A 57,469-nucleotide genomic window follows, 5' to 3' on the forward strand; every position below is an offset into this window, starting at 1 on the left:
CATTGAGTGCCTCCCAGGACATGGTCTCGAGTAGTTGTCGCAGGGCTGCCGTGTCCCTGCTATTGGCACTGCGGTGTGTGGTGTGTGGAGTTGAGTTGATGAGCCCAAATCCCGCATGTGCGCGGTGACGCAGTAGCGAGCGGTCTTGGCCAGGGCTGAACTCGGACAAGACATTGACCCACACTTCCACATACTGGCGTTGGAGCGAACGGACACTTTGGCGATCTTCTTCAGAGAGGCTGCCCAGATCTTTGTCCTGAACCCTGATGACGTTGGCGTTGCGCAGGGCAAAGTCCACTTGAAATTCAATCAATCCGCGAAGGGTCCTTTCGGCAACCGTGGACTCGGCCACAACGGCCATGCTGCCGTCGAGCAGGTTTTGGCTAACCTCGGTGAGTAGGGCTCCGAGCACCGACTGTTTGCCGCTGAAATGTCTGTAGACGGCCGGGCCGCTTACTCCCGCTGCGGCTCCGAGATCCTCGATAGAGACGCCGTTGTAGCCCCGCTGCGCGAAGAGCTCCGCAGCGGCTTCCAGAAGTGCGGCACGGCGGGAGGCCTTGGCGAGGCTCCGTCCCGTAGCCCGACCATTCAACACGGGATCCATACCCAGCCTTTCCCGCAGGACGTGTTCTTTGTACACCATTGGCCTACGCGGTGATGTGGCGTACAACACACATTTTGTGGACAAGTCGGTTAATAGCCACTAACCTAAAACCAGTTAGTAAAGACTAACCGGATGCGAATCATTTAGCTACAGCCTAGCCGCTACCGGTCAATGGACAGCTTCACAGAAGGACGTCGATGGAGACCCTTGTTTCCCGGGTGAACACTACGAGCCCGGACTTCCAGGAAAATGACGCCGCCCAGCGCGGGCTCGTGGACGAATTACGGGAAAAGCTGGCGGTAGCCGCGGTTGGCGGCCCTGCGCGATCCCGAGAACGGCATGTTGCCCGCGGCAAGATTCTTCCGCGGGAGCGGATAGAGCGGCTGCTCGACGACGGAAGCCCATTTCTGGAGCTCTCGCCTCTGGCCGCCAACGGCATGTACAACGACGAATCTCCGGGAGCCGGAGTCATTGCTGGTATTGGCTTGGTCCATGGACGCCACGTTCTCGTCATTTCCAATGATGCAACGGTCAAGGGTGGGACGTACTACCCGATGACGGTGAAGAAGCACTTGCGCGCGCAGGAAGTCGCGCTTGAGAACAACCTCCCATGTATTTATCTTGTGGATTCCGGTGGGGCTTTTCTGCCCCGACAGGATGACGTCTTCCCGGATCGCGAGCACTTTGGTCGTATCTTCTTCAATCAGGCCAACATGTCGGCACGGAAGATTCCGCAGATCGCTGCGGTCATGGGCTCGTGCACAGCGGGAGGTGCCTACGTTCCGGCGATGAGCGATGAAACAGTCATCGTCCGTGACCAGGGAACGATCTTCTTGGGCGGTCCTCCTCTAGTCAAGGCTGCGATCGGTGAGATCGTCACTGCTGAGGAACTTGGGGGTGGAGACGTCCACTCACGCATCTCGGGGGTCACCGACCACCTGGCGGAAAATGACATGCACGCCTTGGAGATCGTCAGGAACATTGTTTCCACCCTTCCGCGGCAGAAGCCGGTCTGGGAAATCGAGGAAAGCGTCGCTCCCACCGTTGAGCTCGAAGAGGTCTATGGGTCGGTTCCGACGGACGTGAACGCGTCCTACGACGTCCATGAGGTCATCGCGCGCATTGTGGATGGGAGCGAGTTCCACGAGTTCAAGAAGGAGTACGGGACAACACTCGTCACTGGCTTCGCAACTCTTCACGGGCACAAGGTGGGGATCGTAGCCAATAACGGTGTTCTCTTCAGCGAGTCCGCACTCAAGGGTGCACACTTCATCGAGCTATGCGATCAGCGGGGCATTCCACTGATCTTCCTTCAGAACCTTTCCGGTTTCATGGTTGGCCGCGATTATGAGGCGGCCGGGATCGCCAAACACGGTGCCAAAATGGTCACAGCGGTGGCCACGGCTCGAGTCCCCAAGCTCACGGTGATCATTGGAGGATCCTTCGGGGCTGGTAACTACTCCATGTGTGGACGCGCGTATTCGCCGCGTTTCCTGTGGATGTGGCCTGCGAGTCGCATATCGGTCATGGGCGGCAATCAGGCGTCCTCAGTCCTTGCCACCGTCAAGCGCGATCAACTTGAGGCCCGCGGTGATGAGTGGACTACCGAGGACGAGGAGTCGTTCAAGGAGCCCATCCGGCGGCAGTACGAGGACCAGGGTAACCCCTACTATTCGACTGCACGGCTCTGGGATGACGGCATCATCGACCCGGCGGATACCCGCACGGTCCTTGGACTCGCCTTGGACGTCTGCGCCAACAAACCGCTGGAGGACACATCCTTCGGCCTCTTTCGGATGTGATGGTATGAAACTCTTTGACACTGTTCTTGTCGCCAATCGCGGCGAAATAGCCTGCCGCGTCATCCGGACCCTTCGAGATCTAGGGATCCGGTCCGTTGCTGTTTACAGCGATGCGGACGCTGGCGCCCGACACGTGCAGGAAGCAGACTTGGCAGTCCACATTGGACCCGCCTCGGCCGCAGAAAGTTACCTCAGCATCGCTGCCATTGTGGACGCCTGCCGCGTTAGCGGCGCGAGCGCGGTCCACCCCGGTTACGGTTTCCTCAGTGAGAATGTGGAGTTCGCCCGCGCCCTTGATAAAGAAGGGATCACGTTCATTGGTCCCGGCGTTCATGCGCTGAATGTCATGGGTGACAAAATCCGCTCTAAGAACCACGTCATGGACCATGGTGTCCCAGTCGTTCCCGGTATCGCTAAACCCGGGTTGACGGATGAGCAGCTTTTAGCTGAAGCTCCCGGCATCGGATACCCACTGCTTATCAAGCCCTCAGCAGGTGGTGGCGGTAAAGGCATGCACGTGGTCGAAAAACAGGAGGATCTCGCGGATACGCTGCCGACTGCACGGAGGATCGCGGCATCGGCCTTTGGCGATGACACGCTTTTCATGGAGCGTCTTGTGCTGACTCCGCGGCACATCGAAGTCCAGGTCCTCGCGGACAACCACGGCAATGTGGTGCATCTAGGGGAGCGCGAGTGCTCTCTGCAGCGCCGGCACCAAAAAGTCGTTGAGGAGGCACCGTCTTCGTTGCTCGACCCTGAGACTCGGGCGCGTATCGGTAAGGCGGCGTGTGACGCCGCACGGAGTGTGGATTACACCGGCGCGGGTACGGTCGAGTTCCTGGTCGCGGATTCGGCACCTGACGAGTTCTTCTTCATGGAAATGAACACTCGGTTGCAGGTGGAACATCCGGTGACCGAGATGGTCACGGGTGTGGATCTGGTGGCATGGCAAATCCGTATCGCTGCTGGAGAAGAGCTTTCGCTTCGGCAGGAGGATATCGAGCTGCACGGTCACGCTGTCGAGGCCCGCGTTTATGCTGAAGATCCCGAGAATTCGTTCCTGCCCTCCACAGGCACTGTACTGCGGCTCGAAGAGCCCTCTGGTGAGGGCGTGCGGGTGGATAGTTCCCTGTTGGCGGGCGTCGAAATCTCCTCCAACTACGATCCCATGATTTCCAAGGTCATTGCCTGGGGGAAGGACCGCGAGCAAGCCCTCGACCGTCTGGACCGTGCCCTGGCCGAAACGATGGTCCTCGGGGTCAAGACCAACACGGAGTACCTGCGTCTGCTGATTAACGACGATGATGTTCGGGCCGGACGGCTTGATACCACCATGATCGAACGTAAGATGCCCGATTTCGAGTTTCGTCGTCTAGTCGGCTCAGAGCTCGCCGTCATCGCAGTGGAGTCCCTGCACCAGAGGGATGCGGATCTGGAGCGGGACAGCGTGCACAACGGCTCTCCCTGGAGCCGACGGGATGGCTGGAGGGTCGGTGCCAGACGTGGTCGGCGGGTGCCCCTGGAAGTCGAGCAGGGCGAAGTCCAGACGTTCGAGGTAGAGATCTCAGATGTCGGTTACCGTGTGCGCGCACCCGACGGCGTCCTCACCATGGTGCAGCAGGAAGCCGGCGCCCTATTTACAACCGTGGACGGCCTCCGCCGTTCTCTGAACGTAGCCTCTAGCGGTCGTACCGTCTGGTATTTCGATGACGGCTGGACCGTTCCGATCCATTCACCGAATCGGCAAGGACTGCTGCAATCGGAGCTGGCGGCGATCCTTCGTGCGGAGGGGGCAGTGGATCCGGACGTGCGCTCGTCCATGCCGGGGACGGTCGTCTCTGTATCAGTTGCCGACGGCGACACCGTGGAAGCCGGCCAGACCCTCGTTACGGTCGAGGCAATGAAAATGGAACATCAGTTGACGGCCCCGCTCGCGGGTACTGTGGCCGTTTCTCTCAAACCAGGGGACCTCGTGAAGGCACGGCAGGTCGTAGCAACGATAACGGCAGACGAAACTGTCCCGGACTCAGGGGCTCTCGTGGGCTCCGTCACAGAATAGGAAAGATCATGCCCAACTTTGAACTCAGCGAGGACCACCAGGATCTCGTGGACACCGTCCGCGAATTCGCCGACGAGGTCGTTGCACCTGTCTCGGCCAAACACGACGAAGAGCACAGTTTCCCCTACGAAGTTGTCTCCCAGATGGCGGACATGGGTCTTTTCGGTCTGCCTTTTCCTGAGGAATCCGGCGGAATGGGCGGAGACTACTTTGCACTTTCGCTCGCCCTTGAGCAGATCGCCCGGGTTGACCAGTCGGTTGCCATCACGCTGGAGGCAGGTGTCTCACTCGGCGCTATGCCTATCCACCGCTTCGGTACGGACGCGCAGAAGCAGGAATGGCTCCCGCTGCTCGCCAGCGGGAAGGCTCTTGCCGGCTTTGGTCTGACGGAATCGGAGGCAGGTTCAGACGCTGGGGGGACCAAGACGACGGCAAAGCTTGTCGACGGCGACAACGGCAGTGAATGGGTGATCAACGGAAGCAAGGAGTTCATCACCAACTCAGGCACGGACATCACCAAGCTGGTGACGGTTACCGCTGTGACTGGGCAGTCGGAGCGTGAAGACGGGTCGGTGAAGAAGGAGATCTCCACCCTCCTCGTGCCCACCAACACGCAGGGTTTCAAGGCTGAGAAGGCTTACAACAAGGTGGGTTGGAACGCCTCGGACACGCACCCCCTGACATTGAATGATGTCCATGTGCCCGAGGAGAACCTCTTGGGAGAGCGTGGCCGTGGCTACGCAAACTTCCTGTCCATTTTGGATGAAGGGCGTATCGCAATCGCGGCGCTCGCCACCGGCGCGGCCCAGGGCTGTGTTGAGCAGGCGGTGCGCTATGCCAAGGAGCGGCACGCCTTCGGCACCAATATTGGCTCCTATCAGGCCATCCAGTTCAAGATCGCACGCATGCATGCCCGGGCACACACAGCCCGCCTCGCTTACTATGATGCCGCAGCCCGGATGCTTGCAGGCAAGCCCTTCAAGACCCAGGCGGCCATGGCTAAGATGATCGCAGGCGAGGCAGCGATGGACAACGCTAGGGACGCCACTCAGGTCTTTGGTGGCTATGGTTTCATCAACGAGTTTGTTGTCGCCAGACACTACCGCGATTCCAAGATTCTCGAAGTTGGTGAAGGTACCACCGAGGTTCAGCTGATGTTGATCGCGCGTGATCTGGGCCTCTAGGCCACCTAGTACTGACCACTGACAAAGGAGTTACAGTGATTGACAAGGTTGTAGCCAGCGCGTCGGACGCTGTCGCTGACATTCCCGACGGCGCGTCTCTGGCTGTCGGAGGGTTCGGGCTCTGCGGGATCCCGGTTGCGCTGATCAGCGCGCTCCATGACCAGGGCACCTCTGAGCTTGAGACCATCAGCAACAACTGCGGCGTCGATGATTGGGGCTTGGGTGTCCTGCTGTCCGATGGCAGGATCCGGCGCACTATCAGCTCCTACGTCGGTGAGAACAAGGAGTTTGCCAGGCAGTATCTCTCGGGCGAACTTGAAGTCGTGCTGACGCCTCAGGGGACGCTGGCTGAAAAGCTCCGCGCTGGCGGCGCGGGCATCCCAGCGTTCTACACCACAGCGGGTGTGGGCACCCAGGTAAGTGAGGGTGGTCTTCCGCAGAAGTACGACGCCGAGGGGAACGTTGCGATTGCCTCGGAGCCCAAGGACGTGCGCGTTTTTAACGGTGCAGAGTACGTGCTGGAGGAGTCAGTCAACCCTGATTTTGCGCTGGTTCATGCGTGGAAGGGCGATCGCCATGGGAACCTCGTGTTCCATGCTACGGCGATGAACTTCAATCCGCTGTGTGCCATGGCGGGCAAGATCACCATTGCGGAAGTAGAGGAACTGGTGGAGCCCGGGGAGCTCGATCCGGAGCACGTCCACATCCCCGGGATCTTTGTTCAGCGTGTGGTTCCGGTAGCTGCAGGTACTCCGCAGAGTCAGAAGCGTATCGAGAAACGTACGGTGTCAGAACCGGTTAATTCCGGGGAAGGAAACTGATCATGGCATTGACGCGCAACGAACTTGCGGCCCGGGTTGCACAGGAGCTCAGGAACGGCCAGTACGTGAACCTGGGTATTGGAATGCCCACGCTCATTCCTAATCACATACCGAGTGATGTTGAGGTGGTTCTTCATTCCGAGAACGGCATTCTGGGCACTGGCCCCTACCCGTCCGAGGACAACGTAGACCCGGACTTGATCAATGCCGGCAAAGAAACAGTGACTGTCAACAAGGGCGCCTCGTTCTTTGATTCCGCATTATCCTTCGGGATGGTGCGTGGAGGGCACGTTGATGTTGCTGTCCTGGGGGCCATGGAAGTTGCGGCCAACGGTGATCTCGCCAACTGGATGGTTCCCGGAAAAATGGTCAAGGGGATGGGTGGCGCCATGGACCTGGTATTCGGTGCAAAACAACTGATCATCATGATGGAGCACGTAGACCGCAAGGGGAAGCCCAAGATTTTAGTGGAGTGCACACTGCCCTTGACGGGACGGGGATGCGTGAATCGAATTATTACGGATATGGCCGTGATAGACGTCGCGGCAGATGGTAGCGGTCTTACCCTGCGTGAAACGGCACCTGGTGTCAGCGTAGATGACGTCATTGCGGCTACGGGTGCGGACTTGGAGGTTCAGCTGACGTGAGTACCAACTCTCGGGACAACGAAGCTCGCAAGGTTGTTGAAGAGCGCGGCCTGTATTTCGATGAGATCGAAATAGAGACCGTCTATGCCCACAAGCCTGGGCGGACAGTGACGGAAACGGACAACGTCCTGTTCACCACGATGACTATGAATACGCAGGCGCTTCACCTTGACGCAGCGTGGAGTGAGTGCCAGCCTTTTGGCCAGCGGTTGATGAACTCCATGTTTACGCTGGCCACTATGGTGGGGCAGTCCGTTGCACAGTTGACGCAGGGAACAATTGTTGCCCAGCTTGGGCTGACTGACGTGATGTTTCCACATCCGCTCTATCAAGGTGACACGCTATACACGGAGACTGTAGTTACTGCTAAGCGGCTGTCGTCCTCGCGTCCTGGGCAGGGGATTGTGACCATGACCCACACGGGGCGTAACCAGAATGGAACTGTGGTGGCCTCGGCTTCGCGCACATGCCTGATGTGGACCCGTGAGGCGCATGTGGAAGGCGCGCAAAAATGATGCATAACGCCTTCGGCATGGGTCCCGCCCTGTTGTTCTGCCCAGCTGACCGTCCGGAACGTTATGGAAAGGCCATGGATCGAGCGGACGCGGTGATCCTGGACCTAGAGGACGCAGTGGCTCCGGAGGACAGGGCGCAGGCAAGAGAATCGCTGGTGGAGAACCCTCTTGATCCTGAGCGGACCGTGGTGCGCGTCAATGCTCAGGGAACTCCTGACTTTGATCTCGATCTGGCTGCACTGAAGAAAACTGAGTACTCCACGATCATGGTGGCCAAAGCTGAGGACCCGGGAGCACTTGCTGATCTTGTGCGGTACCGGGTTATCGCACTCTGCGAGACCGCGGCAGGGATCCTGGCTGCACCGCGAATAGCTGAAGTCAGAAATGTTGTCGGTCTCATGTGGGGTGCTGAAGATCTGGTCGCGTCCCTCGGCGGAACCTCCAGTCGGCACGCTAGCGGCGCATACCGGGACGTTGCACTGCATTCGCGTTCGAGGGTACTTCTTGCCGCGGGGGCGTTCGCAAAGGTTGCTATCGATTCTGTGTATCTTGATTTCAGGGATCTCGACGGGCTTGGTGAAGAAGCCCGCGATGCTGTTGCATCAGGCTTCGGGGCCAAGGCATGCATCCATCCTGGCCAGGCCGAGACAGTGAGAAATGCTTACCAGCCGACGCCGGATGAGGCTGATTATGCTCGGCGGATCCTGGCTGCAGCGGAAGGTCACGGGGGAGTGTTTCAGTTGGATGGCCGGATGGTTGACGGTCCCGTTCTTCGCCATGCTGAAGCGACCGTTCGCCGCGTCCGCCCCTGAGATAGGCTTACCGGGCACAAATTCGCGCTGCTGAACGTTTGGGATCATTGTGACCGTATTGCTTTTTGTTCTGGGAGTCCTCGCTGTCGTTGTCGGCGTGGCCGTGTCGATTGCCCTGCACGAGATCGGGCATCTGGTACCGGCGAAGGCGTTCGGTGTCCGGGTCGCGCAGTACATGATCGGTTTCGGTCCCACCATCTGGTCGCGGCGCCGAGGCGAGACCGAGTACGGGATCAAGGCGATCCCGGCGGGCGGATACGTCTCCATGATCGGCATGTTTCCGCCAGCCCGGGACAATGAGTCCAGGGTCCGCCAGTCCAGCACCGGTGTATTTCAGCAGTTGAGTGCGGACGCACGGGCGGTCGCCGCCGAGCAGCTGATGCCCGGCGATGAGAACCGGGTTTTTTACAAGCTGGCCGTGTGGAAGCGGATCGTCATCATGTTGGGTGGCCCCGTAATGAATCTGCTGATTGGCATCGTTCTCTTCGCCGTATTGATCATGGGCTTCGGGTCTCCTCAGGCAACCACCACGATCTCCAGTGTGTCGGAGTGTGTGATTCCCCTCAGCCAGCAGACGGAAACAGGGCAGACCTCGTGTGGTCCCGGGGATCCGAAAGCGCCTGCTTCCGCCGCTGGACTACAGCCCGGGGACACCATTGTCGCGTTTGATGGAAAACCTGTGAAGACGTGGCAAGGTATGTCCGCGCGGATCCGTGAAGCTGCTGGAGAAACGGTGGCTCTGTCGGTGGTGCGCGATGGCCAGCGGATTAATACCGAGATCACGCCGCTGCTGACGCAACGTCCCATTCCTGACAGTGACGGCCAACCGGTCGTGGATGAGGCCGGGCAGGCCGTTATGCGAGAAGTCGGTTTCATCGGTGTGGGCGCCAAAGAGGAACTGGTTCCGCAGCCTGCCAGCAAGGTCATGCCTGCCGTGGGCGAGAGTTTGGCTGGAGTCACCGGCGTCGTGCTTCATCTGCCGCAGCGGGTTGTAGAGGTGGGGCAGGCGGCATTCTCAGATGCGCCTCGGGACCCTAATGGGCCTATCAGCGTGGTGGGGGTGGGACGGATCGCCGGTGAGGTCTCTGCGATGGAGGAGATTCCCTTTGAGTCTCGGGCTGCGTATCTCGTGGGACTTGTTGGTGGAGTAAATCTGGCACTATTCGTATTCAACTTGATTCCGCTGCTACCGCTGGACGGAGGCCACGTAGCGGGTGCCTTGTGGGAGGCTGTGAGACGCGGTTTCGCCAAGCTTTTCAACCGGCCAGATCCGGGTCCCTTTGACATGGCGAAACTACTTCCGCTGACCTACGCTGTGGCTATTCTGATTCTGGGGATGGGTGCGTTGCTGATTTATGCTGACATCGTGAAGCCGGTGAACATTTTTGGTTGATGATCGAACATCATCCATTAATGATTGTGTTTTATGAAACAACCTAATAAGGTTTACTTATGTTTGTCATGACCATCGATCAACAGAATAGTCGGAACTCGTCGGACGACGTCCCGCTCCTTCTGACTAAACTGAGCGCCGTGGAGACCATCTTGCACTTTGAACGCACGGTCGGTGATGAAATTCAGGGTGTCCTGAATTCGGCGCAGAGTGTCATCGAAGCAGCTTTCACTGCACTGAGAATGGGGAACTGGCATATTGGAATCGGTGTCGGAAAAATTTCCCTGCCGATGCCTGAGAACACCCGAGAAGCTGGTGGCACAGCGTTCATTGCGGCAAGAGGAGCGGTCGAGCGTGCCAAAAAATCCGGAAACCGAGTTCCGTTGGCAGTCGCAGGTTCTGAGAATGCGGCAGATGCCGAAGCGGTTCTGGTCCTGATCGGCGCACTAGTCACTGACAGGAGTGAGTCTGAATGGCGCGTGCTGGACCTGATCAGCCCGGGTGTTCGAGGGGGTCAGACTGCCGCAGCGGCAACTCTCGGCATTTCTCCGCAGGCGGTCAGCAAGGCTGTCCGGAGGTCGGGCTGGCAGGAAGAATGGGCAGCCCGTCCTGCTGCCGAGTACCTCCTCCAGAGGGCCGAAACTGAAAGCCGAGAAAGCTGAATGGAAATTCTCATCATTATCCTTGCTCTCCTGTTTGCAGGGATAGGAGGGTGGCCAGTTGCTGCGGCGATCCTCCGGGGCGCGGGCAACGTGAGTACATCAAACCCACTTGAGAGAGATGCGGAGAAACACACGCCGCGTCAGGCCCAGGACAGTCCGGCAGGGGAGCAGGACATAACGCCGGTTCAGGCCAGCAGCATCCTGCGTGGTGGACTTGTCATAGGGATACTTGAACGCCTTTGCGTTGCCTTTGCAGTATTGACGGGCGAATCCGTTGCCATCGCGTACGTTATCGCGATCAAGGGACTTGGGCGGTACCCCGAATTGAGGGAGACTCCCGGGGCGTCCGAGCGCTTCATTATCGGCACCCTCGCCTCCCTGTTATGGGCGGTCGCCGTGACTGCGCCGGTCCGGATCTGGTTTTTGTAACAGAGACTGCATTGAAGGGTTTCGCTCAGTATGGTGGAACCATGAACGTTTTCGCCGTCGAGTATACCTACAGCTCCCAAACATCCTTGGTTAGAGATGAACATCGCCCAGCACACCGCAGTTGGCTACTCGCACAAGAAGGTGAGGGGCATGTTCTCAGCGCGGGGGCATATGCAGACGGGACTGGTGCTCTGCTAGTCCTTCTGGGGGAATCAGAAGAGGCCATCAGTGAGCTGCTTGAGCAGGACCCATTCGCGATCGAAGGTGGAATTGCTGGAGTGAAAATTACCAAGTGGAAGCCGGTTATAGGCGCATTCGTAGACAAAGCCTGAGCGACGCCATGACAGCCCATCCGAAAGCTTGAGGGAGCAAGTCGTATGGCAAAAATACTTGCCGGGGACATCCCGTGGAGGCACCGGCCGGACAGGAGGACGCACGACCGCCGTCGTCGTCCGCTTGTCAGGAATCTTGTCGACGCTGACACACCGCAGCTGGCAGAGTTGGTGGACCGTGATCCTTCCACCAATGTATTCATCGCTTCCCAGCTTGAAATGGCAGGTACAGCAGCAGTCCAGACGTTCATCGGTGCCCAGATCCTGGGAGTATTCGAGCCGGATGGAACACTCAGGTCTGCCTGCTGGGCCGGGGCTAACATTGTCCCGGTGGGGATTGGACCATCGTCGGGGGATGGGGAACTGATCGGAGACCACCTCGGCCGTTCCGGAAGACGTTTCTCCTCGATTTTCGGGCAAGCGGAGGCAGTGGCTGCCATTTGGTCGGCCTTGAAACCTTATGCCCCGGAGCCATTCGCACTCAGACCCAACCAGCCGTTCATGCAGGCACTTCATCCGCCGTCAGTTGAGCCGGCAGCTGGGCTTCGCTTCACTGACCCCAGCGAACTCGAGCTGCTCCTACCGGCGTGCGTGACGATGTTTGAGGAAGAGGTCGGATATTCACCCTACCTGGGCGGGGAAGAACACTACCGGAAGCGGGTGGAATGGCTCATCCGCCAGCGTCACTCGCTCGTGGATGTGGACGATGCCGGATCGGTCTTGTTCAAAGCAGAATTCGGGACGGTGTCAACAAAAGCCGTACAGATACAGGGTGTCTGGATCAATCACCACTACCGCGGCCGAGGATTGAGCGCGGGTTATATGGCTGGCGTCGCGGCGATCGCCGCACAAACCGCACCGCTGGTCAGCCTCTATGTCAACAGTTACAACGAGCGGGCGATTGCAGCGTATCGGGCTGCCGGATTTGAACAGACCGGAACGTTCGCGACCATCCTCTTTTAAAGTTCAGCCCAACGACGTGAAATGCCCCGATGGAATCGTGTGCGACGGCCGTCGTCAGCTACATTGGTACGAGTCCCTCATGCCCCCGGCGCCGTCCCGCCCGGCGGCTGTCGCGTTGCTCGTAGAACGGATTCCGCCCGTGGTCCTTCGCTTTTCTCAGCTTTTCTTGCGCACATTGCGCGATAACCCGGCCGAAGCCGAGGTCGCCAGCCACAGATTGCTGGTCCGTGCCGGTTATATCCGACGTGCCGCCCCCGGAATCTACTCCTGGCTGCCCCTCGGTCTGAAGGTTTTGGCCAAAGTTGAGGCAATCATCCGTGAGGAGATGCTGGCCATTGGCGCACAGGAAGTGCATTTTCCGGCGCTACTGCCGAAAGAGCCCTACGAGGCGACCAACCGGTGGTCTGAGTACGGCGACGGACTCTTCAGGCTGAAGGATCGAAAAGACGCGGACTACCTTCTGGCGCCAACGCATGAAGAAATGTTCACGCTTCTGGTCAAGGATCTTTACAACTCCTACAAAGATCTTCCTGTCACCCTTTTTCAAATACAGGCCAAGTATCGGGACGAGGCGCGTCCGCGTGCCGGTTTGCTCCGTGGGCGCGAGTTCATCATGAAGGATTCCTACTCCTTTGACATGGACGACGACGGCCTTGAGGCCAGCTACCAAGCCCATCGGGCAGCGTATATTCGCATCTTTGAACGACTAGGTATGGAAATCGTGATCGTGTCTGCGGTGTCTGGTGCCATGGGCGGTTCCAAGAGCGAAGAGTTCCTGCATCCAACGCAGATTGGTGAAGATACTTTCGTACGTTCCCAGGGCGGTTACGCCGCGAATGTCGAAGCAGTGACGTCTATCGTCCCGGAAGATATCGATTTTTCGGACGCTCCTGCTGCTGAAGTGGCGGACACACCGGACACTCCGACCATTGACACCCTGATTGCAGCGGCCAATGATATTCGCTCCAAAGGTGACCGTGTCTGGACTGCAGCAGATACGTTGAAGAACGTTGTGTTGTCGGTTGTCCTGCCCGACGGCGGACGGCAACTTGTTGTTATCGGCGTCCCGGGTGACCGCAGCGTTGATCTCAAGCGTGTCGAGGCGAATATCGGAGCCCATCTGCCGTTTGACGGTGATTTGCAGGTGGAACAGGCATCGGACCAGGATCTCAAGCGCCATCTTGGCCTCGTCAAGGGTTATATCGGTCCGGGCCTCAGCGTGGACAGTCGCGTCCTCGGCGTTCAGGGCAGCACCGGCATCCTTTACCTCGTGGATCCACACGTCGTGAACGGTACAACGTGGATTACCGGAGCAAATATTCGGGGCAAGCATGTTTTTGGGCTCGTTGCTGGCCGTGACTTCGAATGGGATGGCACCATCGAGGCCGTGGAGGTTCGCGAGGGAGACCTTGCGCCCGACGGTTCCGGGCCACTGGAATCGGCACGAGGTATAGAAATGGGCCATATTTTCCAGTTGGGGCGCAAGTACGCCGAGGCATTGCACCTGAACGTACTCGACCGAAACGGTAAGTTGTCCACTGTCACCATGGGTTCTTACGGGGTCGGAGTCACAAGGGCGGTGGCAGCGCTAGCTGAATCAAACCATGACGACCGAGGCCTCATCTGGCCGCGAAGTGTTGCGCCGGCCGACGTTCATCTGGTTGCCGCTGGGCGCGGAGATGAGGTTTTCGAGGCCGCGGCCACCATCGCCAGCGATCTCGAAGCGGCCGGTTTAGAAGTCATTTACGACGATCGGGAGAAGGTGTCACCGGGAGTCAAATTCGGTGATGCCGAATTGATCGGTGTGCCGACCATCCTTGTCGTTGGTCGAGGGCTGGTGGATGGAGAGGTCGAAGTCAAGGATCGTAGAACCGGAACGGCGGAGAATGTTGCTGTGGAGGACATCGTCGAACACCTGAATCGTGTGGTGCGCGGCGAATAGTCGCAACAGTTGATGGCCGGCCTCGACGAGATCACGCTGGCGACACTGCTACTCGTGGTGATCGCGGGGTTCGTCGCAGGCTGGGTGGATGCGGTGGTTGGTGGTGGTGGGCTCATACAGTTGCCGGCCCTGCTCATGGTTCCCGGAATCAGTCCAATTCAGGCGTTAGCAACTAATAAGCTGGGGTCGATTTTTGGGACGACGACGAGCGCCGTCACGTATTTTCGACGAGCCAGACCGGATTTAAGGACAGCGCTGCCGATGGCGGGAGTCGCGTTGGTGGGCAGTCTGGGCGGTGCGTTCATGGCGCTCTCACTCCCGCAGTCGGTATTTAAACCTATTATTGTGGTGGCCCTGATCCTCGTAGCGATCTTTACGGCTTTCCGGCCCACTGTTGGTACGCTAACCCAACTTCGGCACAAGGGGAGGCGGCATTATTGGATTGCTGCGCTGATCGGTGGTGTCATCGGTTTCTATGATGGCTTGATCGGGCCTGGCACCGGTTCGTTTTTGGTGATAGCGATGGTGACGCTGCTTGGCTATAACTTTCTGGCATCCAGCGCCAAGGCAAAGATCGTTAATATGTTTACCAATGCCGGAGCACTCATGCTGTTCATTCCCAGCGGAACGGTGTTGTGGTCCCTGGGCCTGATCTTGGGAGCGGCGAATATGCTCGGGGGCTATCTCGGCGCTCGAATGGCGATCACTCGTGGAAGCCGCTTCATCCGCATTATTTTTCTGACCGTCGTGACAGTTCTGATTATTAGTTTGGGACATGATGTGTGGACGGAGAATTTCCAGTCCACGGGGAATTAGCAGATCACACGACTCCGCTGGCATCCAAAAGGCTACCGATGGCGAAAGTCGCGACGAGCGCAATCGCTCCGCCGATGACCACCCGAACGGATGCCTTTGTCCTGGAGCTGCCGCCGATGACGGCGGACGCCCAGCCAGTCAGCGCCAATGCGGCGAGGACTGCGATGAACGTCACCGGCACCCGCCAGCCTTGAGGCGGCAGTAGGATCGCCAGAAGGGGAAGTATGCCGCCGATGGTAAAGGCGATGGCGGACGCATAGGCAGCGTGCCATGGGCTGACTACATCATTCTGGTCGATGTTCAGCTCCGCCGACAGGTGGGCTTCTAGGGCGTTGTTGTCCGTCAGCTCTTCGGCAACCTTCCACGCAGTCGCGCTACTCATGCCCTTGGCTTCGTAGATTGCGGCAAGTTCGGCGAGCTCTTCCTCGGGCTGTTCAAGGAGTTCGCGTCGCTCCTTGTCTATGAGCGCCCGTTGGCTATCGCTTTGGCTGCTCACGGAGACGTATTCGCCCAGAGCCATCGAAATACCACCGCCGATCAGTCCTGCGAGACCAGCGGTCAAAATAGGTCCTGTCGCCGTCGTCACTCCGGCAACACCGACCACTATCGCGGCCACGGAAACAATTCCGTCGTTGGCACCGAGAACCGCCGCGCGCAGCCAGTTGAGACGTTGCGCCATATCGCCTTGATGTGGTTCGTTATCGTGTAGCTTCGGGACGTCCGTCATGGCACTACATAACCATCGGTCAGGGGGTTCTGCCAGTAAGCGGTGGTCCTGGACTGGCGTGGCCCTCGATCCCGGGGGTGGGGTCAGGCGCGGTTCCGGGATGACGTTGAGCGAGCGTGGCGGACTTGAGCCGGGAGATGGCCCAGTGCCGAACCGCGCCATTGCTCAGACTTATCAGGTCCGCGTAGGCGACGATGATCTGCGACTCCATGGTGTCTAGACTTGATGCCGGATCCGTGAAGTAGCCGGGGTCCAAAGCGTAGGCTTCCACTGTGGGAGGTGTCTCGTCGCACAGCGCCTTGAGAAACTCCGCGAGTTGGTCCGTCGCGGCGCGATGCAAAGCGATCTTGTCTTCAAACGCAGGAGCGCCAAGGCGCCCGGCGGCTACTTCGTAAGCATAGGTGGCGAGGTGCTCCGCACGCCGAAGTGATCGGACGGCCAAGGTTTCCGTGTCTGATCCATCTGCTTCAAGGCAAAGGGGATCGGTCGTGGGCGTGGAGGGCGATGCTTCGGATGCTGGCACAGACTCAGGGGCAGGTGATATTTCATTGGCCAGAACCCATTGCGCTGTTCCGACAGAGGCAAGTAACCGGGCGATACCTGGATCCGCCAGTTCGGCAACGGCTAGGTTGCGTTCGGCGCTTGTCCTCAGCGCTGCGATGAATTTTCCTTCATCTGGTGTACCTTGCGTATGCGTCGAAAGAGGGGACGGTTGAGTCGTACCGGCTGGACCGGGTACGCGCAGCAGCGCGGCGTGCTGGTTCAAGACCTCGGAGGCGGAGTGAAAGATATCTTGGCGGCCGTTTCCGGCAAGTAGCTGGGCGTTGCCAGCAAGCTCAGCTGCGGCCTGCGCAGCCGTATGCTGTGCCTGCACTGTAAAGGACGGGCGCTTCGCACCCTGTTCGGACACGATGAGTCCAAATCCCAGAACCACCAGGGCAATGACAGTGAAAACCAGAAATCGTCGGAGGAACCGTCCTGCACTCGCTGCGATCGTGCGCACTCGGCGTCGCGCGCCTCCTCCAGCTCTCCCCACAGCACACAATCCTGCCACGCCAGGGGCGTGTGGCCGTACCCGTTACGCCGGACCTACTGATTGTCGTTAGGCTAGTGTCACAACATCATCGAGTCGGAGGCAGTTATGAGGGAGCGGTCCCAGGGCGGCAACCGGAATCAGTCCGGAGAGCAAACGGCAGGTCGGCTGCCGGTTGAACAGTCGCAGCGTCTGTCGGACCTACTCCGGCCAGTGGTCCAGAATCACGGGCTGTACTTAGAGGGTGTTGACGTCAAAATTGCTGGTGCTCATCGTACCGTCGCCGTAATCGTTGACCTCCCCGAGGACCAGACCGGAGGAGTGGGGTTGAACTTGATCGCCGAAGTTTCCAGGGGCCTGGCCGATGCGCTCGACCAGGATCCGGGCGATGATGGCCAGCCGTATAGTCTCGAAGTATCTTCACCCGGCGTCTCACGCCCACTCACGGAACACCGTCACTGGCGTCGTAGCCTGAACCGGATGGTGAGTGTACGCACCACGGACGGCCGAGACCTCAGCGGACGCGTACTAAAGGTAGAAGACGACGGCGTGCTCATCCTTCCGCAGATGCCGGTCAAAAAGGGTGTCAAGCCCAAGCAGGGAGAAGAAGTACATCTGCCTTTCGACGACATACGCAAGGCAAGCGTCGACATTGAATTTGCTCACCCCGAAGACGGACACGTTATCGGGACATCGCCCGCAGCCGAGGAGGCCTAAATGGATATCGATATGAGTGCGCTGAGGCTGTTGGAAAAAGAAAGAGAAATTCCGCTCAAGGACCTTATGCCCACTATTGAGCAAGCGTTGTTGGTGGCCTATCACAAGACTCCCGGCGCGCATGAGCAGGCCCGGGCGGAGCTTGACGGCAAGAATGGGCATGTAACGATTTGGGCTGCTGAACTCGATGACGACGGCAACAGTGTCGGTGAGTTCGATGACACGCCGACAGGGTTTGGCCGAATCGCTGCCAGTACGGCGCGCCAAGTAATCTTTCAGCGCCTTCGCGACGCCGAGGATGACACCATACTGGGACATTTCAAGGGCAAAGAAGGCGAGCTGGTTTCCGGCCAGATACAGCAGGGCAATAATCCGCACATGGTGCAGGTGAATCTGGGAACAGTGGAGGCGCTTCTCCCACCGCCGGAGCAGGTTCCGGGGGAGAGCTACAAACATGGTTCGCGGTTGCGTGCGTTCGTCATCGATGTCCACCGCGGTATGAAGGGGCCATCAATCACGCTCTCACGCTCACATCCGGGTCTTGTCCGCAAGTTGTTTGAGCTAGAGGTTCCTGAGATTGCCGACAAATCTGTCGAAATTGTTTCACTCGCACGTGAGGCTGGACATCGGACTAAAATTGCGGTCAGGGCCACAAAGCCTGGCATCAACGCCAAAGGTTCCTGTATTGGTGAAATGGGCGCGCGAGTCCGGGCTGTCATGTCAGAGCTGAACGATGAAAAGATTGACCTCATTGACTACAGCGATGACCCGGCCACGTTCATCGCGAATGCGCTTTCTCCTTCCCGGGTGTCAGCCGTGACGATCACGGACGAGGCCGCACGTTCGGCCAGGGCGGTAGTTCCCGACTACCAGCTATCTCTTGCCATCGGTAAAGAGGGGCAAAACGCTCGATTGGCGGCTAAACTCACAGGCTGGCGCATCGATATCGTATCGGACGCGGTGTCGGCGAAAGCGCCGATCGAGCAGCCCTGATCCGCAGTCCATCCGGCGGGCGTGGGGTACAGGATGGACGGATAGGCTTCATAAACGCGATAGAATGACACCGACCGGGTTATTCACACCACGCCAGCCGGAGTCTGGAGGACAGTCATGACCTTTCGTGACCCGCCGACTCACGTGCCGCAGCGCACCTGCATAGGCTGCCGTGGCAAGGATGACCGTAGCGTTCTCGTTCGGCTGGTCAGATCGGGTGAAGACAGTTCCAGCGTCTTCGTCGATCCGAATTGCCGCATGCCGGGGCGCGGTGCGTGGTTGCACCGAAACCCAGAATGTCTGGAAATGGCCGTCAGGCGTCGCTCTTTGAACAGGGCCTTTCGGGCATCTGTCGAAAGCGATAAAGTGAAGGAATTTTTCCAGCACAACGTGGAGCCCCATCCTGGGGCGGCACGTGAATTGACCGTCCAATGTGAAAGCGGGTCTGAAAACTGATGGAAACCCGATGAGTACCCAGCGATGAGCGTCCAACAATGACTAATCTGTTGTGCTCCGCAGAGGGTCCCCTAAGGCTGGGAACAGCCGGGACCCACATCAAATATTAGACGGTTCGTGCCTGGCTCGGTGCGGACCGAGACAGGAGAAAAGTGGCCAAGGTCCGCGTACACGAGCTCGCCAAAGAGCTCGGAATCACTTCTAAGGACGCTGTAGCTAAGCTGCAGGAACTGGGCGAATTCGTTCGCTCCGCGTCCTCAACCATTGAAGCCCCCGTAGTCAAAAAACTCCGTGGGGCTTTCCCTGATGCCCCCGTGAAGACCGCTTCCGCGGCTCCACCGCAGGCATCCAAACCCAAGCCAGCCACAGGGACGGCTGCATCTCCAGCTGAGAACAAGGAATCTGCCCCAACACCTGGGGCGCGCCCCTCGGCGCCAAAACCGGGTAAAGCGGCGGCACCATCCGCGTCGCCTGAGACACCTGAACCCGCAGCAGCGAAGACACAGAGCGAGCCGGAGCCCAAGGCTGAGAAGGCAGAGGCCACGCAGGCCCCGTCGACTACGACAAAGCCTGCAGCAAAGCCGGGCGCACGGCCCACGCCCGGACCGGCAGCACCTGAGGCTCCAAGGCCTGGTGCCCGCCCGGGCAATAATCCCTTCGCCCCGTCGCAGGGAATGCCGCGGCCAAGCCGTAAGGATGACCAGCGGCCCGGCGGACCCCGTCCAGGTAATAACCCCTTTGCACCCTCACAGGGAATGCCAAGGCCGGGCCGTCGGGACGACGAACGTCCAGGTGGGCCCAAACCCGCTGCCGGTGCGCCGCGCACCGGAGCGCCTCGTACGGGGGCGCCACGTCCAGGAGCGCCCCGCCCAACCACTCCGAGTGGACAGCGTGCCACTCCGGGTATGATGCCGAACCGTACGGAACCACCGGCACCGGCGCGTGGTAATGATCGTCCAGGCGGTGGGCCACGGCGAGGTGGCGGAAGCGGCCCCGTTGGCGGCGGTTTTGGCAAGGGTGGCCGCGGTCGCGGTGGCACCGCCGGCGCATTCGGTAAGGGCGGAGCAGGCCGAGGTAAGCAGCGTAAGTCCAAGCGGGCAAAGCGCCAGGAACTGGAGCAGATGTCCGCTCCGTCGGCTGGTGGCGTGTCGGTACCTCGTGGTGACGGTAACACCGTTATCAGGCTGCGTCGTGGCTCGTCGATTTCTGAGTTCGCGGAAAAGATTGATGCAAACCCCGCGTCCTTGGTGACGGTTCTTATTCATCTGGGTGAAATGGCCACGGCCACGCAGTCGCTGGATGAGGGCACCTTTGAGGTGCTGGGCAAAGAGCTGGGCTATAAAATCCAGGTTGTATCGCCTGAAGATGAAGAGCGCGAGCTCTTCGATTCCTTCGACATCAACCTTGACGCCGAGTTGGAGGCTGAAGGAGACGAGGAACTCCAGGCCCGACCCCCCGTGGTCACAGTCATGGGACACGTCGACCACGGTAAGACGCGGCTTTTGGATGCCATCCGAAAGTCCAACGTCATCAGTGGTGAGCATGGTGGTATTACCCAGCACATCGGGGCTTACCAGATTGACCACACGCATGAAGAAGAGAACCGTCCGATCACGTTCATCGACACCCCGGGCCACGAGGCGTTCACGGCCATGCGTGCCCGTGGTGCGAGGGTGACAGACATTGCCGTGCTGGTTGTCGCAGCGGATGACGGCGTTATGCCACAGACCGTTGAGGCACTCAATCACGCTCAGGCGGCTGGCGTCCCGATCGTCGTTGCGGTGAACAAGATTGACAAGGACGGTGCCAACCCTGACAAGGTCAAGGGGCAGCTGACCGAGTACGGACTGGTTCCGGAGGAATATGGTGGCGACACCATGTTTGTCCACGTATCTGCGCTGCAGGGAGTCGGCATCGAGGAGCTGCTTGAGGCCGTGCTGCTCACAGCAGACGCTGCTCTTGATATGCGCGCCAACCCGGACAAGGACGCACGTGGAATTGCGATCGAAGCGAACCTGGATAAGGGTCGCGGAGCTGTGGCAACGGTGCTCGTCCAGTCCGGTACCCTGCAGGTCGGTGACACGATCGTGGCGGGCAACGCTCACGGACGCGTTCGCGCCATGTTCGACGAGAACGGAGCGAACCTCACTGAGGCTGGACCTTCACGTCCGGTCCAGGTCCTTGGTCTCTCCACGGTTCCGCGTGCAGGAGATACATTCCTGGTGACATCAGACGAGCGTACGGCCCGTCAGATCGCTGAGAAGCGGGAGGCGGCGGACCGCAATGCGGCCCTGGCTAAACGCCGTAAGCGTGTCAGTCTGGAAGACTTTGATCAGGCTGTCGCCGAGGGCAAGATCGATACTCTCAACCTCATCCTCAAGGGCGATGTGTCCGGTGCTGTCGAAGCCCTCGAGGACGCACTGCTCAAGATCGATGTTGGCGAAGGCGTTCAGCTGCGAGTTATCCACCGTGGAGTTGGTGCGATCACCCAGAACGACGTCAACCTGGCAACAGTGGACAGTGCCGTCATTATCGGGTTCAACGTTCGTCCTGCCGAGCGGGTGGCCGAATTGGCTGACCGCGAGGGCGTGGATATGCGCTTCTACTCGGTCATCTACGGGGCCATCGACGACATTGAGAATGCGCTCAAGGGCATGCTCAAGCCGGAGTACGAAGAGGCTCAGCTCGGTACGGCGGAGGTCCGGGAAGTCTTCCGGTCCTCCAAGTATGGGAACATTGCTGGCTCGATTGTCCGCAGCGGTATCATCCGTCGTAACACCAAGGCACGTTTGGTACGTGATGGAGCCGTCGTTGGAGACAACCTCACTATTGAGTCGCTCAAACGGTTCAAGGACGATGCCACGGAAGTCCGCACGGACTACGAGTGCGGTATCGGCCTCGGCTCGTTCAACGATGTCAAGGAAGGCGACATCGTCGAGACGTTCGAGATGCGCGAAAAACCACGCATCTAAGATGTCCTGTTGGGAGGGACGGACAAGACGTTCGTCTCTCCCAACGGAATGTCATATCAAGAAACTTTCATGCCTGGAGACCCTAAGGAGCGGTTATGGCAGACCCGGCACGCGCAGCACGGCTTGCGCAGCGAATCAAAGTGGTCGTCGCGGAGGCATTGCGTCGGCGCGTCAAGGATCCACGCATGGAGGCGATCACTATCACGGACGCCAGAGTCACCAACGATCTCCAGCACGCAACGCTCTACTACACGGTTTTTGGGGACAGCGAGCAGGCAGCAGATACCCGGAGAGCGCTTGAATCAGCCAAGGGTGTGCTGCGCAACGAAGTTGGTCGGAACCTCACTGTCAGGTTGACTCCCACCTTGGAATTCGTTCCAGATGAGATTCCTGTGAACGCGAGCCATCTCGAAGGGCTGCTCCGCGCGGCCAAAGAACGGGACGCTGAAGTCGCTGCGTTGGCGCAGGGTGCTGCCTTTGCAGGCGAACCAGACCCGTACCGGACAGAGGACGCAGCAGAGGACCCCGTTGAGGGGTCGGATCTTGGGACCGACGGAACCGTCCGTCCTGACGATACTGACGACGAACGCTAGGGTCGCTGTGGGAGGCAAACCGCAGTCGGGACCTTCTGGGCTGATCATCGTGGACAAGCCGCAGGAATGGACAAGTCACGATGTCGTCGGGCGTGTGAGACGACTGGCAGGGACCCGGAAAGTCGGGCACGCAGGAACCCTGGATCCGATGGCCACTGGAGTCCTGGTCGTAGGCGTCAACAAGGCAACGCGGTTGCTCACCTACATCGTGGGAACGTCTAAGACGTATGCGGGCACGATTCGTTTGGGACAGTCAACGCGAACGGACGATGCCGAAGGCGAGATTCTCGCCGAACACATCGCCGCTGCGGTGACGGAAGAAGCCGTTCTGGACGTTGTGGCGTCGCTGACAGGTGAGATTATGCAGGTTCCCAGCAGCGTAAGCGCTATCAAAGTCAACGGTGAGCGCGCCTATGCCCGGGTCCGTTCAGGCGAGGAAGTGTCTCTGGCTGCCCGTCCGATCACCGTGCATAGTTTCGAAGTCGCTGATGTCCGCCGGATCCGCGGTGGCAAGCTCGTGGACGTCGATGTAACTGTGGACTGCAGTTCGGGCACCTATATACGTGCCCTTGCACGAGATCTGGGTAGCGCGCTGGGTGTCGGCGGTCATTTGACCGCGCTACGCAGAACCAGAGTGGGACCGTACTCGCTGGAGGGCGCATTTACGCTGGAAGAGTTGGCTGAAAACTTCAATATGCTCAGCTTGGACGATGCAGCGCGGGCACTGTTCCCCGTACGTGAGCTCTTGGATACGGAAGCCGTGGACCTGTCCTTCGGGAGACGGATTCCGGCAGGGACTGGCACCAACGAGGGGCCAGTGGCTGCGTTTGCACCAGATGGCAGGCTGATGGCACTTCTGGAGGACCGAGAGGACGCAGCCAAGCCGCTTCTCGTGTTTGCGGCAGACGATGGAGGATCCGCCCGGTGACAGCCGCCGGATTCTTCATCGTAGGTGCTCTCGTATGTCTTATCTCGACATTACTCTGTTTCGGGGCAGCAACGCTGAGGCAACCGCCGAACGACATCACGATTATTTCGGTAGCGGTCGTGGAGCTTTTTCTCGTTGTTTATGCTGTCTCAGCTGCTATTAGACAGTTCACCGGAGAACCCGTCCTAGGTGAGCTCTGGGAGTTCTGGGGATACCTCCTGACCGCCCTGCTGGTGCCCGTTGGGGCTTTTTGGTGGGCCATACTTGAACGCTCCCGCTGGAGCAATCTAGTTCTTGGTGCAGTGGGTATCACCATTTTTGTGATGCTGTTCCGCATGGAACAAATCTGGAGTGGAGCGGTGAGTATATGAGTCATTCCTTGACCGGTGCGCGGCGACCCCCCGAACCATCAGACCGGCGGTCCGGGCCCGGCCGGTTACTCATCGCCGTCTATGGGATTTTTGCTGTCTCGTCGACAGCTAGGGCTGGTTACCAGATAGCCACGAAATTTGGTGAGGCACCCATCGCGTACTTACTCTCGGCCCTCGCCGCCGTGGTGTACATCATCGCAACGGTGTCTCTTGCACGCCGAGGGAACAGTGCGTTCTGGGTCGCCGTCGGGGCTGTCGGAGTCGAACTCGTGGGCGTGTTGACGATCGGTTCGTTCAGTATTGTCGACACCGGGGTTTTTCCGCACGACACCGTCTGGTCAGCGTTCGGCATGGGATACGGATTTGTGCCACTTATCCTGCCTGTTCTTGGGTTGCTGTGGCTTTACCGTCATAGGCCCTCCAAGCTGGATAGAATTCACATAGACGACGAGCCGAGGAGAACACCATGACGGAACCAAGCCCAGAGAAGGGGAACGCTGGCGCCGGTGCCCACGAGTCAGCTTCACAGCCGCCAGCAAGTCGTGTCGGCAAGAGCGGAAACGGCAAGAAGACGCCAAGTGCCGGAGCCAAGACGGTGGTTGACGGCGGCAAAGACCGCAGTGATTGGAACGTTTTTCGCACCGTAGTGATCGCTGTCGGCGTCGTCGTCATTGGGTTTGGTGCTTATGCCCTCGTGACCGGTACTGCCGGATTGCCCGAATCGTCCGATCAGCCCATCAATGCGACGCTGGAGAGCCAGTTCCGGTTCTTTGCGGCAATGATGGTTGGAGTCGGCGCAGCTTTTGTCGCGATTGCCATCAAGTTCCAGTGGTCGAATATGTTGTGGCTAGTCTGCTTGATGATATTCGTCGGCGGTATCGGCCGCGTTCTCTCGTGGGCCTTTTCCGGCACCCCGCATTTCACCCTGATCATACTCATGGTCATTGAATTGGCGTTTCCTGCTGCGCTGGTCGTGTGGCACGCCTATATCGTCAAAACCAGTGAAATCAAGCAGCAATACGCTCAGAGCCGTTAATCCGGAGCTGTCAGCAACCAAGTTCTTTCGATATTCCCTGCAGGAGCCACGTGTATTTCTGGAATGACCTCGACGAAGTCCCTGAGGAATTCGGTCCGTCGGTAGTGACCATCGGAAACTTCGACGGCGTGCACCGGGGCCATCAGCAAGTCCTAAAGCAGTTGGTCGGCGAGGCGGAACGGATGGAGGCGGCGGCTGTCGTCATTTCCTTTGATCCGCATCCGGCAAAGGTCCACCGCCCCGAATCCGCTCCGGAGTTGATCATGGGGCTCCCGGGCAGGGTTCACACCTTGGCTGATACGGGCATTGACGCACTGCTGATGATGACTTATACCTTGGAACTGGCCGAGAATTCTCCCGAGGAATTCGTGCGCCAGGTCTTCGTTGACAGTCTGCATGCCAAAGCCGTGGTCATTGGTCACGACGTCCGATTTGGCAAAGGGAACAGCGGGGACCTGTCCACAATGCGCGAGCTCGGAGCTCGCCTCGGCTTTGCCGTCGTCGTTGTCGATGAGTTCGGGCAGAGTCTCCCCAAAGACCCGCAAGCCGAGGACCAGGGGCGCCGGTGTTCGTCCACGTGGGTTCGTGAGGCTCTGGCGGCAGGTGAAGTAGCGACCGCGGCACGCGTTCTGGGCAGGACGCACAGGGTACGCGGCGAAATTGTCCATGGTGCCGAGCGGGGCCGAAAGCTGGGTTTCCCGACCGCAAATTTGTCGCAGCAGGCAACCGGCATGATCCCACTCGACGGTGTTTACGCGGGCTGGTTGGTCGATGCAGCCGGAAAGCGTTGGCCCGCGGCAATCTCGGTGGGATCCAACCCTACGTTTGAAAATGTTCCGCGACAGGTAGAAGCTCATGTCATTGACAGGCCCACGGAGCGCACCGAGGACTTCAACCTCTACGGCCAGATGGTCATTGTCGAATTTGTCGACCGTCTGCGCGGTATGGTCGCCTACGAAGGGCCAGAAGCTCTGGTGGAACAAATGCACCGTGACGTGGCCTTGACACGCAGCGTGCTTTCGACAGATCGGTCTGCTGACCGGTAACCTTGGGGTTGGTCCGGCTGCAGTCCGCGGTTGCTGGACCGGCATGACATTACTTGACGCGGTACAACTCTAGGAGTTCGTGTGGCATTAGACGCCGCTACCAAGCAGGAAATCATGAAGGACTTTGCAACGGGCGAAGCTGACACCGGTTCACCGGAGGTTCAGATTGCCATGCTGACACGACGCATCAAGGGGCTCACCGAGCACCTCAAGATGCATAAGCATGACCATCACACCCGTCGTGGTCTGATGGCTATGGTCGGCCGCCGGAAGCGCCTACTGACCTACTTGAAGAACACAGACATCTCACGCTACCGTACTCTCATCGAGCGCCTCGGGCTGCGTCGATAGCTGGACCACAAGCGGTGCCTCCACCTTCTGGAGGTGCCGCTTTCAGTCCGCAGCGAACGGCTACTGCGGTTGCCGCCGAAAACTCAAAAGTACCTGATCTAGCACAATAAGCAGGAGTCAGTCAGCGTCACGCATTCGCGGTCCTCGGTAGTGGTCCTCGGGAGGTTTGCTCCCGCGGATCTCGATCGAAGACCGGGTGTACAGCAGATCGGACAAAGGTCCCGGATCTGAGTTGTCGCAGGCTGTCTCCGTTACACAGAAACGGAGGTGACTCTCTATGGAGGGTCCCGAAATTCAATTCTCTGAAGCCGTCATTGACAATGGCCAGTATGGCAAGCGAGTCATTCGCTTTGAAACCGGCCGCGTTGCACAGCAGGCCGCTGGTGCCGCAATGGTTTACATCGACGAAGACACGACGTTGCTCTCCGCCACGAGTGCAGGAAAATCCCCTCGCGAAGGGTTCGACTTCTTCCCGTTGACGGTTGACGTTGAAGAGCGCATGTACGCCGCTGGCCGTATCCCAGGTTCATTCTTCCGTCGTGAGGGACGACCCTCCACTGAGGCGATTCTCGCCTGCCGCCTCATGGACCGCCCGTTGCGCCCCGCGTTCGTCAAGGGCCTGCGCAACGAGGTCCAGATTGTCGTTACGGTGCTGGCCATCAATCCTGATGTTCTCTACGACGTAGTCGCTATCAATGCGTCCTCCATGTCCACGCAGCTATCCGGCCTTCCGTTCTCAGGCCCGATTGGTGGGGTTCGTGTTGCACTCATCGACAACCAGTGGGTTGCCTTCCCCACCCACTCCGAGCTGGAAAAAGCCGTATTTAGCATGGTTGTTGCTGGTCGTCTGGCTGCAGATGATGTAGCCATCATGATGGTGGAGGCCGAGGCAACGGACAATGCCTGGAACCTGATCCGCGAGCACGGCGCAACCGCTCCCACAGAAGAGGTCGTCGCTGAAGGTCTGGAAGCGGCCAAGCCGTTTATCCGCACACTGTGCGACGCCCAGTCGGATCTCGCAGCCCGCGCCGCAAAGCCCACGGTTGAATTTCCCATCTTTCGGGACTATGAAGACGATGTTTTCGAGGCCGTGGAGTCCGCTGGTGCTGCCAAGTTGTCTGAGATTTTCACGATCGCTGACAAGCAGGACCGCGACATTGCTGCAAGTGCCTACCGCGATGAAATTGTGGCTGAGCTCAGCCCGCGTTTCGAGGGTCGCCAGAAAGAAATCTCGGGGGCATTCGGCGGTCTTACCAAGCAGGTTGTCCGTCAACGGATTCTCCGCGACCAGATTCGTATTGACGGTCGTGGGCTCTCGGATATCCGCAAGCTGACGGCTGAGGTAGAGGTTCTGCCGCGCGTGCATGGTTCGGCGATCTTCGAGCGCGGTGAAACCCAGATCTTGGGCGTTACCACGTTGAACATGCTCAAGATGGAGCAGCAGATCGATTCACTGTCGCCGGTGACGCGCAAGCGATACATGCACAACTACAATTTCCCCCCATACTCCACCGGCGAGACCGGCCGTGTAGGTTCACCGAAGCGTCGTGAAATCGGTCATGGCGCCCTCGCTGAGCGTGCCCTGATGCCGGTCCTTCCATCGCGCGAGGAGTTCCCTTACGCAATTCGCCAGGTGTCGGAGGCGCTTAGCTCAAATGGCTCCACGTCTATGGGGTCAGTCTGCGCTTCAACGCTCTCCCTGCTCAACGCCGGTGTACCGCTGAAGGCTGCGGTGGCCGGAATTGCCATGGGGCTGGTGTCGGATGAAGTCGACGGTCAGACCCGCTACGCCGCGTTGACCGATATCCTCGGTGCTGAAGATGCCTTCGGGGACATGGACTTCAAGGTGGCCGGTACATCTGAGTTCATCACAGCCATCCAGCTTGACACCAAGCTAGACGGCCTACCCGCGTCGGTCCTCGCAGCGGCGCTGAAGCAGGCCCGCGAAGCACGTCTCCACATCCTCGGTGTTCTCGAGGCTTCGATCGACGCCCCGGATGAGCTATCAGAGTTCGCTCCCCGTATCATCTCGGTAAAGATCCCCGTTGACAAAATCGGTGAGGTCATTGGCCCGAAGGGCAAGATGATCAACCAGATTCAGGAAGACACCGGCGCGGACATCTCCATCGAGGACGACGGCACGGTCCTGATTGGTGCAACGGATGGAACGTCGGCTGAAGCCGCACGGGCTGCCGTCAACGCGATCGCGAACCCACAGGTTCCTGAGATTGGCGAACGCTACCTCGGAACGGTCGTCAAGACCACCGCGTTCGGCGCATTCGTATCGTTGACTCCAGGTAAGGATGGTCTGCTGCACATCTCTGAGCTGCGCAAGCTGGCCAATGGTAAGCGTGTCGACAACGTCGACGACGTCGTGAGCATCGGACAGAAGGTTCAGGTCGAGATCACCAAGATCGATGATCGTGGCAAGCTGTCGCTGTCGCCGGTTGTGACTGAGGACGCTACTGAATCCAATGGTGAGGAAGCGGTTGCCGAATAGTTTGGCGGCTGCAGTACCGCTACCGCTGACCGGGCACGAGGCAGGGGGAAAAGATTCCCCGGCCTCGGGGAAGTCGAGTCTCATCTCGGGGAAGCCTGGTGGCGCCATCGTGCGTCGTTCGGTCTTGCCTGGGGGCGTTCGAGTCCTGACGGAGTCCATGCCGGATCAGCGGTCAGCAACCATTGGTTTTTGGATCGGTGTTGGTTCCCGGGATGAATCCGGGGGCCAACACGGTTCCACGCATTTCCTCGAACACCTTCTGTTCAAGGGAACACGACGTCGTACTGCCCTGGATATCGCCTCCGCCTTTGACGAGGTAGGAGGGGAATCTAACGCAGCGACGGCTAAGGAGAGCACTTGCTATTACGCGCGTGTGCTGGATGAAGCTCTACCCATGGCGATAGATGTGATTGCAGATATGGTGACGGGCGCAGTCCTGGATCCACGTGAGCTCGAGCAGGAGCGCTCTGTGATCTTAGAAGAAATCGCTATGGACAATGATGATCCCGCGGAGGTCGCTCACGAGAAGTTTGTCGAATCGGTACTCGCAGGTCACGCATTGGCCAGGCCCATCGGGGGAACACCCGAAGCGATCCGGTCGGTCACCCGCGAATCGGTCCAGGACCACTATGCGCGACACTACCGTCCAGCGGAATTGGTGGTTACTGCCGCGGGTGGATTGGATCACGACGTCGTATGTCAGTTGGTTTTCGAAGCCATCAGCGCTGCGGGCTGGCCACTGCATCCGGACGCTGAGCCGGTGCACCGCCGGTCGGCCGCTTCTGTTGACATCGGCGCGACCGGGGGAGTCCATGTCCACTACCGCGCAGTGGAGCAGGCAAACATCGTCATGGGGTGCCCCTCAATAACCGCCTCAGATGATCGCCGCTACGTCATGAGCGTCATGAACGCGATATTCGGCGGTGGAATGTCCTCGCGACTCTTTCAGGAAATTCGGGAGAAGCGCGGGCTCGCTTACGCCACGTATTCGTTTTCTGCGGCTTACGCGGACGCTGGATACTTCGGTATGTACGCAGGATGTTCGCCGACCAGAACGCGTGAGGTCATTGATCTCATGGGCGAGGAACTTGAGAAGCTCGCAGCAGAGGGCATCACCGATGCCGAACTTGCCAAAGCTGTGGGTCAACTGTCGGGTGGAATCGTTCTGGCACTTGAGGACACTGGCTCACGGATGTCGCGCCTAGGCCGGGCGGAGCTCGTCACGGGTGAGTTTGTTGACGTCGATACTGCGCTGCAACGGATCCGTCAGGTGACCGTGGCGCAGGTTCAGGAACTGGCTGCTGAACTGGCCGGGTCACCCCGGACAATCACCGTAGTGGGACCGTTCACCTCTCCGGCAGAGCTTGGCTTCCCGCTGTAGCCATAAGCGTCCTCAGCTTTGCTGTTGGAGTCAGCCCTCTAGCCACCCGCGAAGGGTGGAAGGACATCGAGCATTCGCGCTTCCCCGAGGGGCTGATCACGATTTCGGATGACGGTTTCGTCCAGTAGGAGACTGCTGTGTTCAAGTATCCGACGAAGTGATGGTTTGCCGTCCCGATCTGGGTGCGCGGCCAGCGCGGCGTCCAGCACTGCGCGGATCGAATCTTGTGTGGGCTGCAGCTGTTCCTGAGCAACGCCCGCTGCTGCTTGGGCTGCGCCAAAATACCTGATGAGCACCGTTCCCCGTCCTTCGATCGTCTCTGGCCATGCTACGTTACCGGGTGGCGCGCGGGTAGGATTGTGGCGCGGGAGAGTCCGGCAGATGAAGCCTGAAAGGGGAATTGGTGTGGAAGATTCCAGACTCAGGTGCATCGAGGACCACATTGAAGCACTTCGTCAGTTGCTCGAGGGCTGTTTTGACGGTGTCGAGCAGCTGCCCTTGGCTGAGGGGCTGAATCGTAGGCTTGCCGTGGACATCCATGCTCCGGTGAGCTTGCCAATGTTCCACAATTCGCAAATGGACGGGTACGCAGTGGCGTCCTCCGAAACCCGGAACTCACAGAGATTTACCGTTGCGGAGCCGGTACCGGCGGGCCACGCTTCGCCCGACCACCAGCCGGGTACAGCGGTTCCTGTCATGACCGGCGCCATGTTGCCTTCGGGCGCTGATGCTGTCGTCCCCATCGAGCTAGCTGATCCTCATCACTTTCTTCCGGTTGGGACTGCAACGACCGTCAGGTTGCCACCCAACATTTCCGCTGGACAGTTCGTGCGCTCGGAGGGAAGCGACATCCGCGAGCGGGAACTCGCCCTCGGCGCAGGTCAGATTCTTGGACCAGCTCAGCTGGGCTTGGCAGCAGCCCTGGGGGTCGCTTCAGTCACGGCCCGACGTCGGCCGCGCACTCTACTGCTGTCAACCGGAGACGAAGTTGTTCCGCCGGGCGACGTTCTGGCCGCAGGACAAATTTATGATGCGAATACTACAATTCTGGGGGCATCCCTCGAAGAAGCCGGTGTTGATGTCCTCGTCCGTGAGATCTCTGCTGATTCGGTGCCGTCGTTTCTTGCCACTCTCGATGCCGTAGTGGCCGAGGCTGATGTTGACATCATCATCACCACCGGTGGTATCAGCGCCGGAGCGTATGAAGTGGTTCGCCAGGCGTTGGATGTGCGGGGGGTGTCTTTTGTTTCCGTGAACATGCAACCAGGCGGGCCTCAGGCCATTGGTCGGTACGCGGGGGTGCCCTTTGTGGGATTCCCAGGCAACCCTGTCAGCGCCTGGGTTTCGTTCGAGATTCTTCTCAGGCCGGTCCTGTGGGACCTGGGCGTCGCCGTGCAGGCGAGGCATCGTCGTGCGGCGGTGCTGACAGAACCCCTGGACAGCCCGCGTGGGAAGCACCAGTTCCGACGCGCGCTGTTGGAAGGCGGAAGTGTTCGTCCCCTCGGCGGTCCCGGCTCACATCTGCTGCGAGCCATGTCAGATGCCAACGCCTTGATCCATATCCCGCCACCGGTGGAGAGACTGGAGACAGGGGACACAGTGGAGGTTTTGTTAACTGGTACGGAACGTGGAGGAGACCACAGTGAATAGCCATGACAAGGTGACTACCAGCGTCGTCCAAGACGATGGTACGGATGGTCCACTGAGCCATGTCAGGGCGGACGGAAGCGCTCACATGGTAGATGTTTCGGCAAAGCGCGAGACCTTCCGGGAGGCTACGGCTGGGGCGATACTGACGACGACACCCGAGGTGCTAGCACTGATAGCGGACGGCGGACTTCCCAAGGGTGATGCCATCGCCGTAGCGCGTGTTGCAGGGATTCAAGCGGCTAAGCAGACCGCGTCACTTATTCCCCTGTGTCATCCCCTTCCTCTGACGGGGGTAACGGTGGATTTCGAACCATCAGATGCTCTCGTGGCCATCACGGCACGCGTGCGCACCACATCGGTCACGGGTGTGGAGATGGAGGCGCTGACAGCGGTTTCCGTGGCCGCACTCACCCTTTACGACATGATCAAAGCCGTCGACAAGCGTGCGGTGATTTCAGACATCAGAGTTTTGGCCAAGAGTGGCGGAAAGAGCGGTGACTGGACAGCATGAACAACTTGCCCCCGTCCGTGAAGGGAAGAACGGCTGGCATTGTCATTGCCTCGACGCGTGCCTCTGAGGGGACGTATCAGGATGAATGTGCGCCTATAATCCAGGCGTGGCTGTTCGAGCAGAACATTGCTGTGGCTTCGGCGGAGGTGGTGCCGGACGGACCTCCCGTCGCACAGGCGCTTGGCCGTATGGTGGATGCGTCGTTGTCCGTTGTCATCACCAGCGGCGGTACAGGGCTCAGCGCGGACGATCTCACTCCTGAACTGACATTACCGTTGCTGGAGAGGCAACTTCCTGGCGTCATGGAGGCCATCCGCGCCGCCGGTCGAGCCAAAACGCCTCTTGCCGACCTGAGCAGGGGCCATGCTGGAACGGCCGGCCGAACCTTCATCGTCAACCTTCCCGGATCTCCATCGGGCGTGCGGGACGGGCTCAACGCGCTGGAACCGTTGCTGGCCCACATCTGCGAACAGCTGGAGGGAAAACGTGGTCACTAGCATTGTCCTCAATGCGTCGATTTCAGAGGAACCACTGGACCTCGCGGGCATACTATCGGTGGTTGGAGATGACGGCTGTGGTGCCGTCGTCGGTTTCAGTGGCGTCGTCAGGGATCACGATGGCGGGAAGGCTGTGAGTCGCTTGACCTACACCTGCCACCCCAGCGCGCCGAAGGTCATGCAGGACATCGCCGACGACGTGGCATCCCGGCATGAGGGTGTCCGTATCTGGGTGGCCCACCGTGTGGGCGATCTTCTGATCGGGGACTCGGCGCTCGTTGCGGCCGTTGCCTCTGCACATCGCGCTGAGGCGTTCGCCGCTGGTTCGGAGCTGGTTGAGAAGGTAAAATATCAGGTGCCAATCTGGAAGGAACAGTTCTTCACAGACGGCGGCACTGAATGGGTGGGGTCAGGCAGTGCCCAGTAGGCTGAACTCATGACAGAACTACTTTCCGTGGCCGTGCTTGGTGCGCGGGGAAGAATGGGCTCCGAAGCGGTTCGGGCCATTGAGAGTGCTGCGGACATGCAGGTGGTTGCTTCCCTCGGACGCGGGGACCCTCTGGCGGAGATGGTCCGTGCGGGAGCCGGCTATATGGTTGACCTAACCGTTCCTGATCAGACGGAAGAGAACGTACATTTCGCCGTCGAACACGGGATCCATGCCGTCGTCGGCACGTCCGGCTGGAATGGAGATCGTCTCGAACGGTTGCAGGAAAGTCTCGTGGGGAAGCCTAAAATTGGCGTCCTCATGGCACCCAACTTTGCTCTTGGTTCCGTCCTCGCCAGTGCATTCTCGGCAACAGCGGCAAAGTATTTCGAGTCAGTCGAAGTGATCGAGATGCACCATCCGGACAAGGTTGACGCGCCCTCGGGCACCGCTGTTCGGACGGCGCATCTGATTGCCGAGGCTCGCCATCACGCAGGGCTCGGCCCGGTGCCGGACGCTACTTCTCAGCAGCGGGAGGGCGCACGCGGTAGCGACGTTGAGGGGGTCAGGGTTCATTCGGTCCGTCTCCGGGGTCTCGTTGCCCATCAGGAAGTGCTGCTGGGAGGCGTTGGCGAACAATTGACCATCCGCCATGACTCGTTTGACCGCGAATCTTTCATGCCGGGGATTCTCCTTGGTTTGAGGAAGGTGGCTGCACATCCGGGTTTAACGGTTGGTCTGGACGGCTACCTGGAATTGGGAGCTTGATATAGTGCGAAATTTCTTTGACGGATTCTGGCGGCACAAGGCGAAGATCGGTGTCCTCTTGGTGACCGTGTTGCTGCTGCTCTGGCTGGTTGTCGCCTGGCAGCGGTCCATCCTTCTGCTGGGGGATCCGGACCCGGTGGCCAAAGGAATTGGCGCCGCCTATCTGGTGTTGCCGGCTATCGGCGCGTGGGCACTGGTGCGCGAGGTACTTTTCGGGATCCGTACCGAAGAGATGGCCCGCATCCTTGAGGCGGAGGGCGGGTTGCCCGTGGACGACCTCCCGCGCACTCCGGCCGGTCGGATCGTGCGTGAGGCCGCAGATAATATTTTTCCCGCGTATAAGGCGGAGGCGGAGCGTTCACCTCATGACTGGCGTAGCTGGTTCCGGCTCTCGTGTGCCTATGATGCGTCGGGCGACCGAACCAGGGCACGCAGATCGATGCGTGACGCGGCGAGATTATTCGTGAGAGGGCGGGCGAAAAAGGACGACGCGCACCAGCGAGCGGGTTGAGGCCTATCTGACGTTAGCTGTTTCGCGGGCGCTGGAGGCGACGCTTGAAATGACCGCTTCCAGCGGCCCCCGTGTGCGGAGCACCGTAAAGGCCACGCCCATAGCGACGGCGACGGTCACCTGCAGCAATAGCACTCCAGCTGGGTTCGCATCGGGTGTGAGGAGCCCGATGAGGCTCATCACGGCGACGTGTGCACTATAGAGGGTCAGCGTCATGGCTCCCGGGCCGGACAGCGGAAGCAGAAGCCAGGGTTTCGATCGCGTGATGAGCAAGCAAGCACCAATAACCGCTGCGGAGGTTCCCGATGTGTGCAGCAAATCCAAGGGTTGCCCTGAATGCGGCGCACTGACTGCCAGCCACCACCAGGATTCAGTCTGTCTCAGCGCGCTCAGTCCGACGTCGAGCATCGGTTTCAGGTAATACTCTGTCCCCTCCGAGGTGGCCAACAATGCTTTCAGGCCGCCCATGGTTCCCAGGAGCGCGAAGCTGGCTGCCTTGGCTGTGCTCGCCAAAGCGAGGCCACCGAGCAGGAGGATCCACTGGACGCGGAGCACGGCCAGGCCGAGCCGGCCGATGAGCATCCCGAACAGAATGTATCCGAACCATTGCAACACGGGGTAGTAGCCGGTCACGGCGACATCGATCAGCAGCGCTCCCGGGGAGGATAGATCCGCCCAGCCAACGTTGTGGCCGAGTTTTGGGGTTTCCAGCTCGCTGTATGCCAATCTCCGTAGCATTAACGCAGGGACGGGGGAGAGCACGAGCCAGCCGGCAGTCCAGAAAGCCAAGGGCAGTACCCGGATCCCTAGAAACGGTAGCGCCAAAAGGAATAGGACGGCGTAGTGGAACAGGATGACGGCGATATTCACGTCGAGGCCTCCCAACACCAGCGCGATCAGACCGATAATGACAGCGCGGGTCGCGATACCCCTTCGGGCGCCGGATACTCGCTGATGGCCCGCGTCATTCTTGCGCACGCTTGACCCGCTCAGTAGCGCCAGCCCCACACCAGCCACCACGGCGAATAGCGCCGAGGACCGGCCTGAGAACACATGCGCGATCCAGGTGGCCTCGGTATTGGCCGTATACAAGGGCATGATGTGGGTTGCCATCATGCCAAAGAGCGCGACACCTCGGGCAGCATCCAGCCCGGTAAGCCTTCTGCTTCCTGTCACCGATGCCATCACTAAATAATTACACGGCCCGGCGGGAAAGCTTCGTAGACCGCGCCCGCGGCGGGCCCGATGTCCCTTTGTACGGTGCAGCAGGTAACGTTTTACCCATGGAAGATGTCTACAGTCGCGATTTGCCCTTCGGAACTCTGGTGACCGCTATGGTCACGCCCTTCACTGAAGAGGGCTCCGTGGACTTCGACGCTGTCGCACGGCTGGCGGAGACCCTCGTGTCGGAAGGGTGTGACGGCCTGGTCGTGTCAGGGACAACCGGGGAGACATCAACGCTGGAGGATCAGGAGAAGGAAGATCTCTTCCGGGTTGTCGCGGAAACGGTGGGAGGCCGAGCGAAGGTCATAGCCGGAACCGGCACCAATCATACTGCGCATTCGGTCGAGATGGCCGTGCGAGCCGCCCGTGCGGGCGCTGACGGACAACTGGTCGTCACCCCGTATTACAACAAGCCAACGCAGGCCGGCGTCCTTGCGCACTTCGACGCAGTTGCCGCAGCAACGGACGTTCCCATCATGATCTACGACATTCCTGGCCGGTCAGGCATCGAGATTCATACCGAGACCATGCTGAAACTGGCTGAACGACCTCACATCCTGGCCCTGAAAGATGCAAAGGCAGACTTCTCAGCCGTCACACGGGTTATGGCGAACACCGAACTAGATATATACGCTGGCGACGACGGCCTGATCTTCCCCTGGATGATGGCGGGCGCGGTCGGAGTCGTGAGCGTTGTTGCTCACGTCGCGACGCAGCAGTTTCGTGCCCTTGTCGATGCAGCCTCGTGCGGAGATCTCAAGACTGCCAGACGGATCCACTTTGAGCTGGATCCGTTGGTGCGGGCGGTTATGACACACCTTCCCGGTGCTGTCTCCGCCAAACAAATCCTCAAAATGCAGGGAATCCTTGGCAACACAGCGGTAAGACTCCCGCTCGTGGAACCGGATGCCGTCGAAATGGAACCGGTCCTGACGGATCTGGCTGAAGCGGGCTGGGACTTCTCCCGCCCGACGCGGCAATACTCTGCGACAACCAATACCGATGAAAGCGTGTAAAGAATGACAGACATCGCCGCGCCCAGACTCAAAACACCCCCAACGCTGCCTGCAGGAACGCTGCGCATCGTTCCCCTCGGAGGACTGGGTGAAATTGGCAGGAACATGGCCGTGTTCGAAATCAATGGCAAGTTGCTCATTGTGGACTGCGGGGTTCTCTTTCCGGAAGAGACACAGCCCGGCGTGGACCTCATCCTGCCCGACTTCAGTTACATTGAGGACCGGCTCGACGACGTCGTAGGCCTCGTCCTCACCCACGGACACGAAGACCACATCGGGGCTGTCCCGTACCTCCTGCGGCTCAAAGCCGACATCCCCTTGATCGGTTCGCAGCTGACCCTTGCCCTTATCGAAGCGAAGCTTCAAGAACACCGGATCAAGCCGTACACGCTGACTGTTTCGGAGGGCCAGATCGAACAGTTCGGTCCGTTCGACTGTGAGTTCGTCGCTGTCAATCACTCCATCCCGGATGCTCTGGCGGTGTTCATCCGCACAGTCGCCGGAAATGTCCTCCATACGGGCGATTTCAAAATGGATCAGTTGCCCCTGGACGGCCGAATAACTGACCTCCGGGCGTTCTCCCGTCTAGGCGAGGAAGGAGTGGACCTGTTCATGGTCGACTCCACGAACGCCGATGTACCCGGCTTCACGACCGCAGAACGCGAAATTGGTCCGGTTCTGGAGAATCTCTTTGCCAAGGTGAAAAAGCGGATCATCGTGGCATCTTTTTCCTCGCATATCCATCGTGTACAGCAAGTACTCGATGCTGCTGCGGCACATGGCCGCCACGTCGCGTTCGTCGGCCGGTCGATGGTGCGGAATATGACAATCGCTGCGAAGCTCGGGTACCTGCACGTTCCAGATGGCATCTTGGTGGATATCAAGAATGTGGATAATCTGCCCGATGACAAAGTAGTCCTCATGTCCACTGGGTCGCAGGGCGAACCCATGGCAGCATTATCTCGCATGGCCAACGGCGACCACCGAATTACCGTCGGCGACGGCGACACCGTCATCCTTGCTTCCTCACTGATTCCAGGAAATGAAAACGCCGTCTACCGGGTCATCAACGGGCTCCTGAAACTGGGAGCCGACGTCGTACACAAGGGCAACGCCAAGGTGCATGTTTCCGGACATGCCGCCGCGGGTGAATTGCTGTATTGCTACAACATCATCAAACCCCGCAACGTGATGCCGGTTCACGGCGAGACCCGCCATCTGATCGCGAATGGAAAACTGGCTGAGTCGACGGGTGTCCCGGCCGATCGTGTCCTGCTGACGGACGACGGATCTGTGGTGGACCTGAGCGAAGGCAAGGCGCGCATCGTTGGAGCGGTCGAATGCGGTCTGGTGTACGTGGATGGTTCGAGCATCGGAGGGGTGACGGATTCGGATCTGAAGGATCGGAGGGTGCTTGGTGAAGAAGGTTTCATCTCGATCATCACCGTCGTCAACAGCACCACGGGAAAGATAGTTTCAGGACCCGAAATTCACGCCCGCGGCTTCGCCGAAAACGACACCGTCTTTGACGAAATCAAGCCCAGAATCAGCGCTGCGCTGGAAGAGGCGGTGACCTCCAACAGAGATCACACGTCCTATCAGCTCCAACAGGTCATTCGTCGCATCGTCGGCACCTGGGTGAATAAGCGCTACCGTCGTCGCCCGATGATCATTCCTGTCGTCCTCGAAGCATGAGCCTGCTCCGGACACGCGTTCAGCAACTGGTCGACCTCGAACCGATCGCCCGGTAATCCCGGGAATTCAGGAGCGGATGAAGTACGGTTGCTTATATGGCGACCCGTACTTCATCCGCCGCAAAAGGCACTCATCCATCCCGAGGCAAGCCCTCGGGCCCTTCGGCGCGCTCATCGTCGAGCGCAACGTCAAAGACCAAACAGCAGCCAGTCACTCACGAGGAGCCTCTGCCACTACCCGCCCGAGCCATCAAGGGTCTGTGGATGGGGACCGCACATATCGTCGGCGCCGCGGTCCGTAAGGTCGGCCAGGACGTTCATCCGAAGCGAGAGGTGCGTAGGGACGGTACTGGCTTTTTCTTGATTCTCGTTGTTGTTCTCGTCGCCACAGTGGAATGGTGGGCGCTTCGGGGTGGATTCTGGAACGGCGTTCATGCAGTTTCCGCTGGCACGTTCGGCTGGATGGCCCTTATTGTCCCGTTCATTGTGCTGATCGGTGCGGTCCGTCTATTTCGCTACCCGGAGGAACATAGAGCCAATAACCGTATCGGAATCGGTCTTGCCATGTTCCTTTTGTCAGCGTCGGCTCTCGCGCACCTGATAGGGGGGAGACCCCAGCTCTCAGAAGGCTACGACGGGCTGTGGGCAGCAGGTGGAATGGTCGGCTTTGTCCTGGCGTCCCCGCTGGCCAGTATCACCGTTTACCTTCCGTTCGTGTTGTATTCCTTGCTCACGTTCCTGAGTATCCTGATCGTCACAGCCACACCGATTCGTCACATTCCTGCACGGCTGCGGTCTCTGTACGAACACATGATGGGCCAGGACCCGGGGGCTCCGCGCGGTGACGATTCCTCAGATCACGATCAACGGTACCTCTATGACTCAGAGGGCCGTCTTAAAGACTCTGCGAAAACGGACAAGAGAACCAAGCGTGAACGCAAAAAACGACGTGGGCGCAATGCCTCTTCGGCGGAGGAAAACGACCCCGAGTCGCTGGTGGGAGACGAAGCGTTCGAGAATGCAGTCATCGACGACCCGAGTGATACGCAGAGGACTGCCAACCCGGTACCTCCGGGCGTACGCAGACCCACACAGTCGGAGCTCGCCGCCGAAAAAATCAAGCGGGACCAGGGCCTACCCACCACCGGCGCGCCCACCGAAGCCATCTCGACTGTGCCTCCGGCTGGACCGGAAGTTACCGTCGCACGCGTACAGCCCCAGATTCCCGCGGTACCTTTGCCGCCGCGTACGGAACAGCTTCAGCTCGCCGGTGACATAAGCTACACCCTGCCGCCATCTGATTACCTGCCGGCCGGGTCTCCACCCAAGGAGCGCTCCGAGGCCAATGACGCTGTCGTCGCGGCACTGACCCACACTCTGGACCAGTTCAAGGTGGAGGCAAAAGTCACGGGCTTCTCCCGTGGGCCCACGGTGACGCGGTATGAGATCGCGCTGGCTCCGGGGACCAAGGTGGAACGGGTCACGGCACTGTCCAAAAACATTTCATATGCTGTTGCCAGCTCGGATGTTCGTATCCTGTCTCCGATCCCTGGCAAGTCCGCCATCGGCATCGAGATACCCAACAGCGACCGTGAAACGGTATCGCTGGGCGATGTGCTGCGGTCCAACAACGCCCGCAAATCAGAGCATCCCATGATCATGGGTGTCGGCAAAGACGTAGAGGGTGGCTATGTTGTGGCGAACCTCGCCAAAACTCCGCACCTGCTGGTTGCTGGCGCAACAGGGGCCGGTAAGTCTTCGTTCGTTAATTCAATGATTACGTCAATACTCATGCGTGCCACGCCGGATGAGGTGCGCATGATCATGGTGGACCCAAAGCGAGTGGAGTTGACCGCTTATGAGGGCGTGCCCCATCTCATCACGCCGATCATCACGAGTCCCAAGAAGGCGGCCGAAGCGCTTCAATGGGTTGTCCGCGAGATGGACACCCGATATGACGACCTTGCCAACTTCGGGTTCAAGCACATCGACGACTTCAACAAGGGCGTCCGAAACGGCAAGGTCGTTCCCCCCGCTGGATCAAAACGCGTGATCCGCCCATATCCGTATCTTCTGGTCATTGTCGACGAGCTCGCCGACCTCATGATGGTGGCACCACGTGATGTGGAGGATTCAATCGTGCGGATTACCCAACTTGCTCGTGCAGCCGGTATACACCTTGTGCTGGCAACGCAGCGTCCATCTGTAGACGTCGTGACTGGTTTGATCAAAGCGAACGTTCCCTCCCGTATGGCTTTTGCGACATCGTCGGTTACGGACTCACGCGTCGTTTTGGATCAGCCGGGTGCAGAGAAGCTGATCGGCCAGGGAGACGCACTCTTCCTACCGATGGGTGCGTCAAAACCTATTCGTGTTCAGGGCGCTTGGGTCACTGAATCGGAGATCCACCGTGTAGTCGAACACGTCAAGGGCCAGCTGCAGGCCAATTACCGTGACGATGTTGCAGTGCAGGCACCAAAGAAACAGATTGATGCCGATATCGGAGACGACTTGGACGTTTTGCTGCAGGCCACGGAGCTCGTGGTGACAACTCAGTTTGGCTCAACGTCTATGCTGCAGCGGAAACTGCGGGTTGGCTTCGCGAAGGCGGGCAGACTCATGGATCTGTTGGAGTCACGGGGTGTCGTCGGGCCGTCAGAAGGATCGAAGGCCCGGGACGTTCTGGTCCAACCTGATGACCTGGCAGTCACGCTGGCTGCGATGAGGGGCGATGATCCGCCCGCGGACTCAGACGCTATGGACAGTGCGGGAGGAGTGCCAGCCAACGTTCGGACCGCTGCCCTAGCCGACAATGCCAACGCCAATCACGGGTTCAAAGAAGGAGCCTCGGCCGGTAATGATGAGGTAGCCCGGGATCTCGAATCCCGCCCGCAACCGGTTGACTATTTCGATGGCAGCAGCAGCGGCATTGATGACGGCGGCGGCGAGGACGCGTGGTCTCTCACCGGACGGTAGCCTTGAACTGTGAATGAGATCCAGCGCAGTGTCCCTGTCGTGAACATAGCCAACGTGTTGACCGTCTTGCGGATTGTGCTGGTCCCCTTTTTTGTCTGGGCACTGTTGGTTGACAGTCCCGGGCTCGAACCAGAGAACGGCGCGGCCCGCTGGATCGCGGTCGCGCTCTTCGCAGTTGCTATCTATACCGATAAACTCGATGGTGATCTTGCCCGGAGCAAGGGCTTAATAACGGATTTCGGAAAGATTGCCGATCCCATTGCGGACAAGTTGCTCATCGGGTCCGCACTTGTCATGCTGGCGCTGCTTGATGAGTTGTGGTGGTGGGTCGTCATCGTGATTCTGGCCCGCGAACTCGGTATAACTCTTCTGCGGTTTGTGGTGATCCGCCAAGGTGTCATCCCCGCTTCGCGGGGTGGCAAGCTGAAGACGGTCGTGCAGACCTTCGCCATAATTTTGTATCTGCTCCCTCTTTCCTCGATGCTCGGCAGCTGGACGCTCTGGATGGCCGGCAGCGTCATGTTTGCCGCACTGGTCATCACGGTCGTTACAGGCGTGGACTACGTCATCAAGGCTCTACGGTTGCGCGCCGGGAAGATTTCTGGCCGGTGACTGGCAGGAATGCGATCGCTGAGGCCGTTATCGACGAGGCTGTCCGCATCGGCGCTACGATTGCTACCGCCGAATCATTGACCGCGGGAATGGTGAGCTCATCGCTGGGCGGAGTTCCAGGCGCTTCTCGAGTACTGTTGGGTGGCGTTGTGGCGTACCAGAACGCGGTCAAGTCCGCCGTGCTTGGCGTAGATCCTGCGCTTTTGGAGAGGGTCGGCTCCGTTGACTCCGAGGTGGCAACGGCCATGTCGGAAGGCGTCCGTCAGCTATTGAACGCAGACTACGGAGTGGCGACCACTGGGGTTGCCGGCCCCCAATCACACGATGGAAAGGCGGTAGGAACTGTCTTCGTTTCTGTCGCTGGACCGATGGGGCTCTGCGTCTCGGAGTTTCGGTTTGCGGGCGCACGGGATGAAATTCGTAGCGAGACGACAACGGCGTCTCTCCAGCTCCTCCTCACCTGCCTCCGGAAGTAACCGGAGGGCCGGGAAGATGGCTCTTGCCGGTAGCCTTGATACTGGACTGTTGCCTGGGAACAAATCCAGAGGCCCAGAGGTTATGGAAGTATCAGCAGCTGATAGCGTAAATGGTCCGGAATACCTGAGACGGTCGGAAGACCGTTCATCCACTCGAGGAGCAAGGCGATACACATGGTAAAGCAACCCATATCCGTAAACGGAGTGGTCCGTTGGCGAGATGTAGGGTTGACAGACGATGCAAAGGGTGAGCCCAAGGAGCGTAAAATGGTAGTTCTGCGTCATGAGATTGGGGACGTCCTCCGCGATGTCCGTCAGCGTCAGAGCCGTACCCTGCGCGAGGTCTCGCATAGTGCGCGTGTGTCACTCGGTTATCTGAGTGAAGTCGAACGAGGCCAGAAAGAGGCGTCGTCGGAATTGCTTTCTTCCATCTGCAGCGCTCTGGATGTTCCGCTTTCCCTGATGCTCAGGGAAGTCAGTGAGCGTCTCGCAGTAGCGGAAGGCGTAGCTGTTCCTGACACGGTACCGCAGGAACTTTCACGAGAGTTTACCGGTACGATCCCAGACGAAGTGCCCGGCAACCTGAGTAAGGATCTAGCTTCTTCGTCTTTCTAGACCTTTGAAGAGAGAGGGCCCACAGAGCGCTGCTCTGTGGGCACTTTTGCGTTAGCAGCGCCTAATAGTTATCCCGCGTGTACGTTTCATTGAGTTGCCCCAAGAGACGCGCCAAATCGCCTATGTCCGCAGCTGACCAATCCTCCATCAGATGCCGGAAAGCATCCTTGCGTCCGGATTGGGCAGCAAACAATCTGCTGGACCCAAGTGGAGTGAGGCTAATGGCTTGAGCACGGCCATCCTGAGGATCCGCTGTTTTCTGAACCAGACCGAGTTGTTCAAGCATGGTGATCTGACGGCTGACTGATGGCTTCCCGATACCTACGTTCGTAGCAAGATCGGTAAGGCGCATGCCGCCGGTGCGTTGCAGAATGACCAACAAGCCGTAGGCCGCTGGCTCCATATCTGGATGAACGCGCCTGGCAACCTTGTGCGAATTGGAGCGTGCCCTGCGCCAGAGGATGCTCAACTGCTCCTCCAGCGCCTTTATGGCTGCATCAGCAGCGCCTTCCGCCACGTTCACGCCTTGTTCGGTCATGGAGTCATTGTAGGGGAGTGAATCAGAGCTCCCTTACTTCATGGTCGCCGGATCTAGGAGGTTGCGCTGAAGGGTTAGGACGCGGACAGCTGTGAGAACATTGGACAGTGAGATTAAGTAATTTCTGGCGGCTTATGGATGATGAGTTCGGGGTCGGATACTCAAGAGTCCTTGCCGGTGAACTAGTCCTTGCTGAGCTGGGCGGAATGACGGCAGTAGCTGCTCTTAAGGCGGGTAAAGAGCCCAGACAAGTCTGGTTGGCGATCTGCACCATGCAAGACGTTCCTCTGGCCCGGCGCCTGGGACAGGACGCGACGCCAAAGCCCTGACGGCATTCGTGGATCCACCCGAAGTAAGACACACCCACTCGATATATTCGAACATGTATTCGGATCTCGGTAGACTGCGACACGAGGGTTACGGCAGCTGTCGGCCCAAGTTGTCCACAAAGACAAGTTCGGACGCGATTTTGTCAGTCCGGCGGACTACCGTCTGAGTGAGAACATCAACGGGCTGAAACGGCCCATGAAACATGAGGTGAGACATGGCAACGCAGGCAGATCGCGAGAAGGCTCTCGAAGCGGCATTGGCGCAGATTGACAAGCAGTACGGTAAGGGATCCGTCATGCGTCTGGGGGATGACGTCCGCGCACCCGTCGAGACCATTCCGACAGGCTCCATAGCCCTGGATGTCGCCCTCGGTATTGGTGGATTGCCAAGAGGCCGTGTCGTTGAAATTTACGGACCGGAGTCATCTGGTAAAACAACTGTCGCTCTGCACGCTGTGGCGAGTGCACAGCGCAATGGCGGAATCGCAGCCTTCATTGACGCGGAACATGCCCTTGACCCGGAGTATGCGAAGAGGCTGGGTGTGGACACCGACGCGCTCTTGGTTTCACAGCCGGATACCGGTGAGCAGGCTCTGGAAATTATGGACATGCTCATTGGGTCAGGGTCGCTGGACATCGTCGTCATCGACTCGGTTGCGGCGCTGGTACCGCGTGCAGAAATCGAAGGCGACATGGGCGACAGCCACGTAGGCCTGCAGGCCCGCTTGATGAGCCAGGCGCTCCGGAAAATCACAGGCCGATTAAGTCAATCGAAGACCACCGCCATCTTTATCAACCAGCTGCGTGAGAAGATCGGCGTCTTCTTCGGCAGCCCCGAGACAACAACAGGTGGTAAAGCGCTCAAATTCTACGCGTCTATTCGAATCGATGTGCGTCGCATCGAGACGCTGAAGCAGGGCGCCGATGCGGTTGGTAACCGGACCCGAGCGAAGATTGTGAAAAACAAGATGGCTCCGCCGTTCAAGCAGGCCGAGTTCGACATCATCTACGGTCAGGGAATCTCCCGGGAGGGGGGCCTCATCGATGTCGGTGTAGAGCAGGGTTTCGTGAAAAAGTCAGGTGCTTGGTTCACCTATGACGGCGATCAGCTTGGCCAAGGTAAGGAAAACGCTCGTACCTTCCTGCGTGATAACCCTGACCTGGCGGATGAGCTCGAGCGGCGTATTAAAGAAAAGATGGGAATCGGAGTGCCGCAAGCGGACGCTTCGGACGACGCTCCAAAGCTCAAAGCCGTTGGCGGTGACGCAGTCTAGGGGATGACTGCCTTTGATTCAGGGACCGGCAGAACCGCTTCATCCGGTCAACAAGACGGGCGGGTTGGGGATGCAGGAAGCACGCCTGAGCAGCGTGCGCTGTCAGTGCTTCTTCGTCAGTTGTCGACCGCGCCTAAAACCCGCTGGCAGCTCGAGCAAAAACTGGCGGACCACGACACACCCCAAGATATCGCGGCATCGTTAATTGATCGCTTTGAAGAGCTGGGGCTGATCAACGACGCGACGTTCGCCAGCATGTGGGTGGAGAGCAGGTCCAGGACTAAGTCGCTGTCCCGCGGTGCGCTCAAGCGGGAACTCGCAACCAAAGGAGTTCCCGCGGATTGCGCTGAGGCTGCTCTGGCGCAGCTCACTGAGGAAGAAGAAATTGAGTCCGCCAGAAGATTGGTCCGCAGGAAGATACCGTCAAATTTCAGCTCACAAGACCACGGCGGCCGGGACAAAGCAGTCCGAAGACTCATTGGCATGCTCGGGCGCAAAGGATACGGGGCTGGACTTGCGTTCAAGATCGTCGCGGACGAATGTGAGGCCGTAGCTGAGACACCGGAGGACGTCTGGTTCGGATAGCGCCAACGCGTGGGCTGGTCGTCAGCGGATTCTCGCTGTAGTCTGATCGACGATATGGTCAAGTTCAAGCTCAGGATGAAGAAGCTACGGCGTGTCGCCACAGTGTATGGTGTTGCTGCCGTTATGCTCTCGTCCCTATTGGGAGTCGGCACCCCAGCGCAAACCTCCGAGCTTCCCACGTGGGATGAAATTCGAGCGGCCAAGGGCAATGAAGCGGCCACTGCGAACAGAATCGGGGAAGTCGAAGGACTCCTGAGGGATTTCAGGCAACAGGCCGGCCTAGTCGGTGACCAAGCGGTGCAGGCCGAGTCAACTCTTCATGCAGCCGAAGACGCTCTGAAGTCTAGCCAACGGCGGCTTCTACTGCTGCAGGAGAAGCACAGCAACGCACTCCTTTTGTCAGAGGAACTCAAACACAGGGCCGGAGGAATTGCGGCTCAGGCGTACAAGACCGGGTCGACAAGTCCCGGCGTATTGCTACTTCTGGATGCCAATCACGCGGTTGAAGCGGCCAACCGCCTCGTCATGACCAACATTGTCGGCGGACGTACGAACGAGCTGTACGCCGAAGCCGACGCATCAGCACGCGTTGCGCAAGTCCTGCATGAACAGCAGGAGTCAGTTCTCGCGGCGATCGAAGACCAGAGCCAGGAAGCAGCAAAAGCGCTCGAGGCGGCCCAGTCGATGGATCAACGAGCCCGGCGTTCGGTCGCCAAACAGGAAGAGTCCAGCTCGTTGCTCTACGAACAACTTGCCGAGCTCAAAGGAACGACCGCGCAGCTTGAGAGCTCGCGGATTCGCGGGCTCGCAGCTCAGGCGTCTTATCGTGAGCAGCAGGACGCCGCTCGCCAGGCAGTGCGGGCCGACAACGAACTGGAGGAAACCCGTAACGATGGTGCAGGAGACCGGCCAGCAGTAGCTACCAATCCAGCACCCGGTATTTCCGGAACACCAGCCCCGGACGGCCGCTCCCCGGAGAAGCCCAAAGCGCCGGTTCCTCCACCTGCACCCGAGCAATCGTCTCCTCCGGCCCCGTCGCCGGAACCGTCGAGACCGGCCCCGCGGCCGCCCACCCCGGCACCTTCACCTCCGCCCGAAGCCGACATCGTTGATAATCCCGCTGCGGCGCAGGCGTACGCAGAATCACGCATGGCGGCGTTTAGCTGGAATAACGGGCAATTTCGTTGTCTGGTCAACCTCTGGAACCGCGAATCAAGGTGGCGGACCAGCGCGCAGAACTCCTCTAGCGGCGCCTATGGAATTCCGCAATCTCTGCCTGGATCAAAAATGGCGTCCGCTGGTGCGGACTGGCGCACAAACTACCGGACACAGATCGAGTGGGGGCTCGGCTACGTCTCTGGGCGTTACGGTAGCCCGTGCGCGGCCTGGGACCACTCGGAGAGCCATGGTTGGTATTGATCCGGATTGTGGTGCATGAGCGCAGAAGTCGTACCCTTGATAGGTGAGTTTTACCATCCCTGTTCCTGAAGCCGCCGTAGCCGAGTCCGGCCGTACCTATCAGGTGCGCACTTTCGGCTGCCAGATGAATGTCCATGATTCCGAGCGTTTAGCCGGTTTGATGGAGGAGGCTGGTTACTCGCCGGCGGGGGATGACCAAGCGGACGTCGTCGTACTCAATACGTGCGCCGTTCGGGAGAATGCGGACAACAAGCTCTACGGCAATCTCGGTATGTTGGCATCCGTAAAAGAGCAGCGCCCCGGGATGCAGATCGCAGTGGGTGGTTGTCTCGCGCAGAAGGACAGAGAAACCATTCTCCGGAAGGCACCCTGGGTGGATGCTGTTTTCGGTACGCACAACATCGGCTCGCTGCCCGCACTGCTGGAACGTGCGCGCCACAACAACGAAGCGCAACTGGAAATTCTGGAATCCTTGGACGTCTTTCCGTCCACACTGCCCACTAAGCGGGACGCCGTGTATTCGGGTTGGGTGTCCATCTCTGTGGGGTGCAACAACACCTGTACGTTCTGCATTGTTCCGTCGCTACGAGGAAAAGAACGTGACCGTCGTCCCGGAGAGATTCTGGCCGAGATAAAGGCACTGGTGGAGGATGGCGCCATCGAGGTCACTCTTCTGGGCCAAAACGTAAATTCTTATGGTGTCGAGTTCGGGGACCGGCATGCCTTTGGCAAGTTGCTCAGGGCCTGCGGGGACATCGAAGGGCTGGAACGTGTGCGTTTCACGAGTCCTCACCCAGCGGCCTTCACGGATGACGTCATTGAGGCCATGGCGGAAACGCCCAACGTTATGCCACAGCTTCATATGCCGCTCCAGTCAGGATCGGACAAAGTGCTCAAGGACATGCGTCGTTCGTATCGCTCCAAAAAGTTCCTTGGCATACTGGACAGGGTTCGTGAGCGGATGCCGGAAGCGGCTATCTCCACGGATATTATTGTGGGGTTCCCCGGTGAGACGGAGGAGGACTTTCAGGCGACGCTAGACGTCGTCGAAAAGTCACGCTTCGCGACAGCTTTCACATTCCAGTATTCGTCACGACCGGGTACTCCCGCGGCGGATATGCCGGAGCAGGTGCCGAAAGTCGTGGTGCAGGAGCGGTTTGAAAGGCTGACCGCCCTTCAGGATCGTATTGCAGCGGAGGAGAATGCCGTCCAGGTTGGACGCGTGGTGGAAGTCATGGTGACGGCCCAGTCAGGTCGCAAGTCCGCTGAAACTGGAAGGCTATCCGGCCGTTCAAGGGACCAGCGGCTGGTCCACTTCTCCGTGCCGGAGGGTCAGCTTGATCCGCGTCCGGGAGATCTGGTGAGCCTAAAAATTACAGCGGCGGCGTCCTTCCACTTGGTCGCGGATCCACGGTCGGGCCAGGATTACAGCGTCAGGCGCTCTCGTGCGGGCGACGCATGGGACCGTGCGCAAGCGGATTCCTGTGGTGTGCCTGCCCCCGGTACAGCTTCGCGTCAAGGCGTGTCGCTGGGAATGCCCTCGCTGCCCTCACACCGTGGATAACCTTCCGGTCGTAGCCGTCGTTGGACCGACCGGGACTGGAAAATCGGAACTCGCCTTGAACCTTGCCCATGAGATTGGTGGGGAGGTGATCAATGCCGACGCCATGCAATTTTATCGCGGCATGGATATCGGCACCGCCAAACTCGGCGAGCGTGAGCGCGAGGGTGTCCCACATCACCTGCTGGACATTCTCGAGATCCATGAGGAGGCTAGCGTTTCGCACTTTCAGGCGCAGTCCCGCGCGTGCATGGATGAGGTTCGAAGCCGCGGACACTATCCCATCCTTGTGGGCGGATCGGGGCTTTACGTTCGGGCAGCCCTGGATATCCTGGAATTTCCAGGAACAGATCCGTCTATTCGCCGGGAGCTCGAGGCGGATATGGAGGAAACTGGTCTCGAGACGATGAGGTCTAGGCTCGAGTCGGTGGATCCTGAGTCTGCGGCCAGTCTCGGCGATGCCCGCCGTGTTATTCGTGCGCTTGAAGTACATGCTTTGACGGGCAGAACATTCACGTCGTTCATGCCACAACGCGAGTATGTGCAACCTGCGGTTCAGATCGGGCTTCGAGCCGAGCCCGCGGAGCTCGGGCCGAAGCTGAGTGAGCGCGTGTACCGCATGGAGCGTCAGGGGCTTCTAGAAGAAGTCCGACGTTTGGAACCGTTGGGCTTGCGATGGGGCAAAACGGCTTCCCGTGCGCTCGGTTACGCGCAGTTCCTTCGCGTCTTGGACGACGACATGCGTATCGAGGACGCTGTTGACGAGACCGCTGTCGCCACACGTAAGCTTGCGCGAAAGCAACGGACCTGGTTCCGGGGGGATAATCGGATTCAATGGTTGTCCTGGCAAGAACCTGGGCTAGCGGAACTCGCTGCAACTATTGTGCGTGAGTACACCGCAGGAGAAAGGTGAAGAAGTGAGCACTATTCCTGCTCTACCGAGTGGACTTCCATTCGCAAAAGGACACGGCACCGGGAACGATTTTATTCTCGTGTCAGATCCGACGGGGGAGAGGGACTTCACGCCCGAACAGGTGGCTTCACTGTGCCACAGGCATAGGGGAATTGGCGGCGATGGTCTGATCGTGGCAGTGCATTCTTCAACGCTGCCTGAGGGCCGGGCGATCCTGCAGAGTTGCCCGGATGCGCAGTGGTTCATGGACTACCGCAACGCAGACGGGTCAGTTTCGGAGATGTGCGGCAACGGGGTGCGGGTTTTCGTGCACTTCCTTCTAGCGGAGGGACTCCTCGAACTTGACGGTGCAGCAACGGTGAGGATCGGGACTCGGGCCGGCCTCAAGACGGTGTCGCGGAGCGCGGATGGCTACGCCGTGGACATGGGCCCGTGGTGGTTTGAGTTTCCTGACCTTGCTGCGTCACGGGCCTCGGATTCGTTGGTGGATACGGTAGGACTGAGCGTAAACCGGCCGGCACTTTCGGTGAACATGGGTAATCCACACACTGTGGTGGCACTTGCTGATGCTGCGGAGTTGCAGGCAGTTGCGCTCACTGCCCAGCCGCAGGTTCTTCCGGCCCCTCCAAACGGAACCAATGTTGAGTACGTGGTTCCCGCTGAACCGCTGGTGGAGCACGGAGTCGGGCGGGTGGCGATGCGGGTTTACGAACGAGGCGTGGGAGAGACCCTATCGTGTGGCACGGGCGCTTGCGCCGCTGCCGTGGCGACCAGGTATTGGGCGGGGTCCGGTGCCCCAGATGCGTGGTGGGTGGAGGTTCCGGGCGGTGTTCTCGGTGTACGATTCAACCCCGGACCAGACGGCCGCGAACGAGTGGAACTGTCGGGTCCCGCGGTCATCGTAGCCAGAGGCGTTCTGAACTAGCTCGTTATGCTGGCGCTGAAGTACGTGTGACTTTCAGGATCCGGAACGATTTGGCGGTGCGGAATCGGATCACGGACCAGTTATGGCCGAGTTCGTCAGCGAGCCAGCGTTGCAGAGAGTCGGCTCCAAGGTTCTTCTGTACAACCAGCCACGCCGTTCCATCCGGGGCGAGCCGTGGGAGCCATCTCGTGAGCAGTGAGTGCAGTTCCTCCTTACCGACACGGATGGGAGGATTAGACCAGATGGTATTGAACATCGTCTTAGAATCAACGTCTTCGGGTTTACACGCGAGAACGTTGTCGAGACCGAGTGCACGGGCATTATCCGTGGTCAGAGCGACGCTGCGTCCGTTCACATCCACTGCGGTTATCAGCGCTTCTGGGGACTTCAAGGCCATGGTCAGTGCCAGCGGTCCCCATCCACAGCCTATATCCAGCAGGTTTCCCCGGAGCGGAGGATCGGGTACTTCGGACAGCAGCACTGCAGTGCCTTTGTCGACGCCGCCGGGGCTGAAGATGCCCGACGTCGTCTGTAGCTGACGTTCCTTGCCGTTCAGCACAACTTCCAGCGGGCGACGGACCGCCGTTCCACTGGGCTGTTCGCTGAAATAGTGTTGGGAGTCCATAACAGGACAGAATAGTTGAACGATGGCCGGAACCGTGTTTTTGTCAGCGCTCCCCGGTAGAATGATGGTTCAGGATTCTTTGAAGGAGAGCATGACCAGCGACCACGATCATTCCACCCCGAGCCCGGAGACTCCGGGCCCCGATGAAATGCAGGCGGTCATCGACCGCGTGCTTGGCAGAGAGACTTCAGGTGCCGACAATGCGGTGCATGCGGAAGTGGCTGCTCGTCGGGATGAAGATTTTGACTACGACGGCGATCAGCAAGCTCTCGAAGAACGTCACGCGTTGCGTCGTGTGGGTAGCCTCTCCACGGAACTGGAAGACGTCACAGAGGTCGAATACCGGCAGCTCCGTTTGGAGCGAGTGGTATTGGCAGGACTGTGGACTGACGGAACCGCGGCGGATGCCGAGAACTCGTTGGACGAGCTGGCTGCATTGGCCGAAACAGCTGGGTCAGAGGTCTTGGACAGGGTGCTGCAGCGACGGTTGAAGCCGGATCCTGGAACGTTCCTCGGTTCAGGAAAGGCCCAAGAGCTGAAAGACATTGTGCGAGCTTGCGGCGCTGACACTGTCATTGTGGACAGTGAACTGGCGCCCTCGCAACGGCGGTCCCTTGAGGACATCGTCAAAGTCAAAGTAGTTGACCGGACAGCGCTGATTCTTGATATCTTTGCGCAGCACGCCAAGAGTCGCGAGGGCAAAGCACAGGTTGAGCTTGCTCAACTGGAATATCTTCTGCCGCGGTTGCGCGGTTGGGGAGAGTCGATGTCCCGTCAGGCGGGTGGACAGGTAGGCGGAGCTGGCGCGGGTATGGGGTCCAGGGGCCCTGGCGAGACCAAGATCGAACTTGATCGTCGGAAAATCCGCACCCGGATGGCTAAGCTGCGGAGGGAAATCGTGGCGATGAAGCCTGCCCGCGAAACGAAACGCTCTAACAGGCACCGCCACGCGGTACCTTCTGTCGCCATCGCCGGATACACCAATGCCGGCAAGTCCTCCCTGTTGAACCGGCTCACGAATGCTGGCGTTCTTGTGGAGAACGCGTTGTTCGCGACACTGGACCCAACGGTCCGCAAGACAGAAACACCTGATGGCCTCGGCTACACGCTCGTCGATACGGTCGGATTCGTCAGGTCATTGCCAACGCAGTTGGTTGAAGCCTTCCGATCGACTTTGGAGGAAGTTGCGGACGCGGACTTGATCCTGCATGTCGTGGACGTTTCGCATCCGGATCCTGAAGGACAGATCTCGGCAGTGCGCGCGGTTCTTTCCGAAGTAGACGCACGTCGGATCCCCGAAATCATTGTCCTGAACAAAGCCGATACTGCAGATCCTTACACCATTGACAGGGTTCGCAGCGCGGAGTCGCAGACCATTGTCGTCTCGGCTCGCACGGGAGAGGGCATAGCGGAACTTGCCGCCGTTATCGGTGCATCGATTCCCCGTCCATCGATTCGGCTCCAACTCTTTGTGCCCTATGATCGCGGGGACGTCGTCAGCAGATTGCATTCCGCCGATGTCGAAATAGTAACCATCGAACACGAGGATTCGGGCACGAGGCTGGACGTGATGGTGAAAGAACCACTAGCAGCAGAGCTGGAGCCATTCCGAGCCCATGCCTGAGAGTAGCGAAGCTGAAGCGCTGAAGCTGCTCGACACAGCAGTATCCGGTATGGGTGGGCAACACCGAACTGGTCAGCAGGAAATGACGCGCCAGGTAGCGCAAGCCATTGAGTCGGGTAGGCACCTGCTGGTACAGGCTGGTACGGGCACTGGGAAGTCCGTGGCGTATCTGATACCGCTAATTGTTCACGCGCAGAACAGTGACAAACCGGCGCTGGTGTCCACAGCGACGCTTGCGCTTCAGTCACAAATCGTGGGGCGGGATCTGCCTCGGCTGCTGAAAACACTGGAACCGGAGCTGGATCGCGAAATAGCCGTCGCCCTTCTGAAGGGCCGTGGAAATTACGTCTGCAAATACAAAACGGACGGCGGGTTTCCAGAGGAGAACGATCAGGAAAGCTTGTTTCTCATGGGGGAAGATGCCGCTGTCACGCATCCGTCGCCGTCGGATGGGCCCGGTACTGATTTGGGTCGTGAAGTAGCCAGGTTGCGTGAATGGGCGGCTGAAACTGAGACGGGAGATCGCGATGAGCTGAGGCCGGGAGTCAGCAACAAGGCCTGGCACCAGGTCTCCGTAACCGCCATGGAGTGCTTGGGTGCCCAGAAATGCCCTGTTGCTCAGGAGTGCTTCAGCGAACGCGCCAGAGCTGATGCAGCTGTGGCTGATATTGTGATCACCAACCACGCGATGCTTGCCATCAGTGCTTTCGAGGGGCTAGCAGTGCTTCCGGAGTACGACGTCGTGGTCATCGACGAAGCTCACGAGCTTCAGGACCGCGTAACCGGTGCTGTCACCGGTCAGCTCTCGTCGAACCTGATATCCGCGGCAGCATCGTCTATGCGCAAACACACCAACACGAGCGTTGAAGCGTTGTCGACCGCGGCCCGCCATTTCGAGGAATCGATGGCGGAACTGTCGTCTGGCTTGATGCACGCCGGCCTCAACGAGGAGCAGGAACAGGCGATCTCCCAGGTTCGGGATGCCTGTCGTGTGGGACTGTCCGATTCGAAGCAGGATGCAGGTTCACCGGCAGATGGTGGGAGACAAACCGCTCGCTCGCGAGTGACGGCCATCCTTGAATTGTGTGAGCGATTGATCAATGCGCAGAATGCCGGCGAGGTCTTGTGGGCCTCTCGAGCGAGCACCTTCTCACCTGGTATCGGGTATTCGCAACCGGATGAGAGTCAGCCCGCAAGTCTGCATGTTGCACCGCTATCGGTAGCTGGCCGTCTGCGGTCCGGACTTTTTGAGGATCACACGGTGATCCTCACTTCAGCCACCCTCGCCGTAGGAGCAGAATTCGGACCGGTCGCTGGCGGGCTGGGTCTTGCGGGGCCAAACGTCCCGTCCTGGACCGGGACAGACGTTGGTTCCCCGTTCAATTATCCAAAGCAGGGTGTTTTGTACGTTGCCGGGCACCTGCCTAAGCCCGACCGGAACGGTGTTCAGGCTCAACTCGTGGAACTGGAGCTGCTGCTAAAAGCTTCCAGAGGCGGGGCCTTAGGGCTATTTTCTTCGAGAAGGGCGGCCGAGGAGGCGGCGGACACGCTTCGGAGCAAAGTCGATTTCCCTATTCTGTGCCAGGGTGAATCGACCATGGCGGCTCTGATCGAGCAGTTCGGTGCCGAGCCGGATACGTGCCTGTTTGGGACGATGTCGCTATGGCAGGGCGTGGATGTCCCTGGTGACTCCTGCCGGCTTGTCACCATCGACAGAATTCCCTTTCCGCGGCCGGATGACCCCTTGACGACCGCGCGTACCAGGGCCGTCGCCAAAATCGGCGGAAATGGTTTCATGACCGTTTCTGCAGCGCAGGCAGCTGTGAAACTTGCTCAGGGTGCTGGCCGCCTGATTCGAAGCAGTAATGATCGTGGAGTCGTGGCGATCTTGGATTCGCGCTTGGCTACTGCTGGTTACGGCGGATTCCTACGTGCGTCGCTGCCGCCATTCTGGGCTACCTCGGACCAGGATATTGTTATAGGCGTCCTCAAGAGACTGGCCGCGAGAGACGAAACCTAGACTTGGCTATAGCGAACGCATAACCGAAACGACCCTGCCCATGACTGTGGCATGATCGCCGAGAATTGGTTCGTACTGGGTGTTCTGCGGTAACAGCCATGTATGGCCGTCCCGTTGGCGGAAAGTTTTTACGGTCGCTTCATCGTCCAGGAGAGCGGCGACAATGTCCCCATTATCAGCGGTCGACTGCCTGCGGATGACTACCCAGTCTCCGTCACAGATCGCGGCGTCTATCATGGAGTCCCCGACGACTTTCAGCATGAAAAGTTCTCCATGGCCCACCAGCTGGCGGGGCAGGGGCATGACGTCTTCGACTGCCTGATCGGCCAGTATCGGACCACCGGCAGCGATACGACCCACCAGCGGAACCATGGCCGGTCCTGAGTCTGGTAACGGTAGAGCAGTGATCGTTGCGGGGCCGGGCGTAGTCCCGTTCTTCCCCCCGGACGCAGCTGACTCAGGGGGGGCGGCTGAGAGGATTTCCATGGCTCTGGGTCGCTTCGGATCTCGCCGAATGTAGCCAAGCTTTTCTAGGCGGCCGAGCTGGTGGGTGACGCTTGAAAGGCTTGCCAGGCCCACAGTGTCGCCAATCTCCCGCATGGACGGCGGGTAACCGTACGTTGATACGGACTGCCTGATAGTTTCCAAAATCTTGGCTTGGCGAACAGTCAGAGGGCGGGGAGCGGCAGGACGGTGCGATGTTCCTGATTCGGAGTAGGCATCTGCGGGTGTCATTCGGCTTCCTCCACTGTGTTGTCGCCCAGACGTGCGACGTAAGAATCCCAATCGGCAAAATGTCAGTCCCGGATGGTGGAGTACTTTCCATGATCCGCTGCCGATTGTTGTCACCAGCCTATGTGGCGTTGACCGCTTTCTCAAACATTTGTTCGAAGGTGTGTCGACAATACTCGATCATCGGTGCTATAAATGAGCTACGAATAGAACATGTGTTCTATTCGTAGCTTCGAAGGTCGAATAAAATCGAACACATGAACGAAGGAAGGTGTTGACATGTCGACCAATTCGTCGATCTTGGGAACCGCATCGATTTTTCCTGCAGACGCAGGTACACGTTTGTCCCTGACTCGGAGGGGTCGCTTGGTCTTCATCGGACTTCCGTTGATGGTTTTGGCGGCCTCTCTCTTGACGTTTGTAGGGTTCTTTACAGCCCCTGCCATGGCTTCAGGGTTCGACAACCTCAACCCCACGGATACCGTGAGCGTCAGCGTGCCCAGCGGTGGAAGCCTGTGGAACTTGGCTCTCGAGTATTCTCCGGACCGTGATCCCCGGGATGTTGTTTTTGAGATCGTTGAGTTGAACGATCTTGGCACGTCAACGGTGCAAGCCGGGCAGCAGATCTTCGTGCCAGTTTCCCGGTAGTGGAGTGGGCGACATTTGGCTTGCCTAGATGACTCGGTCTCATTTTTCGTTTGTGGCTGCTCTTCATTTAAGCTTGTTTCGTGAGTGAAAAGTTGGATCGACTGGATAAGTTGCCACTGCGGCGGGACTTGGTGGGGTTAGAGCCGTACGGAGCGCCCCAGATAGACGCGGAGGTGCTCCTCAACGTCAATGAAAATACACACGGTGTGCCGCTGGAAGTGCGAGAAGCCATCGCGGAGGCAGTTCAGGAAGCTATCCAGGGTTTGAACCGGTACCCGGATCGCGAATTTACAACTTTACGCACATTATTGGCCGGGTATCTCGGCCACTCATTGACCCCCAACCATATCTGGGCGGCCAATGGATCCAATGAGGTACTGCAGCAGATCCTCCAGGCCTTCGGTGGCCCCGGCCGCACAGCCCTCGGGTTTCCGCCAACATATTCGATGTACCCGTTGCTGGCGAGTGCAACCAACACCGAGTATGTCAGTGGCGAGCGCAGTGATCACTTCAGTCTCACCGCAAGGGACGCCGCGGAGCAGGTCGCAGTCCTCGCCCCAAACGTGGTGTTTTTGTGCTCACCCAATAACCCGACGGGAACTGCGTTGGGGCTAGATGTCGTTGAAGCGGTCTACTCTGCCGGTGAGAGCAGCCGGGCGATCGTCATAGTGGACGAGGCGTATGCGGAGTTTGCCAAGGAAGGCACCCCGAGTGCTCTGTCCTTGCTTCCCGGAAGAGAGCGACTAATCGTTAGTCGAACAATGAGCAAGGCGTTCGCCCTTGCGGGAGCCAGAGTGGGATACCTTGCTGCGTCTCCGGAGGTAACGGACGCGCTTCGGCTGGTGAGGTTGCCATATCACCTGTCGGCTATCACGCAGGCAACAGCCAATGCTGCTCTTCAGCACCCCGCGATACTTTTGGCCAACGTGGAGGACATCAAGTGCCAGAGAGATCGAATTGTCGAGGGACTGCGTGATCTCGGTCTCAGGCCAGAGGAGTCAGATTCCAACTTTGTTTTCTTCGGCGGCGTGAGGAACACCTCGCGGGTTTGGCAGGGCCTGCTGGCTGCGGGAATCCTGATTCGGGATGTTGGAATTCCGGGCTATCTCAGGGTGACGGCCGGAACCGCGGAGGAGACGGAGCGGTTTCTCACTGAACTGGGGAGGCTGGTTCAGGACGAGTCATACTTGAAGTCGTGACAGGAAGCCCATCCT

General features: G+C 59.1%; 58 protein-coding genes (1 of these 58 only partly in view). 50 read left to right on the plus strand and 8 right to left on the minus strand.

The genetic code is table 11. From position 1 onward, the window contains the following. Positions 1-643, minus strand: partial view of a TetR/AcrR family transcriptional regulator gene (locus JOE65_RS07035; protein ID WP_338021571.1) — the 5' portion only. The gene continues 5 nt to the left of window position 1, outside the view; 643 of the gene's 648 nt are visible here — the first part of the coding sequence; the start codon lies at positions 641-643; the stop codon falls past the left edge of the window. A 158-nt stretch (positions 644-801) separates the two neighbouring features. On the opposite strand from JOE65_RS07035, the gene JOE65_RS07040 reads away from it, so the two are divergent. The 14 genes from JOE65_RS07040 (at position 802) to JOE65_RS07105 (ending at position 14,981) form a co-directional block, all read left to right on the plus strand. Continuing rightward, the gene (locus JOE65_RS07040) at positions 802-2,406 is read left to right on the plus strand and encodes a carboxyl transferase domain-containing protein (protein ID WP_205162542.1); all 1,605 of its coding nucleotides are present in this window, start codon (positions 802-804) and stop codon (positions 2,404-2,406) included. A 4-nt stretch (positions 2,407-2,410) separates the two neighbouring features. Then, the gene (locus JOE65_RS07045) at positions 2,411-4,465 is read left to right on the plus strand and encodes an acetyl/propionyl/methylcrotonyl-CoA carboxylase subunit alpha (protein WP_205162543.1); all 2,055 of its coding nucleotides are present in this window, start codon (positions 2,411-2,413) and stop codon (positions 4,463-4,465) included. Between the two features lie 8 nt (positions 4,466-4,473). Next, positions 4,474-5,649, plus strand: coding sequence for an acyl-CoA dehydrogenase family protein (locus JOE65_RS07050; protein ID WP_205162544.1), 1,176 nt, complete (start codon positions 4,474-4,476; stop codon positions 5,647-5,649). Positions 5,650-5,684: 35 nt separating this feature from the next. After that, complete coding sequence (locus JOE65_RS07055) at positions 5,685-6,470, plus strand: CoA-transferase (RefSeq protein ID WP_205162545.1); 786 nt, start codon at positions 5,685-5,687, stop codon at positions 6,468-6,470. A gap of 2 nt (positions 6,471-6,472) precedes the next feature. Beyond that, on the plus strand, positions 6,473-7,117 hold the full coding sequence (locus JOE65_RS07060; protein WP_205162546.1) for a CoA transferase subunit B: 645 nt from the start codon (positions 6,473-6,475) through the stop codon (positions 7,115-7,117). After that, positions 7,114-7,632 carry a MaoC/PaaZ C-terminal domain-containing protein gene (locus tag JOE65_RS07065; protein ID WP_205162547.1) on the plus strand — a complete coding sequence of 173 codons (519 nt, stop codon included), beginning with the start codon at positions 7,114-7,116 and terminating at the stop codon, positions 7,630-7,632. The genes JOE65_RS07060 and JOE65_RS07065 overlap by 4 nt, the downstream gene beginning before the upstream one ends. Next, positions 7,632-8,444, plus strand: coding sequence for an HpcH/HpaI aldolase/citrate lyase family protein (locus JOE65_RS07070; RefSeq protein ID WP_205164071.1), 813 nt, complete (start codon positions 7,632-7,634; stop codon positions 8,442-8,444). Before JOE65_RS07065 ends, JOE65_RS07070 begins: the two co-directional genes overlap by 1 nt. Before the next feature lie 46 nt (positions 8,445-8,490). Then, positions 8,491-9,837, plus strand: coding sequence for a site-2 protease family protein (locus JOE65_RS07075; protein WP_205164072.1), 1,347 nt, complete (start codon positions 8,491-8,493; stop codon positions 9,835-9,837). A gap of 59 nt (positions 9,838-9,896) precedes the next feature. Then, a complete protein-coding gene (locus JOE65_RS07080; protein WP_205162548.1) occupies positions 9,897-10,499 on the plus strand; it encodes a MarR family transcriptional regulator in 603 nt (200 codons plus the stop codon). Beyond that, complete coding sequence (locus JOE65_RS07085) at positions 10,500-10,928, plus strand: hypothetical protein (RefSeq protein WP_205162549.1); 429 nt, start codon at positions 10,500-10,502, stop codon at positions 10,926-10,928. Positions 10,929-10,969: 41 nt separating this feature from the next. Then, a complete protein-coding gene (locus JOE65_RS07090) occupies positions 10,970-11,260 on the plus strand; it encodes a YciI family protein (RefSeq protein ID WP_205162550.1) in 291 nt (96 codons plus the stop codon). A gap of 45 nt (positions 11,261-11,305) precedes the next feature. Then, entirely contained in the window at positions 11,306-12,223 is a 918-nt protein-coding gene (locus JOE65_RS07095; protein ID WP_205162551.1) for a GNAT family N-acetyltransferase, read from the plus strand. A gap of 139 nt (positions 12,224-12,362) precedes the next feature. Then, positions 12,363-14,165: a proline--tRNA ligase gene (locus JOE65_RS07100; protein ID WP_205164073.1), complete on the plus strand. Its 1,803-nt coding sequence runs from the start codon at positions 12,363-12,365 to the stop codon at positions 14,163-14,165. 12 nt (positions 14,166-14,177) lie between these two features. Then, positions 14,178-14,981 (plus strand): sulfite exporter TauE/SafE family protein, encoded by an 804-nt coding sequence (locus tag JOE65_RS07105; protein ID WP_420827492.1) that lies wholly within the window; start codon positions 14,178-14,180, stop codon positions 14,979-14,981. Positions 14,982-14,985: 4 nt separating this feature from the next. Here JOE65_RS07105 and JOE65_RS07110 read toward each other — a convergent pair whose 3' ends face one another. Together JOE65_RS07110 and JOE65_RS15465 are read right to left on the minus strand one after the other, a co-directional pair. Next, positions 14,986-15,708 carry a VIT1/CCC1 transporter family protein gene (locus tag JOE65_RS07110; RefSeq protein WP_205162553.1) on the minus strand — a complete coding sequence of 241 codons (723 nt, stop codon included), beginning with the start codon at positions 15,706-15,708 and terminating at the stop codon, positions 14,986-14,988. A 19-nt stretch (positions 15,709-15,727) separates the two neighbouring features. Continuing rightward, entirely contained in the window at positions 15,728-16,711 is a 984-nt protein-coding gene (locus JOE65_RS15465; protein WP_205162554.1) for a DUF4439 domain-containing protein, read from the minus strand. 138 nt (positions 16,712-16,849) lie between these two features. On the opposite strand from JOE65_RS15465, the gene JOE65_RS07120 reads away from it, so the two are divergent. The 13 genes from JOE65_RS07120 (at position 16,850) to JOE65_RS07180 (ending at position 30,085) form a co-directional block, all read left to right on the plus strand. Continuing rightward, positions 16,850-17,458, plus strand: a complete 609-nt coding sequence (locus tag JOE65_RS07120) for a ribosome maturation factor RimP (RefSeq protein ID WP_205162555.1) — start codon at positions 16,850-16,852, stop codon at positions 17,456-17,458. After that, positions 17,459-18,451 carry a transcription termination factor NusA gene (gene nusA / locus JOE65_RS07125; RefSeq protein WP_205162556.1) on the plus strand — a complete coding sequence of 331 codons (993 nt, stop codon included), beginning with the start codon at positions 17,459-17,461 and terminating at the stop codon, positions 18,449-18,451. A 117-nt stretch (positions 18,452-18,568) separates the two neighbouring features. Beyond that, positions 18,569-18,907 carry a YlxR family protein gene (locus JOE65_RS07130; protein WP_205162557.1) on the plus strand — a complete coding sequence of 113 codons (339 nt, stop codon included), beginning with the start codon at positions 18,569-18,571 and terminating at the stop codon, positions 18,905-18,907. Positions 18,908-19,059: 152 nt separating this feature from the next. Then, positions 19,060-21,879: a translation initiation factor IF-2 gene (gene infB / locus JOE65_RS07135; RefSeq protein ID WP_205162558.1), complete on the plus strand. Its 2,820-nt coding sequence runs from the start codon at positions 19,060-19,062 to the stop codon at positions 21,877-21,879. A gap of 95 nt (positions 21,880-21,974) precedes the next feature. Then, complete coding sequence (gene rbfA, locus JOE65_RS07140; protein ID WP_205162559.1) at positions 21,975-22,472, plus strand: 30S ribosome-binding factor RbfA; 498 nt, start codon at positions 21,975-21,977, stop codon at positions 22,470-22,472. Positions 22,473-22,479: 7 nt separating this feature from the next. Further along, complete coding sequence (gene truB / locus JOE65_RS07145) at positions 22,480-23,400, plus strand: tRNA pseudouridine(55) synthase TruB (RefSeq protein ID WP_205162560.1); 921 nt, start codon at positions 22,480-22,482, stop codon at positions 23,398-23,400. Then, on the plus strand, positions 23,397-23,771 hold the full coding sequence (locus tag JOE65_RS07150) for a hypothetical protein (protein ID WP_205162561.1): 375 nt from the start codon (positions 23,397-23,399) through the stop codon (positions 23,769-23,771). The genes truB and JOE65_RS07150 overlap by 4 nt, the downstream gene beginning before the upstream one ends. Then, a complete protein-coding gene (locus tag JOE65_RS07155; RefSeq protein WP_205162562.1) occupies positions 23,768-24,241 on the plus strand; it encodes a hypothetical protein in 474 nt (157 codons plus the stop codon). The genes JOE65_RS07150 and JOE65_RS07155 overlap by 4 nt, the downstream gene beginning before the upstream one ends. After that, on the plus strand, positions 24,238-24,807 hold the full coding sequence (locus JOE65_RS07160; RefSeq protein ID WP_205162563.1) for a DUF4345 domain-containing protein: 570 nt from the start codon (positions 24,238-24,240) through the stop codon (positions 24,805-24,807). Before JOE65_RS07155 ends, JOE65_RS07160 begins: the two co-directional genes overlap by 4 nt. 50 nt (positions 24,808-24,857) lie before the next feature. Then, the gene (locus JOE65_RS07165) at positions 24,858-25,853 is read left to right on the plus strand and encodes a bifunctional riboflavin kinase/FAD synthetase (RefSeq protein ID WP_205162564.1); all 996 of its coding nucleotides are present in this window, start codon (positions 24,858-24,860) and stop codon (positions 25,851-25,853) included. Between the two features lie 81 nt (positions 25,854-25,934). Continuing rightward, a complete protein-coding gene (gene rpsO, locus JOE65_RS07170; protein WP_205162565.1) occupies positions 25,935-26,204 on the plus strand; it encodes a 30S ribosomal protein S15 in 270 nt (89 codons plus the stop codon). Between the two features lie 277 nt (positions 26,205-26,481). Beyond that, a complete protein-coding gene (locus JOE65_RS07175; protein ID WP_205162566.1) occupies positions 26,482-28,704 on the plus strand; it encodes a polyribonucleotide nucleotidyltransferase in 2,223 nt (740 codons plus the stop codon). Next, entirely contained in the window at positions 28,694-30,085 is a 1,392-nt protein-coding gene (locus JOE65_RS07180) for a M16 family metallopeptidase (protein ID WP_420827493.1), read from the plus strand. Before JOE65_RS07175 ends, JOE65_RS07180 begins: the two co-directional genes overlap by 11 nt. A 38-nt stretch (positions 30,086-30,123) precedes the next feature. Here the strand turns inward: JOE65_RS07180 and JOE65_RS07185 are convergent, their stop codons facing one another. Then, the gene (locus tag JOE65_RS07185) at positions 30,124-30,381 is read right to left on the minus strand and encodes a MoaD/ThiS family protein (RefSeq protein ID WP_205162568.1); all 258 of its coding nucleotides are present in this window, start codon (positions 30,379-30,381) and stop codon (positions 30,124-30,126) included. An 85-nt stretch (positions 30,382-30,466) separates the two neighbouring features. Between JOE65_RS07185 and JOE65_RS07190 the strand changes: the two genes are divergently transcribed. The 6 genes from JOE65_RS07190 (at position 30,467) to JOE65_RS07215 (ending at position 34,449) form a co-directional block, all read left to right on the plus strand. Beyond that, positions 30,467-31,735: a molybdopterin molybdotransferase MoeA gene (locus tag JOE65_RS07190; protein ID WP_239536648.1), complete on the plus strand. Its 1,269-nt coding sequence runs from the start codon at positions 30,467-30,469 to the stop codon at positions 31,733-31,735. Between the two features lie 85 nt (positions 31,736-31,820). After that, complete coding sequence (gene moaC, locus JOE65_RS07195) at positions 31,821-32,246, plus strand: cyclic pyranopterin monophosphate synthase MoaC (RefSeq protein ID WP_205164075.1); 426 nt, start codon at positions 31,821-31,823, stop codon at positions 32,244-32,246. After that, positions 32,243-32,743, plus strand: coding sequence for a MogA/MoaB family molybdenum cofactor biosynthesis protein (locus JOE65_RS07200; RefSeq protein ID WP_205162569.1), 501 nt, complete (start codon positions 32,243-32,245; stop codon positions 32,741-32,743). Before moaC ends, JOE65_RS07200 begins: the two co-directional genes overlap by 4 nt. After that, the gene (locus JOE65_RS07205; protein ID WP_205162570.1) at positions 32,733-33,170 is read left to right on the plus strand and encodes a molybdenum cofactor biosynthesis protein MoaE; all 438 of its coding nucleotides are present in this window, start codon (positions 32,733-32,735) and stop codon (positions 33,168-33,170) included. The genes JOE65_RS07200 and JOE65_RS07205 overlap by 11 nt, the downstream gene beginning before the upstream one ends. Positions 33,171-33,179: 9 nt before the next feature. Continuing rightward, positions 33,180-33,938: a 4-hydroxy-tetrahydrodipicolinate reductase gene (gene dapB, locus JOE65_RS07210; RefSeq protein WP_205162571.1), complete on the plus strand. Its 759-nt coding sequence runs from the start codon at positions 33,180-33,182 to the stop codon at positions 33,936-33,938. Between the two features lie 4 nt (positions 33,939-33,942). Then, positions 33,943-34,449 carry a hypothetical protein gene (locus tag JOE65_RS07215; protein ID WP_205162572.1) on the plus strand — a complete coding sequence of 169 codons (507 nt, stop codon included), beginning with the start codon at positions 33,943-33,945 and terminating at the stop codon, positions 34,447-34,449. A 3-nt stretch (positions 34,450-34,452) separates the two neighbouring features. Here JOE65_RS07215 and JOE65_RS07220 read toward each other — a convergent pair whose 3' ends face one another. Next, complete coding sequence (locus JOE65_RS07220; RefSeq protein ID WP_205162573.1) at positions 34,453-35,634, minus strand: heparan-alpha-glucosaminide N-acetyltransferase domain-containing protein; 1,182 nt, start codon at positions 35,632-35,634, stop codon at positions 34,453-34,455. Between the two features lie 98 nt (positions 35,635-35,732). Here JOE65_RS07220 and dapA point away from each other — a divergent pair, with 98 nt between their 5' ends. The 6 genes from dapA to JOE65_RS07250 all read left to right on the plus strand — a co-directional run bounded on the left by dapA (position 35,733) and on the right by JOE65_RS07250 (position 43,062). Beyond that, positions 35,733-36,689 carry a 4-hydroxy-tetrahydrodipicolinate synthase gene (gene dapA, locus JOE65_RS07225; RefSeq protein ID WP_205162574.1) on the plus strand — a complete coding sequence of 319 codons (957 nt, stop codon included), beginning with the start codon at positions 35,733-35,735 and terminating at the stop codon, positions 36,687-36,689. Positions 36,690-36,692: 3 nt separating this feature from the next. After that, a complete protein-coding gene (locus JOE65_RS07230) occupies positions 36,693-38,384 on the plus strand; it encodes a ribonuclease J (RefSeq protein ID WP_205162575.1) in 1,692 nt (563 codons plus the stop codon). Positions 38,385-38,479: 95 nt separating this feature from the next. Next, positions 38,480-41,359 carry an FtsK/SpoIIIE family DNA translocase gene (locus tag JOE65_RS07235; RefSeq protein ID WP_205162576.1) on the plus strand — a complete coding sequence of 960 codons (2,880 nt, stop codon included), beginning with the start codon at positions 38,480-38,482 and terminating at the stop codon, positions 41,357-41,359. A 9-nt stretch (positions 41,360-41,368) separates the two neighbouring features. Then, entirely contained in the window at positions 41,369-41,971 is a 603-nt protein-coding gene (gene pgsA / locus JOE65_RS07240) for a CDP-diacylglycerol--glycerol-3-phosphate 3-phosphatidyltransferase (RefSeq protein WP_205162577.1), read from the plus strand. Further along, the gene (locus JOE65_RS07245; RefSeq protein ID WP_205162578.1) at positions 41,968-42,447 is read left to right on the plus strand and encodes a nicotinamide-nucleotide amidohydrolase family protein; all 480 of its coding nucleotides are present in this window, start codon (positions 41,968-41,970) and stop codon (positions 42,445-42,447) included. The genes pgsA and JOE65_RS07245 overlap by 4 nt, the downstream gene beginning before the upstream one ends. A 174-nt stretch (positions 42,448-42,621) precedes the next feature. Continuing rightward, a complete protein-coding gene (locus tag JOE65_RS07250) occupies positions 42,622-43,062 on the plus strand; it encodes a helix-turn-helix domain-containing protein (RefSeq protein WP_205162579.1) in 441 nt (146 codons plus the stop codon). Positions 43,063-43,123: 61 nt separating this feature from the next. Here JOE65_RS07250 and JOE65_RS07255 read toward each other — a convergent pair whose 3' ends face one another. Beyond that, positions 43,124-43,600, minus strand: a complete 477-nt coding sequence (locus JOE65_RS07255; RefSeq protein WP_205162580.1) for a MarR family winged helix-turn-helix transcriptional regulator — start codon at positions 43,598-43,600, stop codon at positions 43,124-43,126. A 107-nt stretch (positions 43,601-43,707) separates the two neighbouring features. Here JOE65_RS07255 and JOE65_RS07260 point away from each other — a divergent pair, with 107 nt between their 5' ends. The 7 genes from JOE65_RS07260 (at position 43,708) to dapF (ending at position 50,606) form a co-directional block, all read left to right on the plus strand. Further along, complete coding sequence (locus JOE65_RS07260) at positions 43,708-43,929, plus strand: DUF3046 domain-containing protein (RefSeq protein ID WP_205162581.1); 222 nt, start codon at positions 43,708-43,710, stop codon at positions 43,927-43,929. 215 nt (positions 43,930-44,144) lie between these two features. Then, positions 44,145-45,203 carry a recombinase RecA gene (gene recA / locus JOE65_RS07265; RefSeq protein WP_205162582.1) on the plus strand — a complete coding sequence of 353 codons (1,059 nt, stop codon included), beginning with the start codon at positions 44,145-44,147 and terminating at the stop codon, positions 45,201-45,203. Positions 45,204-45,206: 3 nt separating this feature from the next. Then, positions 45,207-45,788: a regulatory protein RecX gene (locus tag JOE65_RS07270; protein ID WP_205162583.1), complete on the plus strand. Its 582-nt coding sequence runs from the start codon at positions 45,207-45,209 to the stop codon at positions 45,786-45,788. 54 nt (positions 45,789-45,842) lie between these two features. Then, a complete protein-coding gene (locus JOE65_RS07275) occupies positions 45,843-47,207 on the plus strand; it encodes an aggregation-promoting factor C-terminal-like domain-containing protein (RefSeq protein ID WP_205162584.1) in 1,365 nt (454 codons plus the stop codon). A gap of 43 nt (positions 47,208-47,250) precedes the next feature. Continuing rightward, positions 47,251-48,771 carry a tRNA (N6-isopentenyl adenosine(37)-C2)-methylthiotransferase MiaB gene (gene miaB / locus JOE65_RS07280; RefSeq protein WP_205162585.1) on the plus strand — a complete coding sequence of 507 codons (1,521 nt, stop codon included), beginning with the start codon at positions 47,251-47,253 and terminating at the stop codon, positions 48,769-48,771. Beyond that, a complete protein-coding gene (gene miaA / locus JOE65_RS07285) occupies positions 48,764-49,681 on the plus strand; it encodes a tRNA (adenosine(37)-N6)-dimethylallyltransferase MiaA (protein WP_205162586.1) in 918 nt (305 codons plus the stop codon). Before miaB ends, miaA begins: the two co-directional genes overlap by 8 nt. A gap of 4 nt (positions 49,682-49,685) precedes the next feature. Then, positions 49,686-50,606 carry a diaminopimelate epimerase gene (dapF, locus tag JOE65_RS07290; RefSeq protein ID WP_205162587.1) on the plus strand — a complete coding sequence of 307 codons (921 nt, stop codon included), beginning with the start codon at positions 49,686-49,688 and terminating at the stop codon, positions 50,604-50,606. A gap of 4 nt (positions 50,607-50,610) precedes the next feature. Here dapF and JOE65_RS07295 read toward each other — a convergent pair whose 3' ends face one another. Continuing rightward, positions 50,611-51,231: a class I SAM-dependent methyltransferase gene (locus JOE65_RS07295; RefSeq protein ID WP_205162588.1), complete on the minus strand. Its 621-nt coding sequence runs from the start codon at positions 51,229-51,231 to the stop codon at positions 50,611-50,613. A 91-nt stretch (positions 51,232-51,322) separates the two neighbouring features. Here JOE65_RS07295 and hflX point away from each other — a divergent pair, with 91 nt between their 5' ends. Continuing rightward, the gene (gene hflX, locus JOE65_RS07300; RefSeq protein WP_205162589.1) at positions 51,323-52,855 is read left to right on the plus strand and encodes a GTPase HflX; all 1,533 of its coding nucleotides are present in this window, start codon (positions 51,323-51,325) and stop codon (positions 52,853-52,855) included. Then, positions 52,848-54,875 (plus strand): ATP-dependent DNA helicase, encoded by a 2,028-nt coding sequence (locus JOE65_RS07305; RefSeq protein ID WP_205162590.1) that lies wholly within the window; start codon positions 52,848-52,850, stop codon positions 54,873-54,875. Before hflX ends, JOE65_RS07305 begins: the two co-directional genes overlap by 8 nt. 6 nt (positions 54,876-54,881) lie before the next feature. Here JOE65_RS07305 and lexA read toward each other — a convergent pair whose 3' ends face one another. After that, positions 54,882-55,610, minus strand: coding sequence for a transcriptional repressor LexA (gene lexA, locus JOE65_RS07310; protein ID WP_205162591.1), 729 nt, complete (start codon positions 55,608-55,610; stop codon positions 54,882-54,884). Positions 55,611-55,886: 276 nt separating this feature from the next. On the opposite strand from lexA, the gene JOE65_RS07315 reads away from it, so the two are divergent. Both JOE65_RS07315 and JOE65_RS07320 read left to right on the plus strand, forming a co-directional pair. Next, positions 55,887-56,255, plus strand: coding sequence for a peptidoglycan-binding protein (locus JOE65_RS07315; protein WP_205162592.1), 369 nt, complete (start codon positions 55,887-55,889; stop codon positions 56,253-56,255). Positions 56,256-56,335: 80 nt separating this feature from the next. Continuing rightward, positions 56,336-57,454: a histidinol-phosphate transaminase gene (locus tag JOE65_RS07320; protein ID WP_205162593.1), complete on the plus strand. Its 1,119-nt coding sequence runs from the start codon at positions 56,336-56,338 to the stop codon at positions 57,452-57,454. Positions 57,455-57,469 lie beyond the last annotated feature (15 nt).

The sequence above is a fragment of the Arthrobacter roseus genome (assembly GCF_016907875.1).
Lineage (GTDB): Bacteria > Actinomycetota > Actinomycetes > Actinomycetales > Micrococcaceae > Arthrobacter_J > Arthrobacter_J roseus.

Coding starts and splice junctions, on each gene's coding strand:
- JOE65_RS07040 (WP_205162542.1), top strand. CDS start 802: ATGGAGACCCTTGTTTCCCGGGTGAACACTACGAGCCCGGACTTCCAG.
- JOE65_RS07045 (WP_205162543.1), top strand. CDS start 2,411: ATGAAACTCTTTGACACTGTTCTTGTCGCCAATCGCGGCGAAATAGCC.
- JOE65_RS07050 (WP_205162544.1), top strand. CDS start 4,474: ATGCCCAACTTTGAACTCAGCGAGGACCACCAGGATCTCGTGGACACC.
- JOE65_RS07060 (WP_205162546.1), top strand. CDS start 6,473: ATGGCATTGACGCGCAACGAACTTGCGGCCCGGGTTGCACAGGAGCTC.
- JOE65_RS07070 (WP_205164071.1), top strand. CDS start 7,632: ATGCATAACGCCTTCGGCATGGGTCCCGCCCTGTTGTTCTGCCCAGCT.
- JOE65_RS07080 (WP_205162548.1), top strand. CDS start 9,897: ATGTTTGTCATGACCATCGATCAACAGAATAGTCGGAACTCGTCGGAC.
- JOE65_RS07085 (WP_205162549.1), top strand. CDS start 10,500: ATGGAAATTCTCATCATTATCCTTGCTCTCCTGTTTGCAGGGATAGGA.
- JOE65_RS07090 (WP_205162550.1), top strand. CDS start 10,970: ATGAACGTTTTCGCCGTCGAGTATACCTACAGCTCCCAAACATCCTTG.
- JOE65_RS07095 (WP_205162551.1), top strand. CDS start 11,306: ATGGCAAAAATACTTGCCGGGGACATCCCGTGGAGGCACCGGCCGGAC.
- JOE65_RS07105 (WP_420827492.1), top strand. CDS start 14,178: ATGGCCGGCCTCGACGAGATCACGCTGGCGACACTGCTACTCGTGGTG.
- JOE65_RS07110 (WP_205162553.1), bottom strand. CDS start 15,708: ATGACGGACGTCCCGAAGCTACACGATAACGAACCACATCAAGGCGAT.
- JOE65_RS07120 (WP_205162555.1), top strand. CDS start 16,850: ATGAGGGAGCGGTCCCAGGGCGGCAACCGGAATCAGTCCGGAGAGCAA.
- nusA (WP_205162556.1), top strand. CDS start 17,459: ATGGATATCGATATGAGTGCGCTGAGGCTGTTGGAAAAAGAAAGAGAA.
- JOE65_RS07130 (WP_205162557.1), top strand. CDS start 18,569: ATGACCTTTCGTGACCCGCCGACTCACGTGCCGCAGCGCACCTGCATA.
- rbfA (WP_205162559.1), top strand. CDS start 21,975: ATGGCAGACCCGGCACGCGCAGCACGGCTTGCGCAGCGAATCAAAGTG.
- JOE65_RS07155 (WP_205162562.1), top strand. CDS start 23,768: ATGAGTCATTCCTTGACCGGTGCGCGGCGACCCCCCGAACCATCAGAC.
- JOE65_RS07160 (WP_205162563.1), top strand. CDS start 24,238: ATGACGGAACCAAGCCCAGAGAAGGGGAACGCTGGCGCCGGTGCCCAC.
- JOE65_RS07175 (WP_205162566.1), top strand. CDS start 26,482: ATGGAGGGTCCCGAAATTCAATTCTCTGAAGCCGTCATTGACAATGGC.
- JOE65_RS07190 (WP_239536648.1), top strand. CDS start 30,467: ATGAAGCCTGAAAGGGGAATTGGTGTGGAAGATTCCAGACTCAGGTGC.
- moaC (WP_205164075.1), top strand. CDS start 31,821: ATGGTAGATGTTTCGGCAAAGCGCGAGACCTTCCGGGAGGCTACGGCT.
- JOE65_RS07200 (WP_205162569.1), top strand. CDS start 32,243: ATGAACAACTTGCCCCCGTCCGTGAAGGGAAGAACGGCTGGCATTGTC.
- dapB (WP_205162571.1), top strand. CDS start 33,180: ATGACAGAACTACTTTCCGTGGCCGTGCTTGGTGCGCGGGGAAGAATG.
- JOE65_RS07220 (WP_205162573.1), bottom strand. CDS start 35,634: ATGGCATCGGTGACAGGAAGCAGAAGGCTTACCGGGCTGGATGCTGCC.
- dapA (WP_205162574.1), top strand. CDS start 35,733: ATGGAAGATGTCTACAGTCGCGATTTGCCCTTCGGAACTCTGGTGACC.
- JOE65_RS07230 (WP_205162575.1), top strand. CDS start 36,693: ATGACAGACATCGCCGCGCCCAGACTCAAAACACCCCCAACGCTGCCT.
- JOE65_RS07235 (WP_205162576.1), top strand. CDS start 38,480: ATGGCGACCCGTACTTCATCCGCCGCAAAAGGCACTCATCCATCCCGA.
- JOE65_RS07250 (WP_205162579.1), top strand. CDS start 42,622: ATGGTAAAGCAACCCATATCCGTAAACGGAGTGGTCCGTTGGCGAGAT.
- JOE65_RS07255 (WP_205162580.1), bottom strand. CDS start 43,600: ATGACCGAACAAGGCGTGAACGTGGCGGAAGGCGCTGCTGATGCAGCC.
- recA (WP_205162582.1), top strand. CDS start 44,145: ATGGCAACGCAGGCAGATCGCGAGAAGGCTCTCGAAGCGGCATTGGCG.
- JOE65_RS07270 (WP_205162583.1), top strand. CDS start 45,207: ATGACTGCCTTTGATTCAGGGACCGGCAGAACCGCTTCATCCGGTCAA.
- JOE65_RS07275 (WP_205162584.1), top strand. CDS start 45,843: ATGGTCAAGTTCAAGCTCAGGATGAAGAAGCTACGGCGTGTCGCCACA.
- JOE65_RS07295 (WP_205162588.1), bottom strand. CDS start 51,231: ATGGACTCCCAACACTATTTCAGCGAACAGCCCAGTGGAACGGCGGTC.
- hflX (WP_205162589.1), top strand. CDS start 51,323: ATGACCAGCGACCACGATCATTCCACCCCGAGCCCGGAGACTCCGGGC.
- JOE65_RS07305 (WP_205162590.1), top strand. CDS start 52,848: ATGCCTGAGAGTAGCGAAGCTGAAGCGCTGAAGCTGCTCGACACAGCA.
- lexA (WP_205162591.1), bottom strand. CDS start 55,610: ATGACACCCGCAGATGCCTACTCCGAATCAGGAACATCGCACCGTCCT.
- JOE65_RS07315 (WP_205162592.1), top strand. CDS start 55,887: ATGTCGACCAATTCGTCGATCTTGGGAACCGCATCGATTTTTCCTGCA.